Annotated in this window: 46 protein-coding genes and 1 pseudogene (1 of these 47 running past the window's edge); 23 read left to right on the forward strand and 24 right to left on the reverse strand. The window is 63.1% G+C overall.

The features are described from left to right. The 3 genes and pseudogenes from J1777_RS02500 to tsaB form a co-directional block, all read right to left on the reverse strand. Positions 1–252, reverse strand: a pseudogene (locus J1777_RS02500) (uracil-DNA glycosylase family protein); the annotation flags it as partial. Beyond that, positions 249–737 (reverse strand): ribosomal protein S18-alanine N-acetyltransferase, encoded by a 489-nt coding sequence (gene rimI / locus J1777_RS02505; RefSeq protein WP_207574261.1) that lies wholly within the window; start codon positions 735–737, stop codon positions 249–251. The pseudogene J1777_RS02500 and the gene rimI, both read right to left, overlap by 4 nt. A gap of 3 nt (positions 738–740) precedes the next feature. After that, the gene (gene tsaB, locus J1777_RS02510; protein WP_207574262.1) at positions 741–1436 is read right to left on the reverse strand and encodes a tRNA (adenosine(37)-N6)-threonylcarbamoyltransferase complex dimerization subunit type 1 TsaB; all 696 of its coding nucleotides are present in this window, start codon (positions 1434–1436) and stop codon (positions 741–743) included. Between the two features lie 49 nt (positions 1437–1485). Here tsaB and dacB point away from each other — a divergent pair, with 49 nt between their 5' ends. Together dacB and J1777_RS02520 are read left to right on the forward strand one after the other, a co-directional pair. Continuing rightward, complete coding sequence (gene dacB / locus J1777_RS02515; RefSeq protein ID WP_207574263.1) at positions 1486–2910, forward strand: D-alanyl-D-alanine carboxypeptidase/D-alanyl-D-alanine endopeptidase; 1425 nt, start codon at positions 1486–1488, stop codon at positions 2908–2910. A gap of 121 nt (positions 2911–3031) precedes the next feature. Beyond that, positions 3032–4186 carry an ABC transporter substrate-binding protein gene (locus J1777_RS02520; protein ID WP_207574264.1) on the forward strand — a complete coding sequence of 385 codons (1155 nt, stop codon included), beginning with the start codon at positions 3032–3034 and terminating at the stop codon, positions 4184–4186. Between the two features lie 65 nt (positions 4187–4251). On the opposite strand, the gene J1777_RS02525 is transcribed toward J1777_RS02520, so the two are convergent. The 7 genes from J1777_RS02525 to glnE form a co-directional block, all read right to left on the reverse strand. After that, the gene (locus tag J1777_RS02525; RefSeq protein WP_207574265.1) at positions 4252–5274 is read right to left on the reverse strand and encodes an L-threonylcarbamoyladenylate synthase; all 1023 of its coding nucleotides are present in this window, start codon (positions 5272–5274) and stop codon (positions 4252–4254) included. 2 nt (positions 5275–5276) lie between these two features. Beyond that, positions 5277–6449, reverse strand: a complete 1173-nt coding sequence (locus J1777_RS02530) for a 5-(carboxyamino)imidazole ribonucleotide synthase (protein ID WP_207574266.1) — start codon at positions 6447–6449, stop codon at positions 5277–5279. Beyond that, a complete protein-coding gene (gene purE / locus J1777_RS02535; RefSeq protein WP_207574267.1) occupies positions 6446–6943 on the reverse strand; it encodes a 5-(carboxyamino)imidazole ribonucleotide mutase in 498 nt (165 codons plus the stop codon). Before purE ends, J1777_RS02530 begins: the two co-directional genes overlap by 4 nt. Before the next feature lie 100 nt (positions 6944–7043). After that, positions 7044–8408, reverse strand: a complete 1365-nt coding sequence (locus tag J1777_RS02540; protein WP_207574268.1) for a hypothetical protein — start codon at positions 8406–8408, stop codon at positions 7044–7046. Then, positions 8401–9336 (reverse strand): ABC transporter ATP-binding protein, encoded by a 936-nt coding sequence (locus tag J1777_RS02545; protein ID WP_207574269.1) that lies wholly within the window; start codon positions 9334–9336, stop codon positions 8401–8403. Before J1777_RS02545 ends, J1777_RS02540 begins: the two co-directional genes overlap by 8 nt. A gap of 110 nt (positions 9337–9446) precedes the next feature. After that, positions 9447–10646 carry an HD-GYP domain-containing protein gene (locus J1777_RS02550; RefSeq protein WP_207574270.1) on the reverse strand — a complete coding sequence of 400 codons (1200 nt, stop codon included), beginning with the start codon at positions 10644–10646 and terminating at the stop codon, positions 9447–9449. Beyond that, complete coding sequence (glnE, locus tag J1777_RS02555) at positions 10643–13408, reverse strand: bifunctional [glutamate--ammonia ligase]-adenylyl-L-tyrosine phosphorylase/[glutamate--ammonia-ligase] adenylyltransferase (protein WP_207574271.1); 2766 nt, start codon at positions 13406–13408, stop codon at positions 10643–10645. Before glnE ends, J1777_RS02550 begins: the two co-directional genes overlap by 4 nt. A 67-nt stretch (positions 13409–13475) precedes the next feature. On the opposite strand from glnE, the gene J1777_RS02560 reads away from it, so the two are divergent. Together J1777_RS02560 and J1777_RS02565 are read left to right on the forward strand one after the other, a co-directional pair. After that, entirely contained in the window at positions 13476–17471 is a 3996-nt protein-coding gene (locus tag J1777_RS02560) for a YhdP family protein (protein ID WP_207574272.1), read from the forward strand. A gap of 3 nt (positions 17472–17474) precedes the next feature. Then, positions 17475–18296: a carbon-nitrogen hydrolase family protein gene (locus tag J1777_RS02565; protein WP_207574273.1), complete on the forward strand. Its 822-nt coding sequence runs from the start codon at positions 17475–17477 to the stop codon at positions 18294–18296. 176 nt (positions 18297–18472) lie between these two features. Here the strand turns inward: J1777_RS02565 and sucD are convergent, their stop codons facing one another. Together sucD and sucC are read right to left on the reverse strand one after the other, a co-directional pair. Next, positions 18473–19375: a succinate--CoA ligase subunit alpha gene (gene sucD, locus J1777_RS02570; RefSeq protein WP_207574274.1), complete on the reverse strand. Its 903-nt coding sequence runs from the start codon at positions 19373–19375 to the stop codon at positions 18473–18475. A gap of 26 nt (positions 19376–19401) precedes the next feature. Then, positions 19402–20562, reverse strand: coding sequence for an ADP-forming succinate--CoA ligase subunit beta (sucC, locus tag J1777_RS02575; protein WP_207574275.1), 1161 nt, complete (start codon positions 20560–20562; stop codon positions 19402–19404). Between the two features lie 286 nt (positions 20563–20848). Between sucC and argC the strand changes: the two genes are divergently transcribed. After that, positions 20849–21781 carry an N-acetyl-gamma-glutamyl-phosphate reductase gene (gene argC, locus J1777_RS02580; protein ID WP_207574276.1) on the forward strand — a complete coding sequence of 311 codons (933 nt, stop codon included), beginning with the start codon at positions 20849–20851 and terminating at the stop codon, positions 21779–21781. Positions 21782–21791: 10 nt separating this feature from the next. On the opposite strand, the gene hprK is transcribed toward argC, so the two are convergent. After that, positions 21792–22754: an HPr(Ser) kinase/phosphatase gene (hprK, locus tag J1777_RS02585; RefSeq protein ID WP_207574277.1), complete on the reverse strand. Its 963-nt coding sequence runs from the start codon at positions 22752–22754 to the stop codon at positions 21792–21794. Positions 22755–22809: 55 nt separating this feature from the next. Then, on the reverse strand, positions 22810–23277 hold the full coding sequence (locus tag J1777_RS02590) for a PTS sugar transporter subunit IIA (RefSeq protein WP_207574278.1): 468 nt from the start codon (positions 23275–23277) through the stop codon (positions 22810–22812). A gap of 253 nt (positions 23278–23530) precedes the next feature. On the opposite strand from J1777_RS02590, the gene J1777_RS02595 reads away from it, so the two are divergent. Continuing rightward, on the forward strand, positions 23531–24451 hold the full coding sequence (locus tag J1777_RS02595) for a phosphoribosylaminoimidazolesuccinocarboxamide synthase (RefSeq protein ID WP_207574279.1): 921 nt from the start codon (positions 23531–23533) through the stop codon (positions 24449–24451). Positions 24452–24630: 179 nt separating this feature from the next. Here J1777_RS02595 and holA read toward each other — a convergent pair whose 3' ends face one another. From holA to leuS, 3 genes are read right to left on the reverse strand one after another with little or no spacing between them, the layout of a single operon-like run. Beyond that, a complete protein-coding gene (holA, locus tag J1777_RS02600) occupies positions 24631–25689 on the reverse strand; it encodes a DNA polymerase III subunit delta (RefSeq protein ID WP_207574280.1) in 1059 nt (352 codons plus the stop codon). Between the two features lie 28 nt (positions 25690–25717). Next, positions 25718–26254 carry an LPS-assembly lipoprotein LptE gene (locus tag J1777_RS02605; protein WP_207574281.1) on the reverse strand — a complete coding sequence of 179 codons (537 nt, stop codon included), beginning with the start codon at positions 26252–26254 and terminating at the stop codon, positions 25718–25720. Positions 26255–26267: 13 nt separating this feature from the next. Beyond that, positions 26268–28973, reverse strand: coding sequence for a leucine--tRNA ligase (leuS, locus tag J1777_RS02610; RefSeq protein WP_207574282.1), 2706 nt, complete (start codon positions 28971–28973; stop codon positions 26268–26270). Between the two features lie 207 nt (positions 28974–29180). On the opposite strand from leuS, the gene J1777_RS02615 reads away from it, so the two are divergent. Then, positions 29181–30350, forward strand: coding sequence for a mechanosensitive ion channel family protein (locus tag J1777_RS02615; RefSeq protein WP_207574403.1), 1170 nt, complete (start codon positions 29181–29183; stop codon positions 30348–30350). Positions 30351–30392: 42 nt separating this feature from the next. Here the strand turns inward: J1777_RS02615 and J1777_RS02620 are convergent, their stop codons facing one another. Beyond that, on the reverse strand, positions 30393–31592 hold the full coding sequence (locus tag J1777_RS02620) for a threonine ammonia-lyase (RefSeq protein ID WP_207574283.1): 1200 nt from the start codon (positions 31590–31592) through the stop codon (positions 30393–30395). Positions 31593–31836: 244 nt separating this feature from the next. On the opposite strand from J1777_RS02620, the gene J1777_RS02625 reads away from it, so the two are divergent. From J1777_RS02625 to J1777_RS02635, 3 genes are all read left to right on the forward strand, one after another. Next, positions 31837–32916, forward strand: a complete 1080-nt coding sequence (locus J1777_RS02625) for an NAD(P)H-dependent flavin oxidoreductase (RefSeq protein WP_242700348.1) — start codon at positions 31837–31839, stop codon at positions 32914–32916. A 217-nt stretch (positions 32917–33133) separates the two neighbouring features. Continuing rightward, positions 33134–33907 (forward strand): ferredoxin--NADP reductase, encoded by a 774-nt coding sequence (locus J1777_RS02630; protein ID WP_207574284.1) that lies wholly within the window; start codon positions 33134–33136, stop codon positions 33905–33907. A 78-nt stretch (positions 33908–33985) separates the two neighbouring features. Continuing rightward, a complete protein-coding gene (locus tag J1777_RS02635) occupies positions 33986–35293 on the forward strand; it encodes an AmpG family muropeptide MFS transporter (protein ID WP_207574285.1) in 1308 nt (435 codons plus the stop codon). A gap of 28 nt (positions 35294–35321) precedes the next feature. On the opposite strand, the gene J1777_RS02640 is transcribed toward J1777_RS02635, so the two are convergent. Continuing rightward, positions 35322–35675 carry a hypothetical protein gene (locus J1777_RS02640; RefSeq protein WP_207574286.1) on the reverse strand — a complete coding sequence of 118 codons (354 nt, stop codon included), beginning with the start codon at positions 35673–35675 and terminating at the stop codon, positions 35322–35324. A 270-nt stretch (positions 35676–35945) separates the two neighbouring features. Between J1777_RS02640 and gph the strand changes: the two genes are divergently transcribed. Beyond that, positions 35946–36647, forward strand: a complete 702-nt coding sequence (gene gph / locus J1777_RS02645; RefSeq protein ID WP_207574287.1) for a phosphoglycolate phosphatase — start codon at positions 35946–35948, stop codon at positions 36645–36647. Positions 36648–36830: 183 nt separating this feature from the next. Here gph and J1777_RS14430 read toward each other — a convergent pair whose 3' ends face one another. Continuing rightward, entirely contained in the window at positions 36831–38642 is a 1812-nt protein-coding gene (locus J1777_RS14430) for a methyl-accepting chemotaxis protein (protein ID WP_207574288.1), read from the reverse strand. A gap of 254 nt (positions 38643–38896) precedes the next feature. On the opposite strand from J1777_RS14430, the gene speE reads away from it, so the two are divergent. Beyond that, the gene (gene speE, locus J1777_RS02655) at positions 38897–40135 is read left to right on the forward strand and encodes a polyamine aminopropyltransferase (protein WP_207574289.1); all 1239 of its coding nucleotides are present in this window, start codon (positions 38897–38899) and stop codon (positions 40133–40135) included. 81 nt (positions 40136–40216) lie between these two features. Here speE and J1777_RS02660 read toward each other — a convergent pair whose 3' ends face one another. Beyond that, entirely contained in the window at positions 40217–40831 is a 615-nt protein-coding gene (locus J1777_RS02660; RefSeq protein ID WP_207574290.1) for a chalcone isomerase family protein, read from the reverse strand. Positions 40832–41207: 376 nt separating this feature from the next. On the opposite strand from J1777_RS02660, the gene trpE reads away from it, so the two are divergent. The 7 genes from trpE to J1777_RS02695 all read left to right on the forward strand — a co-directional run bounded on the left by trpE (position 41208) and on the right by J1777_RS02695 (position 49585). Beyond that, positions 41208–42707 carry an anthranilate synthase component I gene (gene trpE / locus J1777_RS02665; protein ID WP_207574291.1) on the forward strand — a complete coding sequence of 500 codons (1500 nt, stop codon included), beginning with the start codon at positions 41208–41210 and terminating at the stop codon, positions 42705–42707. Beyond that, positions 42704–43048, forward strand: coding sequence for a chorismate mutase (locus tag J1777_RS02670; protein ID WP_207574292.1), 345 nt, complete (start codon positions 42704–42706; stop codon positions 43046–43048). The genes trpE and J1777_RS02670 overlap by 4 nt, the downstream gene beginning before the upstream one ends. Continuing rightward, complete coding sequence (locus J1777_RS02675) at positions 43045–43626, forward strand: anthranilate synthase component II (protein WP_207574293.1); 582 nt, start codon at positions 43045–43047, stop codon at positions 43624–43626. Before J1777_RS02670 ends, J1777_RS02675 begins: the two co-directional genes overlap by 4 nt. Before the next feature lie 142 nt (positions 43627–43768). Beyond that, a complete protein-coding gene (gene trpD / locus J1777_RS02680; protein ID WP_207574294.1) occupies positions 43769–44815 on the forward strand; it encodes an anthranilate phosphoribosyltransferase in 1047 nt (348 codons plus the stop codon). Positions 44816–45158: 343 nt separating this feature from the next. Then, a complete protein-coding gene (gene trpC, locus J1777_RS02685) occupies positions 45159–45962 on the forward strand; it encodes an indole-3-glycerol phosphate synthase TrpC (protein ID WP_207574405.1) in 804 nt (267 codons plus the stop codon). A gap of 140 nt (positions 45963–46102) precedes the next feature. Continuing rightward, positions 46103–48775, forward strand: a complete 2673-nt coding sequence (locus J1777_RS02690) for a diguanylate cyclase domain-containing protein (protein WP_207574295.1) — start codon at positions 46103–46105, stop codon at positions 48773–48775. Between the two features lie 84 nt (positions 48776–48859). After that, positions 48860–49585 carry a uracil-DNA glycosylase gene (locus J1777_RS02695; RefSeq protein WP_207574296.1) on the forward strand — a complete coding sequence of 242 codons (726 nt, stop codon included), beginning with the start codon at positions 48860–48862 and terminating at the stop codon, positions 49583–49585. A gap of 37 nt (positions 49586–49622) precedes the next feature. Here J1777_RS02695 and queA read toward each other — a convergent pair whose 3' ends face one another. Beyond that, complete coding sequence (queA, locus tag J1777_RS02700) at positions 49623–50705, reverse strand: tRNA preQ1(34) S-adenosylmethionine ribosyltransferase-isomerase QueA (RefSeq protein WP_207574297.1); 1083 nt, start codon at positions 50703–50705, stop codon at positions 49623–49625. A gap of 221 nt (positions 50706–50926) precedes the next feature. Between queA and J1777_RS02705 the strand changes: the two genes are divergently transcribed. Then, positions 50927–52057 carry a bacteriohemerythrin gene (locus tag J1777_RS02705; protein ID WP_207574298.1) on the forward strand — a complete coding sequence of 377 codons (1131 nt, stop codon included), beginning with the start codon at positions 50927–50929 and terminating at the stop codon, positions 52055–52057. Between the two features lie 67 nt (positions 52058–52124). Here J1777_RS02705 and J1777_RS02710 read toward each other — a convergent pair whose 3' ends face one another. Further along, a complete protein-coding gene (locus tag J1777_RS02710; protein WP_207574299.1) occupies positions 52125–53369 on the reverse strand; it encodes a DUF3391 domain-containing protein in 1245 nt (414 codons plus the stop codon). Positions 53370–53455: 86 nt separating this feature from the next. Between J1777_RS02710 and recG the strand changes: the two genes are divergently transcribed. Beyond that, positions 53456–55588 carry an ATP-dependent DNA helicase RecG gene (recG, locus tag J1777_RS02715; RefSeq protein WP_207574300.1) on the forward strand — a complete coding sequence of 711 codons (2133 nt, stop codon included), beginning with the start codon at positions 53456–53458 and terminating at the stop codon, positions 55586–55588. Positions 55589–55678: 90 nt separating this feature from the next. Next, entirely contained in the window at positions 55679–56641 is a 963-nt protein-coding gene (locus J1777_RS02720) for a LysR substrate-binding domain-containing protein (protein WP_207574301.1), read from the forward strand. Positions 56642–56650: 9 nt separating this feature from the next. Here the strand turns inward: J1777_RS02720 and J1777_RS02725 are convergent, their stop codons facing one another. After that, on the reverse strand, positions 56651–57316 hold the full coding sequence (locus J1777_RS02725) for a YiaD family glycine zipper/OmpA-like lipoprotein (protein ID WP_207574302.1): 666 nt from the start codon (positions 57314–57316) through the stop codon (positions 56651–56653). Positions 57317–57414: 98 nt separating this feature from the next. Here J1777_RS02725 and mltA point away from each other — a divergent pair, with 98 nt between their 5' ends. Beyond that, positions 57415–57671 carry the 5' end (the start) of a murein transglycosylase A gene (mltA, locus tag J1777_RS02730; protein WP_207574303.1) on the forward strand. Its footprint extends 913 nt past the window's final position, so the window shows 257 of its 1170 coding nt (coding positions 1–257); its start codon is at positions 57415–57417; its stop codon lies off the right edge, out of view.

Raw genomic sequence — 57671 nt, forward strand, 5'->3', positions numbered from 1 at the left:
AGAGACGGGTACTGGCCGGGCCGGGCGCGGGCCCGCTGGTGCAGATTGCGATTGCGGCGACTGCGGCAGGCTGGGCGCAGTGCCCGCCACAGCAGGCTGTGCCGTTGCGGTGTGGGGCGCAGGCTTGAGTGTTGAACGCGTGGCCTGCGCCGTTGGCACCGGGGCGGCAGGTGCCACGGCTTCGGGCACCCACAGGGTGATGCCCATGGCCTCCAGCATGGCCAGGCGGCGGGCATCCAGGGCCAGGCTCATGGTGTGCCTCCGGCCAGGTCTTTGCACAGGTCTTTGCACATCAGCACGGCGGCTTCGCGCACGCCGGGGCTGACGGGGTAATAGTCTTTGCGCTGTCCAACGGCGACAAACCCGGCACCTTCGTACAGGCTGCGGGCGCGGGCATTGCTGCTGCGCACTTCCAGCCACAGGGTGTGCGCGGCCACTTGCCGCGCCCACTCGTGCAGGGCGTGCAAAAGGCAGCGGCCATGGCCCAAGCCTTGGTGCTGGGGGGCGACGCTGAGCGCGAGCAAGTGCACTTCATCAACGGCCTGCATGGCGACAAAAAACCCGAGCACCTCGCCATGGCGCACCAGCATGGCACCGTGGTAGCCGCTGGTCAATGCGTCGGCAAATTGGCGCTGCGTCCAGGGGTGGGCCTGGGCGGCGGCATCGACGGCGGCGACGGCGGGCAGCCATTGCGCCGCCATGGGCAGCAATTGTGCGGGGGCTTGGCAGTTGAGCATGCCTTAAGCGCCTGCCGCGCCTGCCGTGCGGGCGGCCAGGCGCTCAGCCGTGGTTTGGGCCACTTTGTCGCGGATGTACAAGGGCAGGGCCTGGCTAGCCGGGCGCAGCCCCCCGGCGGCGATCAAGGTGGGGGCCAGTTGCAGCAAGGCGGTGGCGCTGGGCAAGGCCCGGTGGTGGGTGCTGGTGGGGGCCAAATCGGCATACACCGCCTGGGCATTGCCCACGACCACCGCCCCGCTGGGCACCTGCACTGCGCCGGGGGCGCTCAGGGCGATGCCGGACAGGGCCTGCCACTGCCCGCTGCTGCGCTGGTAGTGGTAATGGGCGCTGTATACCTCGCCCATGCGGGCATCAAGCACGGCCAGCACATTGGCGCAGCCATGCGTTTGGTAGGCGGTGTGGGCCACGGCCAGCAGGCTGCACACGGGCAAGACGGGCACTTGGCTGCCAAAGGCCAGGCCCTGGGCCACGGCGCAGGCGGTGCGCAGGCCGGTAAAAGCACCGGGGCCTTGTCCAAAAACAATAGCTGTAAGCGTTTGTGGGGTAAGCGATAAGGCCGATAAACCTTCTAATATTTTAGGGATGAGCGTGCCCGATGCTTGGGGCCCACCGCCGCCTTGCCACTGCCACAGGGCATCCCCGCGCTGCACGGCGATGGTGGTTTGGTCGGTACTGGTGTCAAAAGCAAGCAAATCCATAGGGCAGCGATTATCGGTCAGGCACTTGGCCCGTTCTACACTTGCGGCCATGTTGAAAAAAATTGTCTCCTGCGCCGCTTTGGCGCTGACGGTGTGGGTGGCCCCGGTGCAGGCCCAGGATGCGCTCTCGACCCTGCCCCGCACGGTGCAAGCGGCGCTTAAACGCGCACAGATTCCGGCCGATGCGCTCTCTGTGTTTGTCGCCCCGGCCCCGCCGGGCCAAGCCCCGCGCCTGGACTGGCAAAGCACCGCGCCGCGCAATCCGGCCTCGGTGATGAAGCTGGTGACCACCTATGCGGCCCTGGACCAATTGGGGCCGGCGTTTGTGTGGCGCACCCCCTTGTACTTGGATGGGGTGATCGACAACGGCGCGTTTCGTGGCACGGTGTACATCCGGGGGGCGGGCGACCCCAAGCTGGTGTCGGAGCGGTTGTGGTTGCTGCTGGGGCGCTTGTCGGGCCTGGGGGTGCGCGTCATCGTCGGCGACATCGTGCTCGATCGCACAGCGTTTGCCCTGGCACCGCACGATCCGGGCGCTTTTGATGGCGAACCCTTTCGCCCTTACAACGTGGGCCCCGATGCGCTCTTGATCAACTACAACAGCCAGGTGCTGGGCTTTCTCCCCGACCCTGGGGCGGGGGTGGCCCGCATCCATTACGAGCTGCCCCTGGCCGGGGTGGCGCTGCCCAGCACCGTGCCGTTGGCCCCGGCGGGCAGCGCCTGTGGCGACTGGCGTGCGCAATTGCAAGCCAATTGGAGCCAGCCCCAACAGGTGCAGCTTGCCGGCACCTACCCCGCCAGCTGCGGCGATAAAAATTGGCCCGTGGCCCTGCCCGAGCCCGAGCGCTTTGCCGCCAAAGCCATTGAAGGCATGTGGCGCGCCCTGGGCGGCCAGCTGACCGGCACGGTGCGCGATGGCCAAGTGCCCCCGGGCCTAAAACCAGCCTGGGAAAACCAATCGCCCGCCCTGGCCGAAGTGGTGCGCGATATCAATAAATACAGCAACAACGTCATGACCCAGCAATTGCTGCTCACGCTGGCCAAAGAGCGCACGGGCCAGGGCAGCTTTGAGTCCGCCCGTTTTCTGCTCACCCAATGGTGGCAACAGCGCTGGCCCAGCGCCCCCGTCCCCGAGGTGGATAACGGGGCCGGCTTAAGCCGCGCCGCGCAGGTGACCGCCGCAGGCCTGGGGCAGATGCTGCAAAGCGTGTGGGCCTCGCCGGTGATGTCGGAATTTATGGCCTCGCTGCCCATCGCTGGCACCGATGGCACGCTGCGCCGCAGCCAAGCCAATGCCAGTGCCCACCTTAAAACCGGCAGTCTGCGCGATGCCCGGGCCCTGGCCGGATTTGTCGATGGCCGCAGCGGCCAGCGCTATGTGCTGGTGGCCTTTATCAACCATGCCAATGCCGACAATGGCCGTCCGGTCATGGATGCTTTGGTCGATTGGGTTGCCCAAGATCAAGGGCGTTAGATCGTGAACACGTTCTGAGGGCGCAATCAAGGGTTTTCCCGGAAATTCGGCGGAATCAAAAAAACCCTCCGAGAGGCACAATCAAACGCTTCTCATCTGCTGTCCTTTGGAGGGTTTTGTTATGCAGCGACGTCGCTTTGTTTCCCTGGCTTGCCAAACTGCCATCGTGGGGGCCTGGCCGGCATGGGCGCTGCAGGCATCGGCCCAAGAGGGCACGACCCCAGGGCTCACCGACCAAGCCATCCACATTGCCAGCAGTGTGCCGCTGACGGGCACCTTGGTCGGTTTTGGTCAGGCTGTGCAAAAAGGCGCTGGCGCTGCCTTTGCCGAGATCAATGCCCAGGGCGGTATTTATGGCCGCCAAATTCGCCTCCACCTGGTGGACGATGGCTACGACCCCGAGCGCTCGGTGGCCAACATCAAAAACATCCTTCAAGAGCGCAAAGCCCTGGCCTTGCTCTCGTGCGTGGGCACGCCCAACAACACGGCCATCACCCCGCTGATTGAAGCGGCCGGCATTCCCCACGTGGCCCCGATTACCGGGGCGGCCTCGCTGCGCAAAGCCCAGCAATCGGTGTTTCACGTTCGCGCCGGTTACAGCGAAGAGGTGATCAGCTTGGTGCAGCGCTTGGTGGGCATGGGCCTCAAAGGCATTGCCGTGGTGTACCTGGACAACGGCTATGGCCGTGAGCTGCAAGGGGTGGCCGCCGCCGAATTGCAGCGCCTGGAGGCCACGCCCGCGGCCGAGCTGGCGCTGGAGGTGAAAGGGGACAACGCCAACGCAGTCCTGCAAGCGCTCAAGCAAGCCCGCCCTTCGGCGGTGTTGCTGCTCACGGCCGGCACGTCCTCGCTGGGCATGATTCAAGGCATCAAGCAACAGCTGCCGGGGGTGCTGATGGCGGGCTTGAGCTCCACCATCCAGGGGCTCAAGCTGGACGATGCCGCCAGCGGCATGGCTGTGACCACCATCGTGCCCGACCCGAACCGGGGCAAAAACGGCGTGGTGCGCAGCTACCAAGCGGCCATGAAGGCGCTAGGGGAGCAAGAGTTTTCGCAGGGCTCTTTGGAGGCCTACATCAACGCCCACGTGCTGGCCTACGGCCTGCGCTTGGCGGGCAAAGAACCCACCCCTGCACGCGTGCGCGCGGCCTTGTCCAGCATTCGCAACTTTGATCTGGGCGGGTTTGTCGTCAGCTACGGGGCCACGCCCCCCTTCATTGGTTCGCGCTTTATTGAGCTGGGCATCATTGGCCGCAACGGACGCTTTGTGGGTTAAGAACGTGTTCACGATCTAAGCCCATACTTGCCAAGCGCGGCTGCACGCGGCTTTACAACCGCGCCTTAGCCTGCGGCAGCGGCCCGCTCCAGCCGGTCACGCACGCCTTCCCAGTCGGCGCTCTCGGGCGGGGCTTCCACCCAAATCAAGGGCACGCCCAGGGCGTCCAAATCGCGCAAATCGCTGAATAACTGTTGGGCGGCGGCCAAGGCGTTGTGCGGCATGGCCCGCAGTGCAATGCCGGGCCCGGGGCGGGTCAGGGGGCTGCGGTGGTACACCGCCAAGGCCGGGGCCTCGCGCCCCAGCAGCTGCAGGGCGCTGCGCAGTTGCTCGGTGCCCATCAAGCGCACTTTGGCATTCGGGGCATAGTGGGCCAAAAGAGTTCCAGAGGCGCGTGGGGTATGCGCAGACAGCTCTTCTTTCGATAGTGGTCGTTGGCCGCACACCCGCGCAATATCGTCGCGCGTAATCGCCCCGGGGCGCAGCAGCACGGGCACGCCCCGGGTGCAGTCGATGATGGTCGATTCAATGCCAACCGCACAGGCACCGCCGTCCAGCACCAATAAATCAGCGCCAAATTCGCTGGCCACATGCGCCGCCGTGGTGGGGCTGATGCGGCCAAACTTGTTCGCGCTGGGCGCGGCCAGGCCCCAAATGGGCGGCTGGCGCTGCAGGCAGGCCTGCAGCAAAGCCTGGGCCACCGGGTGCGCCGGGCAGCGCAGGCCAATGGTGGCTTGCCCGCCTGTGGCGGCCTGGGCGATGCCCGGTCGGCAGGGCAGGATGAGGGTCAAAGGCCCGGGCCAGAAGGCCTCGATCAGCTGCTGGGCAAACACCGGGACGGCTTGGGCGTAGTGGGCCATGGCGGCGCTGGGGCCCTGGGGGTGCCCTTGGGCATCGGCCACATGCACGATCAGCGGGTGGTCGGCCGGGCGGCCCTTGGCCGCAAAAATCTGAGCCACGGCGTTGGGGTTGTCCGCATCGGCGGCCAAGCCGTACACGGTTTCGGTCGGCAAACCGATCAATTGGCCCTGGGCCAGCGCGTCGGCCGCGCGGGCAATGGTGTCGGGGTGGTGGCCGTCCAAAACCATGCTTAAAACGCCTCGATGCCCACAATGGCAGCCGCTTGCAGCGCGGTGGCGCGGGCCGCCTCGGCCGTGGTGGCCGTGATGTTGAGGTGGCCCATCTTGCGGCCGCGTTGGGCCTGGGCCTTGCCGTACAGGTGCAGGTGGCAGCCGGGCAGCGCCAAGACTTGATCCCAGGCGGGGGTCTGGGCCGTGTCGCCATGCGCGAACCACAAATCGCCCAGCAGGTTGAGCATGATGCTCGCGCTGTGCAGGCGCGGCTGCACCAGCGGCAGGCCGGTCATGCAGCGCACTTGCAGCTCAAACTGCGACACATCGCAGCCGTTTTGGCTGTAATGGCCGCTGTTGTGCGGGCGCGGGGCGATTTCATTGACCACGAGGCTGCCGTCTTGCAGCACAAAGAACTCGACGCACAGCACACCCACATACTGCAAGCCTTCTGCTACCGATTTAGCAGCTGCCAGCGCTTGCTGGGCTTGGGCTAAAGGCAGATTTCCTTCATACACCTCGGTCACGGCCAAAATGCCATCGCGGTGCAGGTTGCGCTGCACCGGCAGGTGCACGATCTGGCCATTGCGGCCACGGGCGACGATGACGGAGCACTCGTGCGCCAGCGGCAGCATTTTTTCCAGCACGCAGGCCACGCGGCCCAGATCGTCCCAGGCCTGGGCCAGTTCTTCCAGGGTCTTGACGCGCACCTGGCCCTTGCCGTCGTAGCCCATGCGGGCCGTTTTCAGAATGCCGGGCAGCAGGTCGGCGGGCACCGCTGCCAGTTGCTCGGGCGTTTCGATCACGGCGTGCGGCGCTACGGGCACGCCGCAGCGCACAAAGTGGGCCTTTTCGGCAGCGCGGTCTTGGGCAATGGCCACCGCCGACCCGGCGGGTGCGACCGGCAGGGTCTGCGCCAGCTGGTTCAGGCTGGCAGCGGGCACGTTTTCAAACTCGGTGGTGACGGCGGCGCAGACGCGGGCCAGCTCGGCCAAGCCTTGGGCATCGCTGTAGCCGCTGCGGATGTGCTGGTGGCTGATGCGCCCGGCGGGGCTGGTGGCATCGGGGTCGAGCACGGCGGTGAAGTAGCCCATGGCCTGCGCCGCGTGGGCAAACATGCGGCCCAGCTGGCCGCCCCCCAGTACGCCCAGCGTCGCGCCGGGCAGGATTACGGGCGTGGCATGGGCGCTCATGCGTTCACCGGCAAAGTCATGGCGCGCGCCGTTTCGGTCTGCTCGGCGCGGAAGGCATTGAGCTGGGCGCGCAGGGCCGGGTCTTCGTTGGCCAGCAGCGCCACGGCAAACAGCGCGGCATTGGCCGCCCCGGCCTGGCCAATGGCAAACGTGGCCACAGGCACGCCCTTGGGCATTTGCACGATGCTGTGCAGCGAATCCACGCCCTGCAGGTGGCGGCTGGCCACGGGCACGCCCAGCACGGGCACGGGGGTTTTGGCGGCGATCATGCCCGGCAGATGGGCTGCGCCGCCCGCGCCCGCAATGATGGCCTTGAGGCCGCGCTCGGCGGCCGCTTCGGCGTAGCGGAACATGTCGTCGGGCATGCGGTGGGCCGAGACCACCTGCGCCTCAAACGCGATACCGAATTGCTGGAGGATGGCAACGGCGTGCTGCATGGTGTCCCAGTCACTGCTGGAGCCCATGACCACACCAACTTGGATGGCTGCTTGCATAGTGTGAAAGTAAAAAAGCGCGCCCAGGGCATCTAACGACGCTGAGCGCGCGTGCTGGCGCAGGGGAAGAACAACCGCCAAAGCGGCAAAGCCGCAGATTTTACGGCGCGATCGTCTTTTGCGGGGTCATGTGCTGGGACAGCCCACGACCGTTCTGGGACGAGCGTGCCGCCCACCCCACCCACAGGCAGGCCAGCGCCAGCTGTGCGCCCAGGGCCATCCAGGCCCAGGGGCGCGGCAAGGTGCCCGGTGGGGCCACATCGCCGACCAGCACCGCCAGGGGTTGCAGCGCTGCGGCGGCGGTGTTGCCCGCGGTGCCCAATACCAGCAGGGGCAGCACCAGGTTGATGACCAGCCAGGTCACGGTAAAGACGGCCACGGGCGATTTCCAGCGCTGGGCCTGCAGGGCAAAGCCGGTCAGGATCAGCCCCTCGCGCAGCAGTTGTGCGCAGGCCAGCAGCAGCCACCAGCCCACCGTGGTGGTGCTGGACTGGCTCCAGGCGATGGCCGAGGCCAGCAGCGCCAGCAGCCAGCTGATGGGCCACAGGGGCAGTGCCTGCCAAGCGCTGCGCCAGCGCCGCTGCTGCAGCCCCCACTGCACCTGATGCCAGGCGCGGGCATGGCCCGCCATGTGTTGCAGGCCGATGAAGGCGGTGGCCACCAAGGCCCAGCCCGCCAGGTGCGGCCACAGCGCGGCAGCCTGCGTGTGCCAGACCCCGGCGCTGGCCACCCCGGCCACCACCAGCCCCACGGGCCAGGCCCAGGGCAGGGTGGGCACATCCAGGCGCTCGCACAGCTGGCGCCACAGGGCCAGCAGGCCCAGTCCGCAGGCGGCAAGGCCCAGCACGTACGCCAAGCCCCAGTCGCCCAAGTCCCAGCCCCACCAGGGGTGGTGTTCGGGCGAGGGCAGGGCGCGCACCAGCCCCAGCACCAGGGGCAAGCCGATCAGCGCCAGCAGCCACAGGCTGCGCTGCTGCCACGGCCCGGCGTGCCAGCGCACCAGCACCGCATTCATGGCCCAGGCCTGGGCGGCCAAGCCCCACAGCACGGCCAGCATCAGCAGGTGCCAGGCGCGGTGCGCGCCCCACAGCAGCTCCCACACCGAGGCGGCCACGACGCTGGTCACGCCAAACAAGGCGGCGTACAGCCAGGCGGGCACCGTGGCACCCAGCAGCTTGCCCCAGGCCATTTGCCAGGGGGTGAGGGCCGACAGGCGCTGCCAGTCCCAGGTGTGCTGGCGCACTTCCTCGCTCAGGCTGCGCGCGGCCAGCACGCTGGCGTACCCCGTGGTGCTGGCCCACAGGCCAAAGACTGCCGTCAGGCCCAGGCTGGCCAGGCGTTCATGGGCATCGGACAAAACCAAGGGCAGCGCCAGGATCAGGCTGCACAGCAGCAGCGTCCACAGCGCCAGGCTGGGCCGCCAGTTAAGCCAGAGCTGGCGTTGAAATTCTGGATTGTTAAGCATGCGCGGACGGCCCTTCTACGGTGCGCTGGTAGCGCTGCTGCAAACTTTCGCGCTGGGGCACCAAGCTGGCCAGCGGCACGCCTTGCTGCACCCAGTGCGCCACCAGGGCGGCGCGTTGTTCTGCGGCCGTTGGCAGCCACAACAGCACCGGGGCATGGGGCGGCTGGCTTTGGATTTCCAGCCCTTGCAGGCAATCGAGCCACTGTGCGGTCAGCGGGGCGGCCAGCTCCAGCGCAAACAATTGCTGCTCGTCGGCCTCTGGATGGGCCCGGGTGGTGTGCAGCGGCCCGTGGTTTTCGATGCGGCCAGCGCGCAGCGCCAGAATGTGGGTGCAGTACTCGTCCAGCTCGCTCAGGATGTGGCTGGAGACGATCAGCGTCATGCCCTGGGCCTGCAGCTGGCGCATCAGCTGCGCCAAGCTGGCGCGGGCCTCGGGGTCGAGGCCGCTGGCTGGCTCGTCCAGCAGCAGCACGGCGGGTTGGTGAACGATGGCCTGCCCGATGGCCAAGCGCTGGCGCTGGCCGCGCGACAGTTGGCTGGGCAGGCGCTGCAGCAAGGCCTGCAAGTCCAGCTGCTGCGCCACCTGGGCCACCCGCGTCTGTGCCACGTGGGGGGCCAGGCCCATGGCGCGGGCGGCATATTCCAGGCCTTGGGCCACTGTCAGCCGTTCGTACAGGCCAAAAAAATCGGACAGATAGCCCACATGCCGATGCACTTCGCGGGGGGCTTGCAGCACATCGACACCATGCACCACGATCTGGCCCGCAGCCGGGTGCTCCAGCCCGGCCAGGCAGCGCAGCAGGGTTGATTTGCCCGCCCCGTTGGGCCCGACCAGGGCGGTCACGCTGCCAGCGGCCATGTGCAGGTCAATACCGTCCAAGGCGCGGTGGCCGGGGTATTCAAAAATCAAACCCGCTACGTCGATCATGGCTGGGCTCTTTGCAATACAAAAGAGAGCTTCTTGCGCTCGTATTTATTAGGTTTCACAGTGAAAACACCTTAAAAATAACTATTTACAAGCGAAAGCAGCTTTTTTATTTATAACGTGAGCAGGCGATCCATGGCCACACTCACCCGCACTTCCTTGTGCGGTACGGCACCGGTGATTTTGTTGGTGGCCAAGGCGGTGTTGCGGGTCATGGGGTCGCATGGCATGCCGTCGCGGTTGAGAAACACGGCCACGATGGGGGTGGCGGCGTGGTCGCTGCGCCGAATCACTACGCCCGATTCCCCGCTGGCCAGATGCACCCAGGCCCCTGGGGGGTAAATTCCCAGGGTTTTGACCAGTGCTGCGCCGGTTTCATCGACGGCCTTGGTTTCGTCGTAGTAGCAGGCCTTCATGGCCGAGGTGACGGACATCGGTTCGCGCCCGACGCGCGGGGCAATGCGCGCACCGAACAAGTCGGCCCGCTGGATGAGCCGCGCCATTTGGCGGCCTGGGCTTTTTTGCGCCAATCGGCCGGGGTCGCGGTAGTGGTGAAATTTCACCGCCTCCAGCCACAAGGCATCCTGCACCCCCAAGCTCTTGAGCTTGAGCACAGATTGCTCGGAATGGTGGTCAATCGCCTTGGCTTGTTCGGCGCTCAAGGGGGTGCGCTGCAGGGCCAAATCGTCTTGCAATTGGGCCATGGCAATGTTCATGCTGAGCGCTGCTTTGCCCAGGGATTGCACTTGGGCCTCGGGCCAGGTGAGCGTTTCACGCGCCACCAGCATGGTGATGACGGCCACCAGCATGCCGTGGGTGGCGCTGTAAAAGCGCACCTCTTCGGCCGAGAGCTGCACCAGGGCCAGCAGGGCCGAGTCGGCATTGTTGGCGCTGTAATTGGCCAGGGCCGAAAACATGCGGTGAAAGCGCGGCAGAAAGGTTTCTGGATCGGGGTTGCGCATCAGCTGCGTCCAGTGCAGTTGCCAATCTTTCCAGCGCGGGTGGCGGGAGTTTTCTTCTTCGTTGTCGTCGTTTTTGGCCGTGGCCTGCAGCGTGGTCTCGGCAATGTCGCCCAGCTTTTTATCGCTGTGCAGCAAGGCCTGCAACTGGGCCAAATAGGCGCGGTAGGCATCTTCTGATTCGTCGGTATCTACGTACAGGGTGTGGCCGCGCAAAATGAGTTTTTTCAGATCTTCTTGCGAATGGATCACAAATCCTTTGCCCGCCAAGAGGGTACCGCCCGTGCCGCGCAGGGCAAAGGGAATCGGTTGGCCAAAAGGAATACTGGACAGGTCCAGTTCAATGAGTTTCATAACACACAGGGGGGAAAGACAGCGGCCCACAATGCAAGGATGGCATCACGGTGGGGCGCAATACTAATGGCATCGAGCACGCCATTGCTGGCATTGAGGCGCGAAATATGCTGCAGGCGGCGCAATTGCCGGTAGGCATCGGCGGCCGCCTGCCCGGTGCCTGGGGGCACCAGCCCGGCCGCATCGGCGTAGTGCAGCAAGGCGATGTTGCCGGCATTGGCCACCAGGGCCGGGTGCGCGGCGGCATGGGCCAGCACCAAAAACTGCACGGCAAACTCGCCATCGAGCATGCCGCCAGGGCTGTACTTGAGGTCAAAGCGCTCGGCGGGCACCGGGTGGGCTTGGCGCAAGCGCTCGCGCATGTGCACGATTTCTTGGCGCAGTGCGTCGATGTCGCGCGGGGCGGTGAGGACGGCTTGGCGCACCGCCTCAAACCGGGCGGGCAAATCGCCATTGCCCACGATGCAGCGGGCACGGGTAATGGCCTGGTGCTCCCAGGTCCAGGCGGTATTGCTGCCACGCTGTTGCTGGTAAGCAGAAAAAGCGGCAAAACTGCTCACCAACAGGCCCGAGTTGCCATTGGGGCGCAGCTGGGTGTCGATTTCAAACAAATCGCCTTCGCTGGTTTTGACCGTGAGCCAGGTGATGAGCTTGCGCACAAAGGCGGCGTAAATTTGCGGGGCCTGTTCATCGTCGTCGTCAAAGACAAAGACGATGTCCAAATCGCTGCCATAGCCCAGCTCTTTGCCCCCCAGCTTGCCGTAGCCCAGGATGGCAAAGTGCGGTTGCTCGCAGTGGCGTTGCTTCAGGCGCTGCCAGCACCATTGGCTGGTGATGTGCAAGATGGCATCGGCCAAGGCGCTTAAATCATCGGCCACCTGCTCCACGGTGATCGCCCCTTCCACATCGCGCACCAGGGTGCGAAAGACTTCGGCATGGTGGGCGCGGCGCAGCAGGTTGAGCAGGTTTTCATCATCGTCTTCGCCGGTGCGCTGCAGGGCCGCGCGGCGCGCTTGCAGCTCTTGCAAAAACACCTGGGGGTTGAAGCGCTCATGCACCAAGGATTCGTTGGCCAGCTCGTCAATCACCCCCGGGTGCTGGCGCAAATACTGCACCGGCCAGGCGGCGGTGCCCAGCATGTGCAGCAGCCGTTCATGCACCAGGGGGCGCTCGATCAGCAGGGCCAGATAGCTTTCGCGGCGCAGCAAGGGTTCGAGCCACTGCAAGAAGGCCAAAACAGCGGCCAAATTGGTCTTTTGCGCTTGTAACCATTGCGCTGTCAGCTCTAAAAGTTGAAGCAGGCGCGTTTGGGTGGAGGGGCGCAGGCTTGGCACTTTGTGGGTGTCACACCAGGCTTTCAAGCGCTCGGCCAAGGGCGCGGGGGTGACGGCCAGCAAAGCCTGCACTTCGGGTGGGTTTTGTGGCCCCCCAGGGCGCTTCGGGGGCTGGCACAGGCCGCCGGCGCAGCCGGTGGCTGGGCCGCCCAGCAGGGCATCAAACTCTTGGGCAACCAGTTCGCGCCAATGGTGCAGCTGGTCGAAAAAATCGGCGGTTGTGGCGCAGCCCATGGTGCGGGCAATCCAATCGAGATCGCCGTCCTCGGTGGGCAGAACATGGGTTTGCAGGTCGTCCAAATACTGGATGCGGTGCTCCACTTGGCGCAAAAAGCGGTAGGCCTGGGCCAGTTGCTGGGCCGTGGCGGGGGGCATGAGTTCGGCTTTGGCCAGCCGCTCCAGGGCCTGCAAGGTAGGGCGGCAGCGCAATTCGGGGAACTGCCCGCCGCGCACCACCTGCAACAGCTGCACGGTGAATTCAATTTCGCGAATGCCGCCGGGCGAGAGTTTTACGTCGTTGCTGCGGCCAGGCTGGCCATTGCTGCGGCGGCTGGCGTGTTCGCGAATTTGCCGGTGCAAATCGCGCAGCGCATCAAAGACGCTGTAGTCCAAATACTTGCGAAACACAAACGGCAGCACCACATGGCGCAGCGTTTTGACTTGCGCACTGGCAATGCAGGCCCGTGGTGCCACGACGCGGCTTTTGAGCCAGGCAAAACGTTCCCACTCGCGCCCATGGGTTTGCAAATAGGTTTGCAGCGCCGGCAGACAGATCACCGTCGGGCCAGAATTGCCGTGCGGGCGCAGCGCCAAATCGACCCGAAAGACAAAGCCGTGCTCGGTGACTTCGCCAATCAGTTGAAAAATCATGCGCACCACGCGGGTGAAATATTCATGGTTGCTCAAGCTGCCTTTGCCCAGGGCATCGCGCCCGGTGGTTTCGCCCTCGTGCCCATAGACGTAAATCAGGTCAATGTCGCTGGAGACGTTCAGCTCGCGCGCCCCCAGTTTGCCCATGCCCACAATCCACAGCGGCACCACCTGGCCATGGGGGCCCTGCGGCTGGCCGTGGCGCTGGCTGAGGACGGTTTGGGCCTGGGTGCAGGCGGCATCCAAGGCCAGCTCGGCCAGGGCCGTCATGCTGGCGGTCACCTCGGCCAGGCTGGCCTGCCCAGCGCAATCGCGCTCCAGCACGCGGGCCACCACCAGCTGGCGCAGGATGCGCAGGGCCGTGCCCAGTTCTTGCCCCTGCGCCAGCAGTTGCGCCAAGGCCTGGGACATGGTGCTGGCGGTGGGTTGGCCAGGGGGCAGCAGGGCGGCTGCATCGGCGTAGCGGCGCTGCACCCGCTGCCAAAAACGCGAAGTGCTCGCCCATGCAGGGGATGGGCCACCGGCTGGGGAGGGGGGAGAGGCAATCTCAGAAGACATTCATCAACACATAAAAGAGAGGGTACAGCCGCCGGGCGATAATTTGCGGTTGCTTGCACCTGATCGAATGAACCATAGCGCCCCGCTTCCCTCCCAACGCTTGCACTGGCTGGCCTGGCTGGCCCGTTGGGTGTTACGCGCCACACTGGCCGCTTGGGCGGTTTTCTTGCTCGCTTGGGGCGGATTGCACTTGGTGATTGTGCCGCGAATCCCCCAATGGAGTGCCCATGTGGAGCGCTGGGCCAGTCACGCCATAGGGGCTCCGGTGCGCATTGGCCAATTGCAAACCCAGGCCAATGGCTTGTTTCCGACCTTGCTGCTGCAAGACATTCATATTTTGGATGCCCAGCACCGGCCCGCTTTGCAGCTGCCCAAGGTGGTGCTGACGATTTCCCCCCGCTCCATCTTGCGCGGCGGCTTAGAGCAGTTGTTTATTGAGGCCCCCCATCTGCAAGTGCGCCATCTGGCCGATGGCCGCTGGCAAATTGCCGGGCTGGTGTTGGACCCCGCCGGGCCGGGCCAGTCCTCGCAGGGTCTGGAGTGGCTGTTAGAGCAGCCCGAACTGGCCGTGGCCGGAGGGCAGATTCAATTTACCGACGAAACCGGCCAAACCCCCCCCATGCATTTGCAAGATGTGCGCCTGGTGCTGCGTGGCAGCCCCTGGCACCATGCGCTGCGCTTGGATGCCCAGGATGACCAAGGCCAGCAGCTGCATGCCGCCGGGCGCTTTCGCCGCCCCCTGCTGCCCAGTCGCGCACCGATTTGGCAGCGCTGGAGCGGCCAATGGTTTGCCCAGTTGCAGCTGCGCCAGTTGCCCACCATTGCCTGGCCCCAGGAGTGGGGCATTGCCCAGGCCCAGGGCCAAGGGCAGGCCCGCATCTGGGCGGATGTGGTGGATGGCCAATGGGTGGGTGCCAGCACCGACATGGCCTTGCAAGCGGCCCGTGTGCAGTGGCGCGACCCGGCCCGGCCCGCGCTGGCCTTGGCCGACGTGCAGGGCCGCGTGTCTGCGCAATGGCAAACCCAGGCCGCCCGCGCATCGTGGGCCATTCAGGCGCAGCGCTGGGGCTTTACCTGGCAGCCGCCGCTGGGCCCGGCCCAGCGCTGGCCGGCCAGCGATTGGTCGGTGCAGAACACGACCACCGGGGCCGAGCAGCATGTGCGCCTGCACATTGCCCAGGCCGATGTGGGCTTGGCCCGGCAGCTGGTGGCCGAGCTTCCCGTGCCCGCCGCCATCCAAGCGCCGCTGGCCCGCCTGGCCCCGGCTGGGCAGCTCAACGAGCTGCACGTGCGCTGGAGCCAAGGCGGCACAACCCCCCGCTACCAAGCCAGTGGCCAGATTGCGCAGCTGCACCTGCAAAGCCAGCCCGCGCCCAGCGGGGTGGGAACGCCGGGGGTGTCGGGGCTGAACCTGCGGTTTGAGCTGGATGAGCAAGGCGGCAGCGCCCAACTGCACACCCGCCAAGGGGCGCTGGATTTTCCCGGTGTCTTTGAAGAGCCCACCATCCCCTTGGATGACTTGCGCGCCCAACTGCGCTGGAAGCAGGTGCAGGGCCGTTGGCAGCTGACCGTCTCGGAGGCGCACTTTGCCAATGCCGATGCGGCCGGCAGCCTGCAAGCCCAGTGGCGCATGGGCGATGACCCCGACCACCCCTTGCCCGGCATTTTGGATTTAAGCGGGCAACTGAGCCGCGCCGACGGCACCCGCGTCCACCGCTACCTGCCTTTGGAAATCCCCGCCAGTGCCCGCCACTACGTGCGCGACAGCGTGCTGGCCGGGGGCAGCCGCGATGTGCGCTTTGCCGTGCAAGGGGACTTGCGGCACATGCCGTTCAGTGACCCCGCCCATGGCGGGCGCTTTTACATTGCCGCGCAGATTGCCGATGCCACCTACGACTACGTGCCCAGCCGCCTGCGCCCCGCCAGCCAAGCGCCCTGGCCGCTCTTGCAAAAATTGTCGGGATGGCTGATTTTTGAAGGGGCTGGCATGCAAGTGCGCGATGCCCGCACCGGCTTTGCCGGGCCCAAAGGGCCGATGGCCCCGCTGCAGCTGGCGCACATTCAGGCCGATATTGCCGACCTCACCCACCCCGTCGTGCAAGTGCAGGCCAAAGACACCGCCCCCCTGGCGGCCCTGCTGCAAACCGTGCAGGGCACGGCCATTGAGCAGCTGACCAACGGGGCCTTGGCCCAGGCCCAGGCCCAGGGCTTGGCCCAACTGCAGTTGCAGCTGCAACTGCCCATTGCCGAGATTGAAAAAAGCCAGGTGCAAGGTCAGCTGCAGCTGCAGCGCAACCAGATTCGCCTCACGCCCGACACCCCGGTGCTGCGCCAGGCCCAAGGGCGCATTGATTTTTCTGACACCGGCTTTGCCCTGCACCAAGTGCAAGCCCAGGCCTTGGGCGGCAGCGTGCGCATCAGCGGCGGCATGAGCGACCCCCAAACCGGCGTGAAAGTGCAAGCCCAAGGGCAGGCGAGCGCTGCCGGCCTGCAAGCCGAGGCCCCACTGGCCCTGGTGCGCCAACTGGCCCACTACGCCCAGGGTAGCAGCCCCTACCAAGTGGACGTGACCGCACGCGGCGGGGCCCCTGAAGTGCTGGTGCGCAGCGACTTGCAGGGGCTGGCCCTGCAACTGCCCGCCCCGCTGGACAAAGACAGCGCCCAGCGCCTGCCCCTGATGGTGCGCTCCACCCCCCAAGGGGGCGGCACCAGCCAGCTCGACATCGTGGTGCAAGGGCGCGGGCAGCTGCGCTACCAGCTGGGCAGCGATGGCCAGGCCCAAGGGGGCGCGATTGCCCTGGGCACGGATGTCCCACTGCCACCGCCCAGCGCCAATGCAGCCCCCACCGTGGCCGCCGTGGTGCGCTTGCCCGCGTTGGACATTGATGCCTGGAGCCAGGTGCTCGATACCCTTGAAGGCAGCCATGACACCAGCGCCAGCTACCTGCCCCAGCGGGTGCAGCTGGACGTGGGCAGCCTGCGCGTGGCCCAGCGCCAGCTGGGCCCCAGCAGCGCCCAGCTGGCATACAGCCACAACCGCTGGCACGGCCAACTGCAGGCCGAGCAGTTTGCCGGGGATGTGGAATACCACCGCCCCAGTGAGCAACATCCGGCGGGCTTGGTGTTTGCCCGTTTGGAGCGCTTAGAAATCCCCGCCTCTGATGTTGAAAAACTAGAGCTGGAACCGCAGGCAGCACCTACCAATTCTGGCAATTGGCCGGCATTGGATATCCGGGTGGAAAACTTCACCCTGGCCGATAAACGCTTGGGGCAACTGAGCTTGCTGGCCCGCCAGCGCCAGCCCGGCAGCTGGAGCCTGGAGCGCTTGCAACTGACCACGCCCGAGACCCGCTGGCAAGCCCACGGCACCTGGGCCAAAGAAGATGCCGACCCCACCCGTGCCCAAGCCCGGCGCACCCGTATTGACTTCACCTTAGACACCCAAAACGCTGGCCAATTGCTCGACCGCCTGGGCATGCCCGGCGTGGTGCGCGATGGCCGTGGTCAATTGAGTGGGCAACTGAGCTGGCAAGGCAGCCCCGCCGCGCCCCACTGGCCCAGCATGGCCGGCAGCGTGCGCCTGGGCATGGACAAGGGCCAGTTTCTCAAGGCCGACCCCGGCATGGCGCGGCTGCTCAGTGTGCTCAGCCTGCAATCCATCAGCCGGCGCTTGAGCCTGGATTTTCGGGATGTCTTTAGCGCCGGTTTTGCCTTTGACTTTGTGCGCGGCGATATCGACATCGCCCAGGGCATCGCCCGCACCAACAACCTGCAAATGAAGGGCCTGAACGCCGCCGTGCTCATGGAAGGGCAGGCCAGCTTGCAAGACGAAACCCAGCAGCTGCGCCTGGTGGTCGTGCCCGAGATCAACGCCATGACCGCCTCCTTGGTGGCCACCGCCATCAACCCCGTCATTGGCCTGGGCAGCTTTGTTGCCCAAGCCCTGCTGCGTGGCCCGGCCATTGCGGCCGCAACGCGCAGCTTTGATGTCTCGGGCACGTGGGACAACCCCGTGGTCACCCCCGTGACCGAGGCCCCCAGCCCCGCCAAAAAAGAGGAATAAGCCATGCAAACCGCCACCGTGCAAATGTGCAGCAGCCCCGATGTGGCCGCCAACCTGGCCAGCGCCCACGCCCTGCTCACCCAGGCCGCAGCCCAAGGGGCCGAGCTGGCCGTGTTGCCCGAATACTTCTGCGGCATGGGCCGGCACGAGCACGACAAACTGGCCTGGGCCGAAGACTTTGGCAGCGGCCCCATCCAAGAGGCCCTCGCCCGCTGGGCCCAGGAATTGGGGCTGTGGATTGTGGCGGGCACTATGCCCCTGCGCTCGCCTGCGCCGCAGCGGGTGTTCAACACCAGCCTGGTCTTTAACCCGCAAGGCCAATGCTGCGCCCGCTACGACAAAATTCACCTGTTTCGCTTTGGCAACGAGCGCGAGCAGTACGACGAAGCGGCCGCCATCACCCCCGGCACCCGCCCGGTCGTGGCCGAAGTCACCGACCGCAGCGGCCACCGCTGGCGCGTGGGCCTGAGCGTGTGCTACGACCTGCGCTTTCCCGAGCTGTACCGCCACCACGCCCAGGCGGGGGCCGACATCATGGTCGTGCCCAGCGCCTTCACCTGCACCACCGGCCAAGCGCACTGGGAGGTGCTGCTGCGGGCGCGGGCCATTGAGAACCAATGCTTTGTGCTGGCCGCGGCGCAAGGCGGGCAACACGACAACGGGCGGCGCACCTGGGGCCACAGCATGGCCATCAACGCCTGGGGCGAAGTCTTGGGACAGCGCACGCAGGCCGGCGCAGGCGTGGTGCTGGCCACGCTGGAGCCAGCGCATTTGCAGCGGGTGCGCCAGCAACTGCCCGCGCTGGAGCACCGCACCCTTTCATAAAAAAAGAGCTGCTCCCGCTGATAAATCAACGTTTTCAAGATAAAAATCTTGAAAAACCCTTTATTTATCAGCGAAAACAGCTTCTTTAAAAACAACAAAGCCCTGCAAGGCACACCTTGCAGGGCTTTTGTTTTGATAGCTATTAGCGCTTACTGAACAAGCGCTAACGCCTATTTTTATGCTTTTTTCAGCAGGCCTTGCAGCAGGCGGCCCATTTCAGAAGGGTTGCGGGTGATGGTGAAACCGCACTCTTCCATGATGGCCAGCTTGGCGTCCGCCGTGTCGGCACCGCCCGAGATCAGCGCACCGGCGTGGCCCATGCGCTTACCAGCGGGGGCGGTCACACCAGCGATAAAGCCGACGATGGGCTTTTTCATGTTGGCCTTGCACCACTGGGCAGCTTCGGCCTCGTCGGGGCCACCGATCTCACCGATCATGATCACGGCATCGGTATCGGGGTCGTCGTTGAAGGCGCGCATCACGTCGATGTGCTTCAGACCGTTGATGGGGTCACCACCAATGCCCACGGCGCTCGACTGGCCAATGCCCAGCTCAGACAGCTGCGCCACGGCTTCGTAGGTCAGCGTGCCGGAGCGGCTGACCACGCCCACGCGGCCTTTGCGGTGGATGTGGCCGGGCATGATGCCGATTTTGATTTCATCGGGCGTAATCAGGCCGGGGCAGTTGGGGCCCAGCAGCAGGGTTTCCTTGCCGCCAGCGGCCACTTTGGCGCGCATTTTGTTGCGCACTTCCAGCATGTCGCGCACGGGAATGCCTTCGGTGATGCAAATCGCCAGGTCCAGGTCGGCCTCAACGGCTTCCCAGATGGCAGCGGCGGCACCTGCGGGCGGCACGTAGATCACGGAGACGGTGGCACCGGTCTCTTTGGCAGCGTCTTTGACCGAACCAAAAATGGGGATGTCAAAAATGCGCTCGCCCGCTTTTTTGGGGTTCACACCGGCGACAAAGCAATTTTTGCCGTTGGCGTACTCTTGGCATTTTTCCGTGTGGAACTGGCCGGTTTTACCGGTGATGCCCTGGGTGATGACTTTGGTGTCTTTATTAATAAAGATAGACATGGTCTTGTTTCTCTTTCCTGGGCGGGTTACTTAACGGCGGCCACGATTTTGGTGGCAGCTTCGGCCATGGTGTCGGCCGCGATGATGGGCAGGCCCGAATCTTTCAGGATTTGTTTGCCCAGCTCTTCGTTGGTGCCCTTCATGCGCACCACCAGCGGCACCGACAGGTTCACGGCCTTGCAGGCGGTGACCACGCCGGTGGCGATGGTGTCGCAGCGCATGATGCCGCCGAAGATATTGACCAAAATGCCCTTGACTTCGGGGTTTTTGAGCATGATCTTGAAGGCTTCGGTCACTTTTTCTGCCGTGGCGCCGCCGCCCACGTCCAAGAAGTTGGCCGGTTCGCCGCCAAACAGCTTGATGGTGTCCATGGTGGCCATGGCCAGACCGGCACCGTTCACCAGGCAGCCGATGTTGCCGTCCAGGCTGATGTAGGCCAGGTCGAACTTGGAGGCTTCGATCTCGGCCGGATCTTCTTCGTCCAGATCGCGGAAGGCCACGATTTCGGGATGGCGGAACAGCGCGTTGGCATCAAAGTTGAACTTGGCATCCAGCGCCATCAGGTCGCCCTTGCTGTCGCAGTTGAGCGGGTTGATTTCCACCAGCGATGCGTCGGTGTCCATGTAGCACTTGTAGATTTTGGCGAAGATATCGACGGCTTGGTCGATGGACTTGCCTTCTAGCCCAATGGCAGCTGCCACCTTGCGCGATTGCGCTTCGGTGATGCCGGTCAGGGGATCGATCATCTCGGTGATGATTTTCTCGGGCGTGGCTTCGGCCACGGCTTCGATGTCCATGCCGCCTTCGCTCGAAGCGATCAGCGCCACTTTTTGCGTCGCGCGGTCGGTCACCAGCGAGACATACAGCTCGTTCTTGATGTCGGCGCCGTCTTCGATGTACAGGCGGCGCACTTTTTGGCCTTCGGGGCCGGTTTGGTGCGTGACCAGTTGCATGCCCAGGATTTGTTCGGCCAGGGCTTTCACATCGTCAATGGTCTTGGCCACTTTCACGCCGCCGCCTTTGCCACGGCCACCGGCGTGAATTTGGGCTTTCACCACCCAAACGGGGCCACCCAGTTTTTGGGCAGCTTCTACGGCTTCTTGAACGGTGAAAGCGGCAATGCCACGGGGTACGGGCACGCCGAACTGACGCAAGATTTCCTTGCCTTGGTATTCATGAATTTTCATGCGTGTGAGTCTCTCAGTAACGGAGGGGGAAATGCCCGCTGTTGGGCCCTTGGCTGGGCACGGTAACCCAGTGGTAACCAGCAATCCCAAGGGTGCAAGGCATGGCAGCCGCGAAATGTACCACGCAGGTCTAACACAGCCTTACACACTAGGTTTTCCGCCAGAAACGGTCCTGCGCCACACAATGCCGCTTTTGCACACGTTCAGGCGCCAACACCTTGCGCCTGCAGGACAATGCAGGCCTTGCGCAGACTGCGCCACCTGGCCCATGGAGGATTTTTCACGCATGTTTAAGATTTTTATTGATGGCGAAGCCGGCACCACCGGCCTGCAAATTCGCGAGCGCTTGGCCGACATGGCCGGCATCGCACTGGTCAGCATTGACCCTGCCCTGCGCAAAGACCCGGCCGCCAAACGCGCCCTGATCGCCACGGTGGATGTGGTTATCTTGTGCCTGCACGACGATGCCGCGCGCGAAACCACCGCCATGGTGGATGCCATCACGGCCGAGACGGGCAAGCTCATCAAAATCATTGATGCCTCCACCGCCCACCGCGTGGCCCCCGATTGGGTCTATGGCTTTGCCGAACTGGCCCCCGGCCAGCTGGATGCCATCCGCAATGCCAGCCGTGTGAGCAACCCCGGCTGCTACGCCACCGGCGCGATTGCCTTGCTGCGCCCCTTGGTGGATGCGGGCCTGGTGCCGCCGGACTACCCGCTGGCGCTGCCCTCCATCTCGGGTTACTCCGGCGGGGGCCGTCCCATGATCGAGGCCTACGAGGCCGGCACCGCCGCCCCGCACGAAGCCTATGCGCTGGGCCTGGCGCACAAGCACATTCCAGAAATTCTGCGTTACACGGGCCTCTCCCGTCGCCCCATCTTTATTCCTGCGGTGGGCAATTTCCGCCAGGGCATGCTGGTGGAATTGCCGCTGCACCTGGACACCCTGCCGGGCCAGCCGAAGGTGGCGGACATTCACCATGCGCTGGCGCAGCACTACGCACAGGCCAATACGCCTGAGCAATGGGTCAGCGTGCTGCCCGCCACCGACGATGGCAAGCTGGCCGCCGACACCCTGGCCGATACCAACCACCTGGAGCTGCGCGTGTTTGGCAACGATGCCTACCACCAGGCCGTGCTCATCGCCCGCCTGGACAACCTAGGCAAAGGGGCCAGCGGCGCGGCGGTGCAAAACCTGAAAATTATGCTGGGCTTGTGAGGCTGGTGATTTAGTCGCTGCTGCCCATGTCGCGCTCCATGGCGCGGCGGTGGCGCTCGACAAATTCTTCGTAGGTGTTGATGCCGCGCAGCTGCAAGATGGTGTTGCGCACGGCGGCCTCGACCAGCACGGCGATGTTGCGCCCCGCCACCACGGGCAGCACCACTTTGCGCACGCCCACGCCCAGCACGTCTTCTTTGAGCGGCTCTTGCGGCAGGCGCTCGTAATCGCGTTCCATGGTTTCTTTGCGCACCAGGTGGACGATGAGGGTCAGGCGCATTTTGCGGCGCACGGCCGTTTCGCCAAAGATGGCGCGAATGTCCAGCAGGCCAATGCCGCGCACCTCCAGCAGATTGCTCAAAAGCTCGGGGCAGCGGCCAATCACCACGGCTTGGTTGATGCGGTACAAATCGACCGCATCGTCGGCCACCAAGCCGTGGCCCCGGGTGATCAGCTCCAGCCCCAACTCGCTTTTGCCCAGGCCCGACTCGCCGGTGATCAGCACCCCCAAGCCCAAAATGTCCATGAACACGCCGTGCACCGTGGTGCGGTCGGCAAAGTGTTTGGACAAATAGGCCCGCAGCACCTCAATCACAAACGCGGCGGGCTCGTCCGTGGCGAACAAGGGGATGTGGTCGCGCTCGCACATGGCCAGCAATTGCGGCGGGGCGGTTTGCCCATCGGCCAACACCAGAACCGGGGGCTCCAGATTGGTGATGCGCTGCACGCGCCGTTCGCAGTCGGCGGGGGTGGCGTTGGTCAGGTAGGCAATTTCGCGCTCCCCCAACACCTGCAGGCGGTAGGGGTGGATGTAATTGAGGTAGCCCACCAAATCGGCCCCCGACGTGGCCGAGCGCACGGCCATTTCATCAAAACGCCGTTCGGGGTTGCCGTGGCCCGCTTCCCAGTGCCAACCCAGGGTTTGGCGAAAGGCAGCAAACAGCTTGTCAGCATTGATCGCTTTATGGCGCATGGCAAAGGCTTTCTAAAAAACGCAGCGCATGGTCGCTGGCGGTGCGGCCGGTGCGTCAGTCGCTGGTGGTGGCCTGCCAGTTGGCAATGATGGCGTGCAACTGCGCGGCATCCTGGGTGGTTTTCAGGGCTTCGCGCAAGGGGCTGTTGCTTAGCAGCTCGGCAATTTCTGAGAGCACTTCCAGGTGTTGCTGGGTGGCCGCTTCGGGCACCAGCAAGAAGATGAGCAGGCTGACCGGTTGTTCATCCGGCGCATCAAAGCCTATGGGGCCGGCGAGTTGAAACACCGCCGCCATGGGGGCTTTCAAGCCTTTGATGCGGCCATGGGGAATGGCTACGCCGTGGCCCAGGCCCGTGGAGCCCAGGCGCTCGCGGGCGAACAGGCTGTCGGTAATCAGGGCGCGAGAGAGGCCATGCAAACCCTCAAACAGCAGTCCAGCTTCTTCAAACGCGCGTTTTTTGCTGGTGGCGTCCACCCCAACGAGGACTTGGGTGGCAGGCAGGATGGAGGCTAAACGATTCATGGATTCCGTCATTGGTGCGGCACGCAGAGAAAACGATGGGCCACCGCACTGCACAAAAGCGCAAGGTGACCCAAGGGCTAAGGATGTACCCATTTGTGCTTTTTTGCAACTGCAAGAGGGATTTTCCCCAGGATCCTCCTTGGGTGTGTGGTTTCTATGCCGCCTCATTGGCCCGTCTGGTTTGCCTGGGGAGATTTAGAATGCCCGGTTGGCTCCTTTCGTGGGCTCTTTCATTGTTTAACGTTTGCGCACTATGACTACGCCTAGCACCTCTGCCTTGCACACTTCCAATATTGCTTCTTTGCCCCTCTTGGCGCGTGGCAAGGTGCGTGACAACTACGCGGTGGGCGATGACCGCATTTTGATGGTGGCCAGCGATCGCCTGTCGGCCTTTGACGTGATCATGGGCGAACCCATTCCGGGCAAGGGCGAGCTGCTGACCCAGATGGCGCTGTTTTGGTTTGCCAAATTGGGCCATATTTGCCCCAACCACCTGACCGGCGAAGCACCGGAGAGCGTGGTCACGCCTGAAGAAATTCCCCAAGTCAAAAACCGCGCCATGCTGGTGCAGCGCCTGCAGCCGATCATGATTGAGGCCGTGGTGCGCGGCTATTTGGCGGGCAGCGGCTGGAAGGAATACCAAGACAGCCAGGCCGTTTGCGGCGTGCCCCTGCCTGCGGGGCTGACGAATGCGGCCAAGCTGCCCGCACCGATCTACACCCCGGCGGCCAAGGCCGAGATGGGCGACCACGACGAAAACATCACCTACGAGCGCACGGTGGAGATGGTGGGCGAAAAGCTGGCCGCGCAAATTCGCGACACCGCGATCCGCCTGTACCAAGAGGCGGCCGAAATCGCCCTGCAAAAAGGCATGATCATTGCCGATACCAAGTTTGAATTTGGCCTGACGCAAGACGGTACCCTGGTGCTGATGGACGAGGTGCTCACGCCCGACAGCTCGCGCTACTGGCCCGTGGAGGGCTACGCAGAAGCCCTGGCCAAAGGCGACAACCCGCCCAGCTACGACAAGCAGTTTGTGCGCGACTGGCTGGAGCAGGCCAAGGTCAATGGCAAGCTGTGGGACAAAAAAGCCCCGGCCCCGCGCCTGCCGCACGAGGTGATTGAGAAAACCGCCGCCAAGTACCGCGAGGCCTTGCAGCGTTTGACGGCCTGAGAACGTGTTCACGATCTGAGCACCGGCCTCTCCCAACTTATTTAAAAACAAGAGCTGTTTGCGCTTGATTTGTAAAGTTTTTAGGTTGTTTTAACCATGAAAACCTTGTATTTCAAGCGGATGCAGCTCTTTTTTATTAGGCTGTGGAAGGGGTGGTTTATGGCGTGCTGGGCCGGGGCTTAGCGGGCGCTTTGCACGGCCTGCACCATGTCAAACGCCAGCCGGTGCAAGGCTTGCCAGCCGTGGGCGGGCCAACCGGGCAGCGCCAGGCCCTTGACGATGCCATCGACCTGGTGGGCCGCCAGCAGCAGCTTGGCCAGGCGCGCCGGGCGCAGGCGCGGCAGCAGTTGGGCAAAGAGCTGCTCTTTCTTGCCCCAGATGCGCAGTTGGCGCAGCACCAGGGGCAGGGGCTCGCCCGCATCCAAAGCCGCGCGGGCGCGTTGCAGGTTGCGGATGTCTTCGGCCAGCGTCCAGTGCACCAGCACCTCGGCCACGCCTTCGGCCTGCAGGCCGTCGAGCATGCGGGTGGTGCGCTCCAGGTTGCCGCTGAGCACCGCTTCGGAGAGTTTGAATACGTCGTAGCGTGCCACATTGGCCACGGCTTGGGCGATGTGCTCGGGCGTTAATTCGCCGGGCGGGTAGAGCAGGCCGAGTTTTTGAATTTCTTGGTGCGCGGCCAGCAGGTTGCCTTCGACCTGGTCGGCAAAAAACGCCAGGCTGCGCTGCCCCGCCTGCCCGCTGGCCACCTGCTGGCCCTGGGCCTGGAGGCGCTGGGCAATCCAGCCGGGCAGTTGTTCGCGCTCAATTGGCTGGATGGGGATGTGGATGCCGTGCGCATCCAGCGCGGTGAACCAGGCGGTTTTTTTGCTGGCCGCGTCCAGGCGCGGCAGGTGCACCAGGGTGAGCACCTCCTGCGCCTGGGCGGCCTGCTGGGCCAGCTGCGCCAGGGCGGCGGCCCCTTCTTTGCCACCGGGTTTGCCGCTGGGGATGCGCAGCTCAATGATTTGCTTGTCGGCAAACAAACTGAGCGCACTGCCCGCCGCCAACACCGCACTCCAGTCAAAGTGGGCCCCCTGCACGGTGAACACGCTGCGCTCGGTAAAACCGGCGGCGCGGGCCGCAGCGCGGATGGCATCGGCGGCCTCTTGCAGCTGCAGCGGCTCATCGCCGTGCAGGGTGTAGAGCGGGCGCAGGCCTTTGGCCAGATGGCCAGGCAGTTGGTTCAGGGCCAGTTGCATTGCGATCGGGGGGGGCGGGCGCGCGGGCTTACGCGCCCACGGGGGGCTGCACCAGCGCCAGGCGGCGCAGCAGTTGCTGGGCAACGTCTTGGCGCATGTCGCGCACCAGCTCCATTTCTTCCTCATCCTTGGCCAGGGTGAGGGTTTCGCTGTAGGTCATGTCGCGGGTTTGTTCGATTTCGCCCTCTTCAATCCACACGCGGCCATCTTTGCCGATCAGGCTAAAGCGCACGTACAGGCGCAGTTGCAGCTCGCGCACCTGGCCGGCTACGGTTTTGGCCAGCACCACGCGCTGGTGGCGTTCGCCCAGCAGGTGCAAGGTGACATCGGCATCGGCGCTGGTTTGCGGGGGTAGCAGCAGCTGCAGGTCGTGGCTGGAGGCGGCCAGCTGGCGCAGCAGGCTGCGCCCCAGCTCGGAGCCCTCGGGCGCTTGCAAGTACAGGGATTGGAAGGCGTACTGTGCCCGCCCGCGCAGGGCAAAACCGCAGCCGCCCAGGCCCAGCGTTGCGCCTAATAAAGGGGCGCTGGCCAGCAGCGCGAGAAGGTGGCGTTTGGAGGCTTGCATGGGGATTGAGTTGTTACACCACGATATTGACCAGGCGGCCCGGTACGACCACGATTTTTTTCGGGGTGGCCCCTTCGATGTGCTTTTGCGCATCTTCGCAGGCCAGGGCCAGGCGTTCGATCTCGGCCTTGTCGGCGCTGGCGGGTACGCGCACTTTGCCGCGCAGTTTGCCGTTGATTTGCAGCATCAGCTCCAACTCGTCTTGCACCAGGGCGCTGGGGTCGGGCTGGGGCCAGGCGGCATCGAGCAAATCGCCTTGCTTGTTGGCATAGCCCAGCTCGCTCCACAGCACATGGGTCAGGTGCGGGGTGGCGGGGTAGAGCACGCGCAGCAAAATGCCAAAGCTTTCGATGGCGGCGATTTGGCCCTCGGCGCTGTCCAGGCCTTTGAAGTCTTCCAGGGCGTTGAGCATTTTCATTGCGCCCGACACCACGGTGTTGTACTGCATGCGCTGGTAGTCGTAATCGACCTGCTTGAGCACGGTGTGGATCTCCAGGCGCAGGGCTTTGGAGACCGGGTCAAAGGCAATCTCGGCCAGGTTTTTGCGCTCGCCCACCAGGTCAATGGCCGCGCCGTAATCCACCCCCAGCAGGCGCTGGGCGTAGTTGTACACGCGGCGCAAAAAGCGGTAGCTGCCTTCCACGGCCGCGTCGTTCCACTCCAGCGTCAGCTCGGGCGGGGAGGTGAACATGGTGTACAGGCGCGCGGTGTCGGCCCCGTATTTTTCAATCAGGTGCTGGGGATCGACACCGTTGTTTTTCGACTTGGACATGGTGCCCACGCCTTCGTAGGTGATCTCGGTGCCCACGGGCAAGAGGCCATCGCTGCTGTCGGCGGCGTTTTTCAGCTTGGCACCGATCACTTTGCCGCCCTCGTCCAGCACATGCTCGATGTCGTGCGGCCAGAAGTAGTCTTTGGCGCCCTTGGCGCTCTTGCGGCTGTAGATGTGGTTCAGCACCATGCCTTGCGTGAGCAGTTTGGTAAACGGCTCATCCACTTTGACCAGGCCCAAATCGCGCATCACCTTGGTCCAAAAACGTGCGTACAGCAGGTGCAAGATGGCGTGCTCGATGCCGCCGATGTACTGGTCCATCGGCATCCAGTAATCGGCGCCTTCGGCCACCATGTTGTCGCTGTTGTGCGCATCGCAATAGCGCATGAAGTACCAGGACGAATCGACAAAGGTGTCCATGGTGTCGGTTTCGCGCCGTGCAGGTTTTTGGCAGCAAGGGCACACCACGCCTGCGTGGAATGCTTCACTTTTAATGAGCGGGTTGCCGCTGCCATCGGGCACCAGGTCTTGCGGCAGCACCACGGGCAAATCCTTCTCGGGCACGGGCTGGGGGCCGCAGTCGGCGCAGTGGATGATGGGGATGGGCGTGCCCCAGTAGCGCTGGCGGCTCACGCCCCAGTCGCGCAGGCGCCAGGTGGTTTTTTTCTCGCCCAGGCCTTTTTCGGCCAGCAGTTGGGCCACTTTGTCCACCGCTTCGGCATGGCCTAGGCCGTCCAATACGCCGGAGTTCACGCAGACGCATTTTTGTTTGTCGGCGTAGTGCTCTTGCCAGGCGGTGGCACTGAAGCTGGCCCCTTCCACCGCCGTAACTTGGGCGATGGGCAGGCTGTATTTCAGGGCAAAGGCAAAGTCGCGCTCGTCGTGCGCGGGTACGCCCATCACCGCGCCGTCGCCGTAGCCCATCAGCACGTAGTTGCCAACCCACACTTCGACCTGTTTGCCGGTCAGCGGGTGGGTGACGAACAGACCGGTGGGCTGGCCTTCTTTTTCCTTCAGCGCCAGCTCGGCCTCGGTGGTGCCGCCTTGTTTGCATTCTTCGATGAAGGCGGCCAGTGCCGGGTTGCTGGCCGCAGCGTGCTGGGCCAGCGGGTGCTCGGGGGCCACGGCGCAAAAGGTCACGCCCATGATGGTGTCAGCGCGGGTGGTAAAGACGTACATCTTGCCGTCTTGGATCAGCTCGCCTGCGGCATTTTTAATGTCGTGCGTAAAGGCAAAGCGCACGCCGCTGGATTTGCCAATCCAGTTTTCTTGCATCAGGCGCACTTTGTCGGGCCAGCCGGTCAAGGTGGCTTTATCGCCCCCCACCTGCACATGGTCGAGCAGCTCTTGCGCGTAGTCGGTGATCTTCAGGTAGTAGCCGGGGATTTCGCGCTTTTCCACCAAGGCACCGGTGCGCCAGCCGCGCCCGTCAATCACCTGCTCATTGGCCAGCACGGTTTGATCGACCGGGTCCCAGTTCACCACCTGGGTTTTGCGGTAGGCAATGCCTTTTTCCAGCATTTTCAAAAACAGCCACTGGTTCCATTTGTAGTATTCGGGGTCGCAGGTGGCAAATTCGCGGCTCCAGTCGATGGCCAGGCCCATGGCCTGCATCTGCTTTTTCATGTACGCGATGTTGTCGTAGGTCCACTGCGCGGGCGGCACTTTGTTTTTGAGTGCGGCGTTTTCAGCGGGCAGGCCAAAGGCATCCCAGCCCATGGGCATCAGCACATTCCAGCCCTGCATGCGCAGTTGGCGCGTGAGCATGTCGTTGATGGTGTAGTTGCGCACATGGCCCATGTGCAGCTTGCCGCTGGGGTAGGGCAGCATGGAGCAGGCGTAGAACTTTTTCTTCTCTTGGTCTTCCGTTACACGGTAGGCATCGCGCATTTGCCAGTGCGCTTGCGCGGCGGATTCAACTTCCTGGGGGCTGTATTTGTCTTGCATGATGAAAAAAGCGCCTGCGAAAGCGCAATTCGCTTGAAAAGCGTGAAAAAGAAGGGCAGCGAGCCTGCTGCCAAAGCTTGGCATTTTAGGTGCCCCTATTGCCTGGGGCAGATTGACAACGTTTTTCCCAACAATTTCAGAGCAGGAGAGAGTGTGGATTTTTTGAATACTGCATTGAGTGGCGTATTTGCTGGCGAATTTGCCAGCTTGCAACCCTGGGCCAAGGCCAGCATTGGCCTGGCCCTGGTGGCCCTGGTGGCCGTTGTGGCGGGCATTGTGGCCCGCATCGTGTTATTGAAGGTGGTGCGCCGTGGGCGTGAGCAATGGGGCAGTGGCTGGTGGCACATTGCGCTGCACGATACGGTGCTGCGCCGTGTGGCCAAGGTGGTGCCCTCCATCGTCATGCAGCAAGCGGTGTATGGCGTGCCGCACTTGCAAGCCCCGCTGGCCAACCTGTTGCACAACTTGGCCGCGGCCTTTACCACCTACCACCTGGCGCGGGCGGTGATGGCGCTGCTCGATGCCCTGAACCACGCGCACGACAACTACGACGGCCCGCGTGCCTCGCAAACGCGCACCATCAAAAGCTATGTGCAGCTGGGCAAGCTGACCGTGGGCATTGTGGCCCTGCTGCTGATCGTGGCCACGGTGCTGGACCGCTCGCCCTTGCTGCTGCTCTCGGGCCTGGGAGCCATGTCGGCGGTGCTGATGCTGGTGTTCAAAGACACGATCTTGTCGTTTGTGGCGGGCGTGCAATTGGCCAGCAACGACATGCTGCGCGTGGACGACTGGATTGAGATGCCCAGTGAGAACGCCGATGGGGCGGTGATTGAAATCAATCTGCACACCGTCAAAGTGCAAAACTGGGACAAAACCGTCACCAGCATCCCCACCTGGAAGCTGATGAGCGCCAGTTTCAAAAACTGGCGCAGCATGTTTGCCGGGGGCGGGCGGCGCATCATGCGGGCGCTGCCGATTGATGCGGCCACCGTCGGCCCGCTGACCCCCGCCCAGCACGCGCACTGGGCGAAATCGCCGCTGATGGAAAGTTTTTTTCAGACAGCGCCGCCGGTCTATACCAATTTGGCCGCCTTTCGCGCCTATGCCCTGGCGTATTTGCAGGCCCACCCCGGCATTCATCAACCGCCCGCCATGATCTTGATGGTGCGGGTGCAGGAGCCGACGGCTTTTGGCATCCCGCTGCAGGTGTATGCGTTTACCGTGGCCACCGCCTGGGTCGATTACGAGGCTACGCAAGGCGAAATCATCGACCACTTAATCGCCATGCTGCCGCAGTTTGGCCTGGCGCTGTACCAGCGCTCGTCCGATTACAGCAGCCGCCAAAAAGACGCTGCGCCCAGCCTAGCGCCAGTGTGAGGGGGCCCCGCCGGGGGGAAGCCGCCCCCTCTGCGGCGGTCGCTACATCCGCGCGGCCTCCATGCCCTGGGCTTGCAGGGCCTGGAGCACCTGCTCCACATGCGCCTGGTTGCGTGTTTGCAGGACAAATTCAATCTCCACGTTTTGCGCGGCCAGCAAGGTAAACGCGCGTTGGTGGTGTACCTCTTCGATGTTGGCCCCGGCCTCGGCCACGGTGGCGGTGATTTTGGCCAGCACGCCCGGAACATCGCGGGCGCTGACCTTGATGCGTGCCAGACGACCGGAGCGGGCCATGCCGCGCTCGATGATCGAGGCCAGCAGCAGCGGGTCGATATTGCCGCCCGACAAAATCAGCCCCACTTTTTGCCCCTTGAACTGCTCGCCGTGGCGCACCAGGGCGGCCAGACCGGCTGCACCGGCCCCTTCGACCAAGGTTTTTTCAATCTCTAACAGCATCAGCACCGCTTGCTCGACATCGCCCTCATCGACCAGCAGCAGCGTATCGACATAGTTGCGCACCACCTGGCGGGTGAAGGCCCCGGCCGTGGCCACGGCAATGCCCTCGGCAATGGTCGATTGGCCAATCGGCAAATCCAGCCCCTGCACGGCATTGACCATGGAAGGGAAACGCCGTGTTTGCACGCCCACCACGCGGATGCTGGGCTTTAAGGTTTTGGCAGCGGTGGCCACTCCGGCAATCAGCCCGCCGCCACCAACCGAGACGATCAGCGTGTCCAGATCGGGCTGCTCGGCCAGCATCTCCAGCGCCAGCGTGCCTTGGCCTGCGGCCACGGCGGGATCGTCAAAGGGGTGAATGAAGGTCAGCTGCTCCTGCTCGGCCAGGGCGTAGGCGTGCAGGCGCGCAGCTTCGAGGGTGTCGCCATGCAGCACCACTTCAGCGCCAAAGCTGCGCGTGCGCTCAACCTTTACGCCGGGGGTAAAGCGCGGCATGACGATCACGGCACGCAGCCCCATGCGTTGCGCGTGGTAGGCCACCCCCTGGGCGTGGTTGCCCGCGCTCATGGCCACCACGCCCCGGGTTTTTTCTTCGGCGGTGAGCAGCTGCAGGCGGTTGCACGCGCCGCGCTCTTTGAACGAGGCGGTAAATTGCAGGTTTTCAAACTTTAAAAACACCTGGGCACCCGTGATGTCCGAAAGGGTCTGGGAGGCCACGCACGGGGTTTGCAGAATGTGATCGCCCAGGCGATCGGCGGCGGCGCGGATATCGGGGTAGGTCAGCATAGGAAAAAGGCAGAAAAGGGCAGAAGGGGAGTTCAGAAATTAGGAGCTGTGCGCACTTGTCTAGTAAGTGATTGCGGCGGATTTGGTTTATATCTGATAAATAAAACTTGTATTTTTCGGGTGTACACAGCGGCGGCACAATCCCTGGCCTGAGAACGTGAACACGTTCTTAGCCTGTGCCCGGATGCCTTGCTGCGCAGCGTGTGGGCCTGCCTGTTAATTTTTCTCTGCAAAAGGACTTGCCATGACCCACACCACTTTGGCCCCATGGATGCAGCGCCTGGGCCTGCGCCACCCCATTATTCAAGCGCCCATGACGGGCACCGCCACCCCGCAATTGGCCGCCGCCGTGAGCAATGCGGGCGCGTTGGGTTCGATTGGCCTGGGTGCGTACAGCCTGGAAAAGTCGAAAACCGACATCGAGCACACCCACAGCCTGACCAGCGGGCCTTTCAACGTCAATCTGTTCTACCACCAGCACCCGCAGGCCGATGCCCCGCGTGAACAGGCCTGGCTGGAGTATCTGGCTCCGGAATTTGCCCGTTTTGGTGCCACCGCACCCGCCAGCTTGCAGGCGGTATACCCCTCGGCCCTGGGCAATACGGCGCTGCAGCAGCTGATCTTGGCGCAGCGCCCGGCGGTGGTGAGTTTTCATTTCGGCCTGCCCGAGCCAGATTTTTTGGCGGCGCTCAAAGCCTATGGCTGCATCACCCTGGCCTGCGCCACCGATTTGGACGAGGCCCTGGCCATTGAGCAGGCGGGCATCGACGTGGTGATTGCCCAGGGCGTGGAGGCGGGCGGCCACCGGGGCGTGTTCGACCCCGCCCGCGACCAGATGCTGGGCACCTTGGCCCTGGTGCAGCTCTTGGTGCAGCGCACCCGCCTGCCTGTGGTGGCCGCCGGCGGCATCATGGATGGGGCCGGGATTGCGGCCGTGCTACAACTTGGCGCATGTGCTGCGCAGATGGGGACAGCGTTTGTGCCTTGTCCTGAGTCCAATGCCAATGCTGCTTATCGCCAAGCGCTTTTAAATAAAGAGCACGCCCGCACGGCCGTGACCAGCGCCATCTCGGGCCGACCGGCGCGCGGCCTGGTCAATCGCCTGCACGCCCTGGGCGCGGCCTACCCCGGCAGCTTGCCCGCTTACCCCCAGGTGTACGACGCGGGCAAGGCCTTGCACCAAGCAGCCAGTGCCCAGGGCTGCACGGACTTTGCCCCGTTTTGGGCCGGCCAAGGCGTGGCACTGGCGCGGGCCTTGCCAGCGGCGCAGCTGGTGCAGGTGTTGGCCGCTGAGCTGGCCCAGGCACAGCTGCGCGGGGGCTGAAATAGCGGAGTAAATGGGGGTAAATCGGGGGGCAAATGGCGGTGCCACGTCATTTGCCATATCACTAATCTGTATCAAGAGATAAGCAGACAATCCCCCATTTTGGGCGAAATTCACGCACAATCGCAGCCCTGTGGCCCGGGGCGGCGGCTTGCCCATCCTCACTTGGCCGGGCCCCACCGAGTGGGTTTGTTATTGATTTTTTGCTGCATTGTTTATGAGTGCTTTTCACGAAGAACGTGTTTTGTCGGTGCACCACTGGACCGATCGGTTGTTCTCTTTCACCACCACCCGCGATCCTGGGCTGCGCTTTTCCAATGGCCACTTCACCATGATTGGCCTCAAAGTCGATAACAAGCCCCTGCTGCGGGCCTATTCCATCGTCAGCCCCAACTGGGAAGAGCATCTGGAGTTTTTCTCGATCAAAGTGCCCAACGGCCCACTGACTTCGCGCCTGCAAAACATCCAGGTGGGCGACACCATCATTGTGGGCAAAAAGCCCACCGGCACCCTGGTCACCGATTACCTGCTGCCAGGAAAAAACTTGTACTTGATTGGCACGGGCACGGGCCTTGCGCCGTGGTTGTCCATCATCCGCGACCCGGATACCTATGAGCGCTACGAAAAAGTCATCGTCGTGCACGGCGTGCGCCATGTGGCCGACCTGGCCTACCAAGAGATGCTGGAAAAAGACCTGTTCGAGCACGAAATCCTGGGCGACATCATCAAAGACAAGCTCATCTACTACCCCACCGTAACGCGCGAACCCTTTCGCAACCAGGGGCGCATTTCGGACCAAATTGAAAACGGCACGTTCCCGCAAAACATCGGCCTGCCCTCGCTCAACCGCGAAACCGACCGGGTCATGCTGTGCGGCAGCCCCGAGATGCTGGACACCCTCAAGCACATGTTTGAGGCGCGCGGCTTCAACGAAGGCAACACCACCACCCCGGGCGATTTCGTCATCGAACGCGCCTTTGTTGAGAAATAAACGCCGCCCCAGGCATTAAGCTAGCCAGCCCGCAGCACCTTGGTCGCTGTGGGCTTTTTTTATGGCATCGATGGCTTTATGACTTCCTTTCGCGCTTGGCTTTGCACTTTGAAGGTTTACACGCAACCGGCCAGTTGGCGCATGTTGGCCTTGGGCTTTTCCGCCGGTTTACCCTTGCTGCTGGTGCTGGGAACGCTCTCATTTTGGTTGCGTGAAGCGGGCATTGACCGCACCACCATTGGCTATTTATCGTGGGTCGGGCTGGCCTATGCGTTCAAGTGGGTCTGGGCCCCGCTGGTCGATCGCTTGCCGCTGCCTGGGCTCACGCGCCGCCTGGGGCGGCGGCGCAGTTGGTTGCTGCTGTCGCAGCTGTTGATTGCCGCGGGCTTGCTGGGCATGGCCAGCCAAAACCCGCAGCTGGCCTTGACCCCCATGGTGTGGAGCGCCCTGGTGGTGGCCTTTGGCTCGGCCACGCAAGACATTGCCCTGGATGCCTACCGCATTGAATCGGCCAGCATGCAAGAACAGGCCGCTTTGGCCGCCACCTACCAAACAGGCTACCGCCTGGCCATGATCTGGGCCGGTGCCGGGGTGCTGTGGGTGGCCACCTTGGCCCAAGGCGAGCAATTGGGCTATGCCGTGCGGGCCTGGCAGGTGGCCTACAGCGTAATGGCCGCCTGCATGGTGGTGGGCATCGTCACCGTTTTGCTCTCGCCAGAGCCCCAGCCGCGCCCCCTGCCGCCCAGCCGCTCGGTGCAGGAGTGGCTGCACAGCGCTTTGGTAGCACCGTTTGCCGACTTTATCGCGCGTTACCGCTGGCAAGCGGCCCTGGTGCTGGGCCTGATTGCGGTGTACCGCATCAGCGATGTGGTGATGGGCATCATGGCCAACCCGTTTTATGTGGACATGGGCTACACCAAGGCCCAGGTGGCCGCAGTCACCAAAATTTACGGTGTGCTCATGACCCTGCTGGGGGCCTTTGTGGGCGGGGCCATGGCCATGCGCTGGGGCGTGATGCGGGTGCTGATGCTAGGGGCGCTGCTCTCGGCCAGCAGCAATTTGCTGTTTGCTTGGCTGGCCGCGCAAGCACCGACCACGGTGGGTTTGACCCTGGTGGTCAGCGCCGACAACTTGGCTGGAGGCATTGCCTCGGCAGCGTTTATTGCCTACTTGTCCAGCCTGACCAATGTGCAGTACTCGGCCACGCAGTACGCGCTGTTCAGCTCCATGATGCTGCTGGCCCCGAAGTGGCTGGCCGGGTTTTCGGGGCAGTTTGTGGATGCTTATGGCTATAGCCCATTTTTTATCAGCACGGCGGCCCTGGGACTGCCGGTGCTGGTGCTGGTCGCCCTGGCTGCACGGGTGCCAACCGTGCCAGCAGAATAGGCGGGCAGCAGGTATTGAATATTATTTTTTAATCTAGCTCAGCAGAAACTTCATTGGTTTTGCGGTTGTATTTGAGCGTGATTTTGTCCACTTCGCACAAGTTAATATCTTCCCAGACGACTTCGGATTCGTCATCGGTAAAGGTCACTTTAATATCTTGCTCGCAGTGCTTGGTGTCGCCGAATTTAAATTTTTTGGAATCGCCGTTCAGAAACTGATACTCGCCCAGGCGGTCATTGCCCCAGTTATTTTTTTGGGAGGGCGAGATATACACCTCATTAATGGCATAGCCCGTTTTATTGACCAGGGTGAAATCTGCATTGCCTGCCAATGCGCCGGTGCTGATTAATGCCAAAGCAGCCGCCACGGTAATTTGTTTCATAGGTAAGAGTCCTAGATAAAGGGTGTTTTCTATCGTGAAAGCAGATAGTCTTTCGATTCTAAAAATATTTTTTCATGGCGCTGCATGGGGAAAACCCACTTAAAGCGAGGTTTTTCTTTGCTCGGCCGCCGCCGCCCGCTGGGTACCATGGCCGTTTTTCGGGCCCATTCTTTGGGCCATGGATCGCAGGATTTTTCAGAAACATTTTGGCCTTCAACACTTGCTGCTAACTTGCTGGTAAAGCGTTGAAAGCTATGAAATTAAACAGTTATGCAATTGCACTTGGAAGGCAGCAGCATCGCCCTGGATGCGGTGATGCTGGATTTGGATGGCACCTTGGTGAACACCTTGGGCGATTTTTCAGCGGCGCTCAACGGCATGTTGGCCGATTTGCAGTTGCCCGCGATAGCCCCCGAAGTGATTGAGCACTTGGTGGGCAAGGGCACCGAGCATTTGTTGCGCTCTGTCTTGGCCCATGGGGGGCTGGATGCCGCCCAGGTGCAGGCCCAGTATGCGCAGGCGTGGCAGCGCTATGAGCACCATTATTTGCGCATCAATGGCCAGTTTGCCCAGGTGTATCCGGGGGTGGAGGAGGGCTTGCACACCTTGGCCGCGGCGGGCTTGCCGCTGGCGTGTTTGACCAACAAGCCGCTGGCGTTTGCCCAGCCGTTATTGCGTGCCAAAGGTTTGGAAAAATATTTTCAGTGCGTGTTTGGCGGTGATTCGTTTGCCCGCAAAAAGCCCGATCCGCTGCCGCTGCTGGAAACCTGCAAGGCCTTGGGCACCCAGCCAGGGCGCACCTTGATGGTGGGCGATTCGAGCAACGATGCGCAAGCGGCGCGGGCGGCCGGTTGCCCGGTGGTGCTGATGACCTATGGTTTTAACCACGGCGAGCCGATTGCTGCAGTGCCCGCGCTGGCGCATTGGGATGCGCTGGCGCAGGTGCAGGGGCGTTTGAGTCCGCAGCGCTAAGAACGTGTTCACGATCTCCTCATGGGTGTGCGGGCGCGGCTTCGGGCGGTCTGCGTCGTTGCAAATCCTCGCAATAGCCAAGCTATTGCTGTGGTTTGCGCCTCGCAACCCATCCCGAACCGCATCCCCCACACCTTCATTCGAGATCATGAACACGTTCTAAGGCTTTTTGGGGGGGAGGCTTTAGAAAGTCTCCCAATCGTCCTCGTTGCTGGTCGCTGGCTTGGAGGGCGCTTTGGCGGCCGGCTTGGGCTTGGGCGCGGTCAAGGCGGTGGCTGGGGCAGGCGTGGGCGCAGTAGGCGCTGCTTTTTTAGGTGCTGTTGGCGCAGTAGTTTTAGGGCTATTTGCAAGCTTTTTCTCTACTTTGCCGCTTTTGATTGCGGGGGCTGCTATAGGTTTTGCAGATGGCCTGGGCGCAGCTTGGGCAGCGGCAGGGCCGGGGCGTGCGGTGCCGCCCTCGTTCACCTGGAAAAAGGCCATGGCTTGCACCAGCTGCACGGCTTGGCTGCGCAGGTTGTCGGCAGCGGCGGCGCTTTCTTCGACCAGGGCGGCGTTTTGCTGGGTGGTGCGGTCCATTTGCGTGATGGCCTCGCCCACCTGGCTTACGCCCGAGCTTTGCTCGCGGCTGGCGGCGCTGATCTCGGCCATGATGTCGGTGACGCGGCCAATGGCGTTGATCATTTCCTGCATCGAGTGGCCCGCTTGGTCGGCCAGCTGGGTGCCGTGGCCCACGCGCTGCACGCTGGTGTCGATCAGGGTCTTGATTTCTTTGGCGGCCTCGGCGCTGCGTCCGGCCAGGGCGCGCACCTCGCTGGCCACCACAGCAAAACCGCGGCCTTGCTCACCGGCGCGGGCTGCTTCGACAGCGGCGTTCAGCGCCAGGATGTTGGTTTGAAAAGCGATGCTGTCGATCACGCCGATGATCGCCGCGATGCGCTGGCCGCTGTCCTCAATCTCGCGCATGGTGCTGACCATTTGCTCGACCACGCCGCCGCTTTGGTTGGCCACCTCGTTGGCATTCATGGCCAGTTGGTTGGCCTGGGCCGCGTTGTCGGCGTTTTGGCGCACGGTCGCGCCCAGCTGCTCCATCGAGGCGGCGGTTTGCTCCAAAGCGCTGGCTTGTTGCTCGGTGCGGGCCGACAGGTCGTTGTTGCCCTGGGCAATTTCGGCGCTGGCATTGGCCACGCTGTCGGCGTTTTGGCGCACGCCGGCGACGATGCTGGCCAGTTTGGCCTGCATTTCGTGCAGGCTGGTGAGCAAGGTGGCGGTTTCATCGCGGCCGCTGATGGTGAAGCTTTGCGTCAGGTTGCCGTGGGCAATTTCGTCGGCAATGCCCACGGCCTGGTGCAGGGGCCGGGTGATGGAGCGCCCCAGTGCCCAGGCTCCCCAGATGCCCAGCAGCAAGGTGATGCCGGCGACGCTGGCCAGCATGATTTGGCTTTGGTGCACTTGGGCCAAGGCGGTTTCGCGCGTTTCGGTATAGACCTTGAGCTGGTAGTCGGCAAACTGCCCCAGGGCTTGGTCGTAGGCATCGGCCAGGGGTTTGAGCTCGGATTCGACCCGGTCTGCCACGTGGTCGCCGTTGGCGCTTTGCTGAATCAGCGCCGTGCGCAGGTTGCGGTAGGCGGCGCGGTGGCTGTCTAGGCCTTTGAACAGCCGGATGCCCTCTTCGAAGCGCAGCAGGCTTTCGATTTTTTTCTGGCCCTCGCTGATCGCGGCCGAGGTGGCGGCAATTTCTGGCTCCCAAATCGCGTTGAATTGCGGATCGGCGTTGAGTAGCATGGCGCGGGTGCGAATCCAGTTTTTCTCCCTGTTTTCGCGCCAGCGCATGGTCTCTTGCAGGCGCAGGTTGTCTTGCTGGGTCATGGTCACCATGACATCGCTGATGACCTGCATGCGCCAAATGCCGATGGCCGTGAGCGCGAGCATGATGAGCAAAATGGCACCGAACCCCAGACTCAAGCGGGTGCTGACTTTGACGTTACTCATTGACATGGGAAACCTTTACAGAAAGATGAAACTGATTGTAGAGCGCAGATCGCAAGCGTTCGTTGTTGTGGCGCCATAGCATCAAATGGTGGTCGGCGTGTTGTAGTGTGTTGTAAAGCAGGGTGTATGGACTTGCCATGTGGGCAGGGGTGTTTTGCGTAAAACTTACCTAAAATGCTGGGTTTCCCCAAAAATGCACGCTTTTTTGTTCCGGTAAGACGCGTTTTACCCCGGATGGAACCCCAGGAGGACTCCCCACTATGCAAGGTTTGCACCTGACTGCCGATTTGTACCAATGTTCTTGCGATAGCGCACTCATGATTTGTGCCGACACCATTGCGCAGTTGTGCCGAAGTCAGACCGATGCCTCCGGGCTCACGCTGGTGGAGGACAAATGGGTCAAATTCCCTGAATGGCAGGGCCAGCCTGGCGGGGTCACCGGGGCGGTGCTGCTGGCCGAATCGCATTTGGCCATCCACACCTGGCCCGAGACGGGCAACGTCACCATCGACGTGTATGTGTGCAATTTTTCGGGCGACAACTCGGCCAAGGCCCAGGCGCTGATGGATGGCGTGGTGGCCGCTTACGCCCCGCAGGAGGCCGTGCGCCAGCAGCTGTGGCGCGGCGACATTGCCACCAATGGCGTGGGCCAGTACCCCTGGGTGATGGAGCAGCTCACGGAAAACGCGGCCTTTGGGTTTCGGGCGCACAACGTGCAGCGCCAGCACACTCCGTTCCAGACGCTGGAGATGCTGGACACCCCCAGCTTTGGCCGCGTGATGCGCCTGGACGATCACTTCATGACCAGCGAGGGGGAAGAATTTTTCTACCACGAGTGCATGGCCCACCCGGCGGCCATGGCCCACCCCGATCCGCAGCAGGTGCTGGTGATTGGCGGCGGCGATGGCGGCTTGGCCGAAGAGCTGCTCAAACACAACACCGTGCAGCGCCTGGTGCTGGCCGAGCTGGACGAGGCCGTCATCGAGGTGAGCAAGGCCCAGCTGCAGCGCGTACACAACGGGGTGTGGGACGACCCGCGCCTGCAGCTGCAAATTGGCGATGGCATGGCCTATGTGGACAGCACCACCGACCGCTTTGATTTGATCTTGCTCGATTTGACCGATCCGCACACCCCCGCCGGCTCGCTCTACAGCCCTGAGGCCTTAGAGCGCATGCGCCGGGTGCTCAACCCCGGTGGGGCGCTGGTGCTGCACCTGGGCAGCCCGGTGTTTCATGCCGAGCAGGTGCGCGCGCTCAGCCAAACGCTCAAGGCCACCTTTGCCCAGGTGGCTTGCTACGGCACCTATGTGCCGCTGTATGGCGCGTACTGGGGCATGGCGGTGTGCTCAGACAGTTTGCAGCCCACCACCGTGAGCGCCGCGCAGATCGATGAGCGCCTGGCCGCCCGGGGCGTGACCGACTTGCAGTACTACAACGCCGACATCCACGGTGCTTTGTTTGCCCTGCCCAACTACTACCGCAAGCTGGTGCTTGCATAAGCAGAGCGGCTACCGCTGATAAACATTCATTTTCAGAGCTAAAACACTGAAATTTGTTTATCTATCAGCGCAAAATGCTATTCAATTTGCATCCAGGGGCGGCGTTTGCAGCCCCAGCAGCGCCTGCTTGAGGGGGCTGTCGGCCGGCTGCTCGCCCAGCCAAATGCTGAGCAAGGCATTGAAAAATAGCGGGTCGGCAAACTGCGGCTGGCGCGCTTGGCCGTTGATCGAGATGGTCAGCCCGGCCTCGGGCACCCAGTCCAGGGCAAAACTATCGCCCTTGCGCAGGCGCTTTTCGTGGGCAAACAGCGCCCCCATTTGCACCACGCTGGGCAGCACCTGGCCCAGGTGCTGGCGGGGGGTGTTGTGCTCGATGCCCTTGGTAAACAGCTTGCCCAGCTCGTTGGCATCAATATCGCGCAGCATGTGAATTTCCAGGCGCTTGGCACCGGGCATCTGGGCGATTTGCGCGTAGCTTTGCGCCTTGTGCGGCAGGTACAAATGGGCGTTATAGACCTTGAACACCGCTTTGTGGCGCGTGCCGCTGCCGTTCAGAACCAGCGTCTGGCCCGCCAGGGTGAACGATTCGGCAGGCTCGGGCGGCGGCGCGGCGTGCGCACGCACGGCGCTGGTCAGCACGGCCACCAGGGCCAAGGCGGGCAGGAAAACGCGGAAACAGTGCACGGCATGCAGCATACAAACCCCTTGAAAACAAATAAGAACGATCGTTCTTTTGAAGAGGCTGATTCTGAAAGCCTTACTTTTTCCTGACAAGCGCTAAAGCGCGAATCCGGCACGAATCCAGGGTAAATGCTGAGTGGGCGGCCCGCTGGCCTGGCCCCCGCGTTTCGGCGGCCCGCCTGCCATCGGCTACACTTGCCGCCCATGTTCATTCACTACGCGTTGATTGCAGGTTGTGCCGACCGGGGAGCCTGGCCCTGGCGTAAGCCTGCTGCTGTAACCGCTTAAAGCGCCCCGGCGCACTGGGGTGGTGGCTGCCTGGGCCACCGCCGTTGAATGAACCGCAGCACCGCAACGCCTGCTGCCCCTTGTTGCAAGGAAACCTCCCACCGTGATTACCGAGCTGGAATTTCAAAGCCTGGCGCGTGCCGGCTACCACCGCATCCCCCTGGTGACCGAAGCGTTTGCCGATCTGGAAACCCCCCTGTCGCTGTACCTCAAACTGGCGCACGCCCATGGCGACGGCACGAACAGCTTTTTGCTGGAATCGGTCGAAGGCGGCGAGCGCTTTGGCCGCTACAGCTTTATTGGCCTGCCCGCGCGCACTTTGCTGCGTGCCAGCGGCTTTGGGGCCGAGGCGACAACCGAAGTCGTCACCGACGGCCAAGTGGTGGAGACGCACCACGGCAACCCGCTGGACTTTATTGCCGCTTACCAGCAGCGCCTGAAAGTGGCGCTGGTGCCCGGCCTGCCGCGTTTTTGCGGTGGGCTGGCGGGCTACTTTGGCTACGACGCAGTGCGCTACATCGAGCCCAAGCTGGAAAAAACCTGCCCGCCTGATGGCCTGGATTGCCCGGATATTTTGCTGCTGCAGTGCGAAGAGCTGGCGGTGATCGACAACCTCTCGGGCAAGCTGTACTTCATCGTGTATGCCGACCCCAGCCGGGCCGAAAGCTACAGCCGCGCCAAAAAGCGCATGCGCGAGCTCAAAGAGCTGCTGCGCTATTCGGTGAGCGTGCCGCAGATCAAGGGCGGCGACAGCCACCCGGCGCAGCGCAGCTTTGCCAAGGCCGACTATCTGGCGGCGGTGCAAAAAGCCAAGGATTTGATTGCGGCGGGCGATTTTATGCAGGTGCAGGTCGGCCAGCGCATTCACAAGCGCTACACCGAATCGCCCCTGTCGCTGTACCGGGCGCTGCGCTCGCTCAACCCCTCGCCGTACATGTATTTCTACAACTTCGGCAGCTTTCAGGTGGTGGGCTCCAGCCCCGAGATTTTGGTGCGCCAGGACAAGGTGGCGGACGGCGAGAAAATCACCATCCGCCCGCTGGCCGGCACCCGCCCGCGCGGTGCCACGCCCGAGGCCGACCTGGCCACCGAGCACGAACTGCTGGCCGATCCCAAGGAGCGCGCCGAGCATGTGATGCTGATTGACCTGGCGCGCAACGACATTGGCCGCATCGCCCAGACCGGCAGCGTCAAAGTGACCGAAGCCTTTGTCGTGGAGCGCTACAGCCACGTGATGCACATCGTCAGCAACGTGGAAGGGTTGCTCAAACCCGGCCTGTCCAGCATGGACGTGCTCAAGGCCAGCTTTCCGGCGGGCACGCTCTCGGGCGCACCCAAGGTGCACGCCATGGAGTTGATCGACCAGTTGGAGCCGACCAAGCGCGGCATCTACGGCGGCGCGGTGGGCTATTTGAGCTTTGCCGGGCACATGGACATGGCGATTGCCATTCGCACCGGCGTGATCCAGAACGGCACGCTGTACGTGCAGGCCGCCGCCGGGGTGGTGGCCGACTCCGTGCCCGAGCTGGAATGGCAAGAAACTGAACACAAAGCCCGCGCCCTGCTGCGCGCGGCGGAATTGGTAGAAGAAGGATTGGAATGACGTTGGCCATCGACAAAGTGCCGCACTGCACCAGCATGACCGAGGTGCGGGCGGGCGTGAATGCCCTGGACGATGTGCTGGTGCCCCTGCTGGTGCAGCGCAGCGGCTATATGACCCAGGCCGCGCGGGTGAAGAACGACGAAGGTCTGGTGCGCGATGAAGAGCGCATTGAAACCATCGTGCAGCGCGTGCGCACCCTGGCGCAGGCGCAGGGCGGCAACCCCGACCTGATCGAGCGCATCTACCGCGCCATGATGGAGTGCTACATCGCCTACGAACACGATGAGCTGGCCCGGCTGCGCGCCGCCGGTCTGCCGCCGAAGCAAGAGGAGTCGGTATGAAAGTCTTGATGCTGGACAACTACGACAGCTTTACCTACAACATCGTGCAGTACCTGGGCGAGCTGGGCGCAGACGTGACCGTGGTGCGCAACGACGAAATGCCGCTGGAGCAACTCGTCGCGCTGGTGGCGGCGCAGGGCATTGAGCGCATCGTTATCTCGCCCGGCCCGTGCTCCCCGGCCGAGGCCGGCATTGCCGTGGCAACGATTCAGCACTTTGCCGGCCAGCTGCCGGTGCTGGGGGTGTGCCTGGGCCACCAGGCGATTGGCGCGGCCTTTGGCGGCGACATCGTCCGCGCCGGGCAGCAGATGCACGGCAAGACCAGCGTGATTACCACCGACCAAAAAGGCGTGTTTGCCGGGCTGCCCCAACAGTTCACGGTGAACCGCTACCACTCGTTGGTGATTGACAAGGCCACGCTGCCCGCGTGCCTGACCGTCACCGCCACCAGCGAGGATGGCGAAATCCAAGGCGTGCGCCACACCACGCTGGCCGTGGAAGGGGTGCAGTTCCACCCCGAGAGCATCCTGACCGAGCATGGCCATGCGATGCTGAAAAACTTTTTGCAAGCGGCGTAATGCCCGCCCCAGGCCATCCTTGCGGTGGCCTTTGTTTTAAGAGCTGCTTGCGCTGGTAAACCAATGGTTTCAGCGTTTAATTGATTTGAAAGCATGAATAAATAAGCGGATGCAGCTCACAAATTAATCACAGGACACCCCCATGACCCCCGTAGCCCAGCATCTGGCCATCACCCCGCAGGAAGCGCTGCAGCGCACCATCGAGCACCGCGAAATCTTCCACGACGAAATGCTGCACCTGATGCGCATGATCATGCGCGGCGAACTCTCGCCGGTGCTGTGCGCGGCCATCCTCACCGGGCTGCGCGTGAAGAAAGAGACGATTGGCGAAATCTCGGCCGCCGCGCAGGTGATGCGCGAGTTTTCCAACAAGGTGCCGGTGCGCGACAAAACGCACCTGGTCGATATCGTCGGCACCGGCGGCGATGGGGCGCACACCTTCAACATCTCCACCTGCGCCATGTTTGTCATTGCCGCCGCCGGGGCCAAGGTCAGCAAGCACGGCGGGCGCAGCGTGAGCAGCAAATCGGGCAGCGCCGACGCGATGGAGGCGCTGGGCGTGAACATCAACCTGACCCCGGCGCAGATTGCCGATTGCATTGCCGAAGTGGGCGTGGGCTTTATGTTTGCCCCCAACCACCACCCGGCGATGAAAAACGTCGCCCCAGTGCGCAAAGAGCTGGGCGTGCGCACCCTTTTCAACATCCTGGGGCCGCTGACCAACCCGGCCGATGCGCCCAACATTTTGATGGGCGTGTTCCACGAAGACCTGGTGGGCATCCAGGTGCGCGCCCTGCAGCGCCTGGGGGCGGAGCATGCCGTCGTGGTCTATGGTCGCGATGGGCTGGACGAGATCAGCCTGGGCGCGGGCACGCTGGTGGGCGAGCTCAAAGACGGCGTGGTGCGTGAGTACGAAATCCACCCCGAAGACTTTGGCCTGCGCATGGTGGGCACCCGCGCTTTCAAGGTGGAGAACGCGCAGGAGTCGATTGCCATGCTGCGCGGTGTGCTGGCGGGGGACGCGGGCCCGGCGCACGATATTGTGTGTTTGAACGCCGGGGCGGCGCTGTATGCGGCCAATGTGGCCAGCAGCATTGAGGATGGGCTGCGGCGGGCGCGGGAGGCGATCAATACCGGCGCGGCGCTGCAAAAGCTGCAGCAGCTGGTGGTTTATACCGGGCGGATGTGAGGGCTGATTCGGCTGCAATGCAATGATGGCTTGCGGTAGTTGCTTTCTTTTTTGATTTTTTAGTTTTGCTGGCCGGGACTCGCCCCGGCGGGCGACTAACTTTCTTGCGCGCGCAAGAAAGTCAGCAAAGAAGGCGTGCTGGCGCAGCTTTGGCACCGCAGAACTCACTACGCGCCCTGCGGGCGCTGCGTTCGGACAACTGCGGTGAGTCAGACGGGATGTGCCTTGGTTGTTCTTGCGGCTGCGCCCTGACGGATACGTTGTTATGGAATGGCTGGCTCGCTTGCTGCGCAGCTTCGCGGGGTGGGCTGGGGTGGTGGTGGTGGAGTTTTTGGAGAGAACGATGAGTGATATTTTGGAAAAAATCTGCGCCGTCAAGCGCGAGGAAATTGCGGCTGCGCAGCGGCGCATGCCGTTGGCGGAGATGCGCCGCGATGCGGAAAGCCGGGTGCTGACGCGCGATTTTGTCGGGGCCATGCGCGCCAAATTGGCCCAAAACCAGGCGGCGGTGATTGCCGAGATCAAAAAAGCCAGCCCCAGCAAGGGCGTGATCCGCAAGGGCGAGTTCATCCCGGCGGACATTGCGCAAAGCTATGCCCAGGGCGATGGCAAGGTCAGCGCTGCCTGCCTGTCGGTGCTGACCGACAGGCAGTTCTTCCAGGGCCAGCCCGACTATTTGAAGCAGGCCCGCGCCAGTTGCCCGCTGCCGGTGCTGCGCAAGGACTTCATGGTCGATGCCTACCAAATCTACGAATCGCGCGCCATGGGGGCCGATTGCGTGCTCTTGATCGCCGCCTGCCTAGACGATGGCCTGATGGCCGAGCTGGAGCAGATCGCCCTGAGTCTGGACATGGCCGTGCTGGTGGAAGTGCACGATGGCCGCGAGCTGGAGCGGGCCTTGCAGTTGAAAACCCCGCTGGTGGGCATCAACAACCGCAACCTGCGCACCTTTGAGGTGGACATCCAGACCACGCTGCAGCTGCAAAAAGAGGTGCCGCCCGAGCGCATCTTGGTCACCGAATCGGGCATTCTTGGCCCGGCGGACGTGCGGGCCATGCGCGATGCGGGCATTCACAGCTTTTTGGTGGGCGAGGCCTTCATGCGGGCCGACGACCCCGGGCTGGCGCTGGCGCAGCTGTTTGCCTAACAGGGCACCCCGGCCCAGGTGCTGGCCAGGTGCTGCCAGCGGCAAAGTACGCGTTTACCCTAGGTACAAGCCCTGGAGAATGGGACACAAACTGGCGCTTTGCTCTTTAAAATTTGTGACCTTTTGTAAAGTGATTGCTCGTGCTGCGCTCCCTCTTGCTTCCCCCCCGTGACCGTTACCGCCGAGAGTGGTGGTGGTTGCTGTGGGTGGGTGTGGCGCTGGGGGTGTTGCTGGTGGCGGTCTTGGCGTGGGAGCGGGACACCCTGGTCGCCAGCGAGCGTGAGCGCCTGACCCAGCAAGCCAGCGTGATTCATGACAACTTGGCGCGCCAGCTGCAATCGATTGACAAGGGGCTGGCCAGCATTCTTGATGCCATTGCCCAAACCCGTGCCTTGGGGCTGGACCCGAATCGGGCGCAAGAGCGCATTCAGACCCTGGCCGATGCCATGGTGGGGGTGGGCGGCATTTTGTGGCTCGATGGCCAAGGCCGGGTGCAGGCCAGCAACCATTTGGAGTTGATTGGCCGCGATTTGAGCAGCCGGGCCTACTTTCAAACGGCCAAAAGCAGCATCGTGCTCAACACCTTGATTGTGGGCGAGCCGTTTGCACCAGAGCCTGCCATGTGGGTGCTGCCCATTGTTCGGCCCGTGGTCAATGCCGAAGGGGGGCTTGACGGGGTGGTGGTGATGGAGCTCTACCCCGAAGATTTGTCTACCCTGCTGCGCTCAGTGCTCTATGCCCTGGACATGTACGCCACGGTGATTCACCCCCTGGGGCGGCGCTTTGTCTGGCAAAACCAGCAGGGCTCAGATACGCAAGCACCGCAGTATGGGCCCACGCCCATGCTGCGGCAGTTCCAGGCCAGTGGTGCCCGGCAAGCGGTGTTGCAAGGGGTGCTGCGCCCGGATGAGCCTGAGCGGATGGTGGCCATCACCACGGTGCAACCGGCGGGCCTGCCCATGAACCATGTGCTGGTGGTGGCCGTGGGGCGCACACTGCCGGCGATTTTTGCCTCGTGGCGCACGACGGTGTGGGTGACCCTGGCGTTTTATCTGCTGGTGGGCATGGTGGTGGTGTTTGGCTTGCGCGTGATGCAACAGAATTTGCGCAGCCAAGAGCAGTCCCTGCTCGACAAAGACCAGGCGCTGAGCAATTTGTGGCACGCCGTGCTGATCGCCACTGGCCAGGGCGTGTGGGATGCCAATTTGCAGACCGAGCAGGTGTATTTTTCCTCGGCCTGGAAAGCCCAATTGGGCTACGAGGATGCGCAGATTGGCAACACCTTTGCCGAATGGACGATGCGCATCCACCCCGACGATGTGGGGCGCACCAAAGCGGCCTGGGCGGAGTGTGAAAACGGGCGGGACGATTACGACTGCGTGTACCGCCTGCGCTGCCAAGACGGCAGCTACCGCTGGGTGCAGGGCAAGGGGCGGGTGCTGTCGCGCGATGCGCAGGGGCGCATTGTGCGCATCGTCGGCACGAACACCGATGTCTCCGAAGAGCGGCGCCTGCGCGAGCGCTTTGAGCATTTGACGCAAAACGTGCCCGGCATGATTTACCAGTTTCAGCTGGAGAGCGATGGCACCAGCCACTTTCCCTACGTCAGCAAAGGCGGGGAAGATATTTATGGCTTTAGCGCCAATCTCAAGCTGCCGCCCACCGGGCGCAAAGCCAGCAGCGTGATTCACCCGGACGATGCGCTGCGCGTGGCCAAAACCATTGTCGAATCGGCCCAACAGCTCACCCTGTGGCGCCAGGAATACCGGGTGTGCCTGCCCGAGCGGGGCGAGCGCTGGGTCAGCGGTGTGGCCCGGCCCCAGCCACTGGAGAGCGGGGCCGTGCTCTGGCATGGCTATATCCAGGACATTACCGAGCAAAAACACCAGGCCATGGAGCTGGAAGAGGCGCAGCGCATGCTCCAGCACCTCCTGCACGCCATGCCGGTGGCGCTGTGCATGGTGGATGAATCACGCCATATTTACTTTCGCAATCAGCGCTTTTTGGATTACTTTGGCTACACCGAAAGCCAGGTGCCCAGCATGGATGAGTGGGCCGTTTTCGCCTACCCCGATCCCGCCTACCGCAGCCAGGTGGGCTACGAGTGGCGCCAAGCGCTGGCCTATGCCGCCACGCACGATGGCTACATCCCCAGCCAGGAGTACCGCATCACCGCCGCCAGCGGCAGCGTGCTGACCATGGCCATCGGCGGTGTGCAGTTTGGCAGCAGCCTGCTGGTGACCTTTGTCGATCGCACGGCCGAGCAAGCGCACAGCGAAGCACTGGAGAAAATGGCCTTTATTGATGCCCTGACCGGCCTGCCCAATCGCCGCCAGTTTGACCAGGCGCTGCAGGCCGAATGGCAGCGTGGCGTGCGCAGCGGCCAGCCCTTGGCGCTGCTGCTGATGGATATTGATTTCTTCAAACAGTACAACGACTTGTATGGCCACCCCGAAGGCGATGCCTGCCTGCAAGCCGTGGCCAAGGTGCTGCCCAGCGGCTTGAACCGGTCGTACGACTTGATCGCCCGCTATGGCGGTGAAGAATTTGTTTGCCTGTTGCCCGAATGCAGCTTGGAGGGCGCACGCGCCAAGGCCCAAGCCTTGTGCGCGGCAGTGCGGGCGCTGCAGCGGCCCCATGCCGGCTCACAAGTGGCCGCGCATGTGACCATCAGCATTGGGGTGGCCGCCGTTGTGCCCAGTGCCGATGCCCGCCCGGAGCAATTGCTGGCCCAGGCCGATGCCCATTTGTACGCGGCCAAGCAAGCTGGGCGCAATCAGGTACACGCTGGAAATCATGAAAAGGTGAGCTGATACCGCTATTAATATCAAGATATCAGCAATCAATTGCTTGAAAAATGTTGAAATACAAGCGGTAAAAGCTATCAAAATTGATCTATGACTTCTTCCCTGTTACCCCCTTGCGCTGCCGATCAACTCCTGCACGCCGACCCCGCGCAATGGCCTGTCGCCCCTGGATGGCAGCCCTTGGTGGCCGAGTTTTTTGCCAGTGCTGCGGGGCAAGCACTGCAAACATTTTTGCAGCAGCGCCAAGCGGCGGGCGCGGTCATCTTTCCCCCTGAGCCCCTGCGCGCGCTGGCGCTGACCGATGCGCCCGCCGTGCGCGTGGTCATCCTGGGGCAAGACCCCTACCACGGGCGCGGCCAGGCCGAGGGGTTGGCGTTTTCGGTAGCGCCAGGGGTGCGTTTGCCGCCCTCGCTGCGCAATATTTTCAAAGAGTTGCAGCGTGATTTGGGCCAGCCCTTGCCGGCCTTTCCCCAGCCTGGCGGCAGTTTGGTGCGCTGGGCGCAAAACGGTGTGCTGCTGCTCAACACCTGCCTGACCGTGGAAGAGGGCCAGCCCGCCAGCCACGCCGGCAAAGGCTGGGAGGTGCTCACCGATGCCATCATCCGCCAGGTGGCCGAGCAGGGGCAGCCCACCGTATTTATGCTGTGGGGCAGCCATGCGCAAGCCAAGCAGCGCCTGATTCCTGCGGACCGGGGGCACCTGGTGCTGACCAGCAACCACCCCTCGCCCCTGTCGGCCCTGCGCCCGCCGCAGCCCTTTATTGGCAATGGCCACTTCAGCGCGGCCCGGGCCTTTCGCCAGCAGCACGGCTATTGATATTGAGCCGGGGGCGGCTTAGATCATGAACACGTTCTTACTGGCGCTGCAGCAGCATCGCATCGCCGTAGCTGAAAAAGCGGTACTGCTGCCCAATGGCGTGCTGGTACAGCGCCTGAATGTGCTCGTACCCGGCAAAGGCGCTGACCAGCATCATCAGCGTGCTTTTGGGCAGGTGAAAGTTGGTCAGCAGCAAATCCACCACCTGAAATTGAAAGCCCGGGGTGATAAAGATGTTGGTATCGCCCGTGGTGTTGCCGCTGGCGGCCCACGACTCCAGCGTGCGCACGCTGGTGGTGCCCACCGCCAGCACCCGGCCCCCGCGCTGGCGGCAGCGCTCCAGGGCGGCCAGGGTGGACAGTGGGATGTCGTACCACTCGCTGTGCATCTGGTGCTGGCTTAAATCTTCGGTTTTCACGGGCTGAAAGGTGCCTGCGCCCACGTGCAGGGTGACGCTGGCCGTCTCCACCCCTTTGGACTGGAGGGCGGCCAGCACGCCCGCATCAAAGTGCAAGGCGGCGGTGGGCGCGGCCACGGCGCCGGGCTGGCGGGCAAAAACGGTTTGGTAGCGCTCGCCATCTTCGGCCGCATCGGGGTCGTGGCCGCTGGCTTGCTGGCGCTCAATGTAGGGCGGCAGCGGCAGGTGGCCGTGCTGCTCCATCAATTGCCAGGCAGTGGCCTCTTGTGGGCCGTGCAGCGCCAGGTGAAACAGGGGGCCATCGGCATCGGGCCAGCGGCCCAGCAGCGTGGCATCAAAGCCGCCGTGTTGCAGGCCGCCGCACAGATGCAGGCGGGCTCCGGGCAGGGGTTTTTTGCTCACTTTCATGTGGGCCACCACCTCGTGGCCGCCGGGCAGCACACGTTCAATCAACAGCTCTAATTTGCCGCCGCTGGCTTTTTCGCCAAACACCCGGGCCTTGACCACTTGGGTGTCGTTAAACACCAGCAAATCGCCGCTGTGCAGCAGGTCGGGCAGTTGGTGAAAGATGCGATCGACCAGGGGCTGGCTGCGGCCATCGAGCAGGCGCGAGGCGCTGCGCTGGGCGCAGGGGTGCTGGGCGATGAGCTGCGCGGGCAACTCGAAATCAAAATCACGCAGGGTAAAGCGTTGGGCAGGCATAAAGCAAAAAAGGCTTGAGGGCGGAACAACGCCCGTACCAAGAAACAATAAGGCGGCGATTGTCGCAAAACCTGCAGATGCTTTTTGTGACTAGGGTTTGCCCATGAAAGTAAAAAAATTGCCACCCGGGTGCTTGATGGATATCAGGAAACTTGTCACTATGGGTTCTACACTGGCGGGCTCAAAAAGCGTGTGTAAAAAAGGGAGGCAAGGTGGTGACCATGGACAACGCATTCATTTGGGATGACAGCTTTATCACAGGGTTTGACCATGTCGATCAGCAACACCATGTGCTGGTGGATTTGTTCAATGAACTGAACCAGGCGGTGCTGGATCCCAGCGGCGACAGCGATGGTCTGCTGGCCGATGTGTATGGCCGCCTCTTGGCCTACACCGAATACCACTTCCGCGAAGAAGAAGAGCTGATGGCCCAGTACGCCGTGGACACCCGCCATGTGGAAAACCACCGCAATATGCACCAGCAGTTTATTGAGCAAGTGCAAGTTTTGTGGGCGCAGCGCAGCGCCATGGGGGACCCCAGCGCTACCTTGGTGGGGTTTTTAACCTCGTGGCTGGGCCTGCATATTTTGGGTATTGACCAATCCATGGCGCGGCAAATTGCGGCGATTCATGAAGGCATCAGCCCGGCCGATGCCTATGAGTTTGAAACCAAGTTTCATGACAATGGCACCCAGGCGCTGCTGCGCTTGATTGGCAAGCTGTACACGGCCGTATCCACACAAAACATGCAGCTGGCCCAGGCCAATCAAACCCTTGAAGACCGGGTGGTGCAGCGCACCCAGGAGTTGGAGGCGGCCATGGCCCGCCTGCGCGCCATGGCCCGCACCGATGGCTTGCTGGGCATTGCCAACCGGGCCCATTTTCATGAGCGCCTGGAGCAGGTGTGCGCCCTGGCCCTGCGCGGCGAGCGCCCCGTGGGGGTGCTGATGGTGGATGTGGATTTTTTTAAAGCCTTTAACGACCATTACGGCCATTTGCATGGCGATGCCTGCCTGCAAAAAATTGCCAAAGCCCTGACCGGTTGCCTGCACCGCACTTCGGATTTGGTGGCCCGCTATGGTGGCGAAGAGCTGGTGGTGCTGCTGCCCGATACCAATCTGGCAGGGGCCCAGCAGGTGGCTCAGCGCATGGTGGAGGCCGTGGCCCAGCTGGGCATTGCCCACCAGGCCTCGACGGCAGCACCGGTAGTCACCATCAGCGTGGGCGTGTGCGCACAAATTCCCTATGCCGGCCCGGACAACGCCAGCGGTTCTGCCGCCCTGCTGGCCTGTGCCGATGCGGCGCTGTACCGTGCGAAAAATCAGGGGCGCAATCGCTGGGTGGCGGGATAGCGCGGTAGCTGGGGAAAGCCCGAATGCAAAGCGCTCCGTGCGGCAGGCAGGGAGCGCTTTTGCGTTTTTATTCCAAGACGGGGCAGGCCGTGGTTTCTTGCGCTGCGGCGGCTTGCCAGATTTTGTCCAGGTCGGGGAAGGACCAGTGGTCGGGGTCTTCGCGCTGCAAAATCCGCAGATGGGCGACGCAGGATAAATCGGTCGCCTTGGGCGGGCAGAGAAACTGGTTGCGCGTGGTGTCGTAAAAGCGCACCACTTTGGGGGTCAAAAGATTGCTTGCGCACGGCGCATACACCACCGCCAGCTCGCCATTGTTCAGGCGCACCAAGCTGCCAATGGGGTACACCCCCAGGGCTTTGACAAAGGCGCTGAACAGGCGATTGTCCAAATGTCCATGGCACCACTGGGCCATGCGCTGCAGCGCCACAGCGGGGGACCAGCCATGTTTGTAGGGGCGGTTGGAGGTAATGGCATCGTACACATCGCAGATGGCATTCATGCGGGCCAGCTCTGAGACCGCATCGCCCTGCAAGCGGTGCGGGTAGCCCCGGCCATCAATGCGCTCATGGTGGTGCAGGCAGGCATCGAGCACGGCCTGGTCGGCAATGGTGTGCTTGAGCAGCTCGTAACCGGCCTCGGGGTGGCGCTTCATGTGGGCGAACTCGTCGTCGGTCAGCGCCCCGGGTTTGTTCAGAATGTGCAGGTTCGCTTGCGCTTTGCCAATGTCGTGCAGCAGACCGGCCATGGCGGCTTGGTGGATTTTGGCTTCATCAAACCCCAGTTGCTTGGCCAGGGCCACCATCAGGGCGCTGACGGCCACCGAGTGCATATAGGTGTAGTTGTCGGCGGTTTTCAGGCGGGCAACGCTGATCAAGGCATCGGGGTTGCGCAGCACCGAGTTGGTGATTTCTTGCACCAGAATGGAATTTTTCTCCATGTTCACGGTGCGGCCCATGCGCGCTTCGCTGAACATGGCCATCACGGCATCGTGGGCCTGGGCGCACAGGGCGCGGGCCTGGGCAATTTCTTGGCCCAGCGGCGTGGGCTCGGTGCCCAGCAGGTCAGGGGCGGTGATGTCGGGCGGGGTGGTTTCAATGGGGTGCACGGGGGACTGGCGATCGTCCAGCACGTCCAGCCCTTTGCTCAGATCAATCCATACTTCGGGGACGGCGCTCGCTTGCAGTTGCTGCAGGTCTTGGGCATTGTCCAAGACGAAGGTGCTGCGCCAAAAGGGATGGTGAATCCACGCGCCCCCCAGAGCGTGGATATACATCCCTAAACGCAGTTGCTGAACGGTGATTTTCTTAAACACGTGCTAAATGCCCACAATCGAGAAAATGTTACTTCGCATATTAGCCCGTAAAAAGGCTTAAAAATCATCGTAACTGTTAAGAATGTATGCCTGTTTCTTCGAGTGATCGCCCCTTAGCAGCGGCCAGCAAAAACGCCGCCAAACCCAGCCCAGCGCAGCAGGCCATGCGCAAGCTGGGGCTGGTGCGCGATATTGATCTGGCCCTGCACCTGCCGCTGCGCTACGAGGATGAAACGCGCATCACCTTGCTGAAAAACGCCCGCGAGGGCGACACCGTGCAGATCGAGGCCACTGTGACCGACTGCGAGGTGCAATTGCGCCCCCGGCGGATGCTCAAAATCACCGTTGATGACGGCAGCGCCAGCTGCCAGCTGACGTTTTTCAGCTTCTACGCCTCGCAGCAAAAAGCCATGGCCGTGGGCACGCGCTGGCGCATTCGCGGCGAGGTCAAGGGTGGTTTTTGGGGGCGGCAAATGCTGCATCCCACTTATAAAAAGCCCGAAGGGGCGCTGCCCCAGGCACTCACCCCGATTTACCCTGTGGCCCATGGACTGCCGCAGGCCTATATCCGCCGCGCCGTGGCCAGTGCGCTGCAGCGGGTGGCGCTGCCGGAAACATTACCAGAGCACGCACCGCCACCTATTCCTAACTATTGGGATGGAAATGCCTTAAAACCTTTATTAAACCTGCGCGAAGCACTCTTGTTTTTGCACAACCCCAGCCCGCAGGTGGCGCTCGATACCTTGCAAGACCACAGCCACCCCGCTTGGCAGCGGCTCAAGGCCGAGGAGCTGCTGGCCCAGCAGCTCTCGCAATACCAAGCGCGGCAAGAGCGCTCCCGCCTGGCCGCGCCGCCCTTGCAGCCCACGGCGCAGCAGGCAGCCATCGTCAGCCAATTGCTCGCGGCCCTGCCTTTTTCCCTGACCGCCGCGCAGCAGCGCGTGGTGCAAGAAATCACGGCCGATATGGCCCGCACCCAGCCCATGCACCGACTGCTGCAGGGCGATGTCGGCTCGGGCAAAACCGTGGTCGCCGCGCTGGCGGCGATGCAGTGCATTGCCGCTGGCTGGCAGTGCGCCCTGATGGCCCCCACCGAAATCCTGGCCGAGCAGCACTTTGCCAAGCTGGTGGGCTGGCTCGAACCTATCTTGGCCCCGCTGGGCAAGCAGGTGGCCTGGCTGTCGGGGGCGCAAAAAAAGAAAGAGCGCACCGCCATGCTGGAGATCATCGCCAGCGGCCAGGCGGCCTTGGTGGTGGGCACCCATGCGGTGATTCAAGAGCAGGTGCAGTTTTTGAACCTGGCGCTGGCGGTGATTGATGAGCAGCACCGCTTTGGCGTGGCCCAGCGCCTGGCGCTGCGGCAAAAACTGGCCCATGCCAAGCTGGAGCCGCATTTGCTGATGATGAGCGCCACACCCATTCCGCGCACCCTGGCCATGAGCTATTACGCCGATTTGGATGTCTCGGTGATTGACGCGCTGCCCCCTGGGCGCACCCCTATCGTCACCCGCGTGCTGCCCGACAGCCGCAAAGATGAATTGATCGAGCGCCTGGCCGCCCAGCTGGCCCAAGGGCGGCAGGTGTACTGGGTCTGCCCGCTGATCGAAGAAAGCGAAACCCTGGACCTGAGCAACGCCACCGCCACCCACGCCGAGCTGAGCGCCGCCCTGCCCGGCGTGCTGGTTGGCCTGCTGCATTCACGCATGAGCCCGGCGGAGAAAAAAGCCGTGATGCAGATGTTTGCCAGCGGCCTGATGGGCCTGCTGGTGGCCACCACGGTGATTGAGGTGGGGGTGGACGTGCCCAATGCCTCCTTGATGGTGATTGAGCACGCCGAGCGCTTTGGCCTGTCGCAACTGCACCAGCTGCGCGGGCGCGTGGGGCGCGGGGCGGTGGCCTCGGCCTGCGTGCTGCTGTACTCGGTGGGCGACAGCGGCAAGCTTTCGGACAACGGCAAAGAGCGCCTGCGTGCCATGGCCGAAACCAACGATGGCTTTGAAATCGCCCGGCGTGATTTGGAAATTCGCGGCCCGGGCGAATTTTTAGGAGCCCGCCAATCCGGGGCCGCCATGCTGCGCTTTGCCGATCTGGAGCAAGACATGGCCCTGCTGGAGTGGGCGCGGGAACTGGCCCCGCAGATGCTGCAGCAGTATCCGCGCCAAGCGCAGCAGCACATTGAGCGCTGGCTGGGCAGCAAGGCCGAATACCTCAAGGCATGAACCGTGGCAAGGGCCCCAAAGCCCCACCTTGCCGCGCCATTGCATTGGAATGCGTGATACAAACCGTTTCTTTGATAGCAAAAAATAGTTATGACGCTCACCGAACTCAAATACATCGTCGCCGTGGCCCGGGAGCGGCACTTTGGCCGTGCCGCCGAAGCTTGTTTTGTCTCGCAACCGACGCTGTCGGTGGCCGTCAAAAAACTCGAAGAAGAGCTGGATGTCAAAATCTTTGAGCGCAGCTCCAACGAGGTGACCATCACCGCCCTGGGTGAAGACATCGTGCGCCAGGCGCAAAGCGTGCTGGACCAGGCGGCTGAAATCAAAGAAATCGCCAAGCGCGGCAAAGACCCCCTGGCCGGGGTGCTCACCCTGGGCGTGATTTACACCATCGGCCCGTATTTGCTGCCCGATTTGGTGCGCCAGTCCATTGCCCGCACGCCGCAAATGCCGCTCATGCTGCAGGAGAACTTCACCGTCAAACTGCTGGAAATGCTGCGCACCGGCGAGATCGACTGCGCCATCTTGGCTGAGCCCTTTCCTGATACGGGCCTGGCCATCGCCCCGCTGTATGACGAGCCGTTTTTGGCCGCCGTGCCCAGCACCCATCCCCTGGCCCAGCAAGAATCCATCAGCACCCAACAGCTGAAAAATGAAACCATGTTGCTGCTGGGCGCGGGCCACTGCTTTCGCGACCACGTGCTGGAGGTATGCCCCGAATTTGCCCGCTACGCCAGCAACGCCGAAGGCATTCGCCGCAGCTTTGAAGGCTCTTCACTCGAAACCATCAAACACATGGTCGCTGCCGGCATGGGCGTGACCCTGGTGCCGCGCCTGTCGGTGGCCAACGATGCGCTGCAAAGCCCGCGCCGTCGCCGCTCGGACGAGCCCTACATCCGCTACCTGCCGATTGTGGAGCCCGACGGCAGCGCCCCGCCCAAGCGCCGCGTCAGCCTGGTGTGGCGGCGCAGCTTTACCCGTTACGAGGCCATCGCCGCCCTGCGCAACGCCATCCATGCCTGCAAGCTGCTGGGGGTGGAGCGCTTGAATTAAGCACCTTGCCTAGCGCTGCTGGGGTGCCACTTCACCCATGTAGATTTCGACGCGGCGGTTTTGGGCGCGGCCTTCGATGGTGGCGTTGCTGGCCACCGGCTCGCGCGAGCCACGCCCTTCGGTGTAGATGCGCGAGCCATCCGCACCGCGATTGATCAAGTAATTGCGTGTGGCATTGGCGCGGTTGATCGACAGCGGGTTGTTCACCGCATCGCTGCCGGTGCTGTCGGTGTGGCCAATGATGTCCACCGTGTAATTCGGCGTACTGCGCAGGCCATCGGCAAAGCGGTTCAAGATGGGGGCGAAATTGCTCTTGATGTCGTAGCGGCCGGTGTCAAAAGAAACATCGCTGGGGATGTCCAGCTTCAAGCGGTTGTCTGCCGTTTGGCTCACGCCAATGCCCGTGCCTTGGGTGGCCTCCTGCATTTCGCGCTTGCGCTTTTCCATATTGGCCGACCAGATATAGGTGCCAATGCCGCCAATGGCTGCGCCGGCCACCGCACCCACCCCCGCTTTGCCGCCCGTGGCCGAGGCAATCACCGCGCCGGCCACCGCACCCACGCCCGTGCCAATGGCCGTGCGGCGCTGGGTATCGGACATGCCGGTATCGGCGCAGCCGCTTACCGTTAAAACTGCCACCAAGGCGGTGGCCGTCATGGTCATCATTTTGCGCATACAAAAGTCCTTTCCTCGGGCCAGCAGGGCCGGTACACACGATCAAAGCAATACAGATTGCCAATGGACAAGGCGCAGATTGGCGCAAAATCGGCCCCATGACCGCATCCTTTTTTCCCCGCGCCTTGCTGCTGCTCATTGTAGGTAGTTTGATTGCCTGCTCCACGCCGCGCAAAGGCGATATCCCTATGGCTGACAAAGTGCCCCCGCTGCCCACGGGCATGGTGCCCGATACAGCGCCGCTGCCCCCGCCCATTGCCCGCCCAGGCAGCCGCTGGGTGCCGGTGCGCTGGGCCGAACTGCCCGGCCTGGCCGAGGACGATGTGCACCAAGCCCTGCAAGCCTGGCAGCACAG

The sequence above is a fragment of the Comamonas denitrificans genome, assembly GCF_017368815.1.
Classification (GTDB): domain Bacteria; phylum Pseudomonadota; class Gammaproteobacteria; order Burkholderiales; family Burkholderiaceae_C; genus Comamonas; species Comamonas denitrificans.

Coding starts and splice junctions, on each gene's coding strand:
- J1777_RS02525 (WP_207574265.1), bottom strand. CDS start 5,274: ATGGTTTTGGACGGCCACCACCCCGACACCATTGCCCGCGCGGCCGAC.
- J1777_RS02595 (WP_207574279.1), top strand. CDS start 23,531: ATGACTACGCCTAGCACCTCTGCCTTGCACACTTCCAATATTGCTTCT.
- J1777_RS02625 (WP_242700348.1), top strand. CDS start 31,837: ATGACCCACACCACTTTGGCCCCATGGATGCAGCGCCTGGGCCTGCGC.
- recG (WP_207574300.1), top strand. CDS start 53,456: ATGCCTGTTTCTTCGAGTGATCGCCCCTTAGCAGCGGCCAGCAAAAAC.
- J1777_RS02620 (WP_207574283.1), bottom strand. CDS start 31,592: ATGCTGACCTACCCCGATATCCGCGCCGCCGCCGATCGCCTGGGCGAT.
- J1777_RS02530 (WP_207574266.1), bottom strand. CDS start 6,449: ATGAGCGCCCATGCCACGCCCGTAATCCTGCCCGGCGCGACGCTGGGC.
- J1777_RS02640 (WP_207574286.1), bottom strand. CDS start 35,675: ATGAAACAAATTACCGTGGCGGCTGCTTTGGCATTAATCAGCACCGGC.
- queA (WP_207574297.1), bottom strand. CDS start 50,705: ATGCCTGCCCAACGCTTTACCCTGCGTGATTTTGATTTCGAGTTGCCC.
- J1777_RS02720 (WP_207574301.1), top strand. CDS start 55,679: ATGACGCTCACCGAACTCAAATACATCGTCGCCGTGGCCCGGGAGCGG.
- trpD (WP_207574294.1), top strand. CDS start 43,769: ATGACCCCCGTAGCCCAGCATCTGGCCATCACCCCGCAGGAAGCGCTG.
- J1777_RS14430 (WP_207574288.1), bottom strand. CDS start 38,642: ATGTCAATGAGTAACGTCAAAGTCAGCACCCGCTTGAGTCTGGGGTTC.
- holA (WP_207574280.1), bottom strand. CDS start 25,689: ATGCAACTGGCCCTGAACCAACTGCCTGGCCATCTGGCCAAAGGCCTG.
- J1777_RS02550 (WP_207574270.1), bottom strand. CDS start 10,646: ATGAAACTCATTGAACTGGACCTGTCCAGTATTCCTTTTGGCCAACCG.
- J1777_RS02675 (WP_207574293.1), top strand. CDS start 43,045: ATGAAAGTCTTGATGCTGGACAACTACGACAGCTTTACCTACAACATC.
- purE (WP_207574267.1), bottom strand. CDS start 6,943: ATGCAAGCAGCCATCCAAGTTGGTGTGGTCATGGGCTCCAGCAGTGAC.
- leuS (WP_207574282.1), bottom strand. CDS start 28,973: ATGCAAGACAAATACAGCCCCCAGGAAGTTGAATCCGCCGCGCAAGCG.
- J1777_RS02630 (WP_207574284.1), top strand. CDS start 33,134: ATGAGTGCTTTTCACGAAGAACGTGTTTTGTCGGTGCACCACTGGACC.
- J1777_RS02725 (WP_207574302.1), bottom strand. CDS start 57,316: ATGCGCAAAATGATGACCATGACGGCCACCGCCTTGGTGGCAGTTTTA.
- J1777_RS02545 (WP_207574269.1), bottom strand. CDS start 9,336: ATGATCGACGTAGCGGGTTTGATTTTTGAATACCCCGGCCACCGCGCC.
- argC (WP_207574276.1), top strand. CDS start 20,849: ATGTTTAAGATTTTTATTGATGGCGAAGCCGGCACCACCGGCCTGCAA.
- speE (WP_207574289.1), top strand. CDS start 38,897: ATGCAAGGTTTGCACCTGACTGCCGATTTGTACCAATGTTCTTGCGAT.
- J1777_RS02540 (WP_207574268.1), bottom strand. CDS start 8,408: ATGCTTAACAATCCAGAATTTCAACGCCAGCTCTGGCTTAACTGGCGG.
- J1777_RS02560 (WP_207574272.1), top strand. CDS start 13,476: ATGAACCATAGCGCCCCGCTTCCCTCCCAACGCTTGCACTGGCTGGCC.
- glnE (WP_207574271.1), bottom strand. CDS start 13,408: ATGTCTTCTGAGATTGCCTCTCCCCCCTCCCCAGCCGGTGGCCCATCC.
- J1777_RS02670 (WP_207574292.1), top strand. CDS start 42,704: ATGACGTTGGCCATCGACAAAGTGCCGCACTGCACCAGCATGACCGAG.
- dacB (WP_207574263.1), top strand. CDS start 1,486: ATGTTGAAAAAAATTGTCTCCTGCGCCGCTTTGGCGCTGACGGTGTGG.
- J1777_RS02520 (WP_207574264.1), top strand. CDS start 3,032: ATGCAGCGACGTCGCTTTGTTTCCCTGGCTTGCCAAACTGCCATCGTG.
- gph (WP_207574287.1), top strand. CDS start 35,946: ATGCAATTGCACTTGGAAGGCAGCAGCATCGCCCTGGATGCGGTGATG.
- J1777_RS02605 (WP_207574281.1), bottom strand. CDS start 26,254: ATGCAAGCCTCCAAACGCCACCTTCTCGCGCTGCTGGCCAGCGCCCCT.
- trpC (WP_207574405.1), top strand. CDS start 45,159: ATGAGTGATATTTTGGAAAAAATCTGCGCCGTCAAGCGCGAGGAAATT.
- sucC (WP_207574275.1), bottom strand. CDS start 20,562: ATGAAAATTCATGAATACCAAGGCAAGGAAATCTTGCGTCAGTTCGGC.
- rimI (WP_207574261.1), bottom strand. CDS start 737: ATGCTCAACTGCCAAGCCCCCGCACAATTGCTGCCCATGGCGGCGCAA.
- hprK (WP_207574277.1), bottom strand. CDS start 22,754: ATGCGCCATAAAGCGATCAATGCTGACAAGCTGTTTGCTGCCTTTCGC.
- J1777_RS02565 (WP_207574273.1), top strand. CDS start 17,475: ATGCAAACCGCCACCGTGCAAATGTGCAGCAGCCCCGATGTGGCCGCC.
- sucD (WP_207574274.1), bottom strand. CDS start 19,375: ATGTCTATCTTTATTAATAAAGACACCAAAGTCATCACCCAGGGCATC.
- J1777_RS02635 (WP_207574285.1), top strand. CDS start 33,986: ATGACTTCCTTTCGCGCTTGGCTTTGCACTTTGAAGGTTTACACGCAA.
- J1777_RS02705 (WP_207574298.1), top strand. CDS start 50,927: ATGGACAACGCATTCATTTGGGATGACAGCTTTATCACAGGGTTTGAC.
- J1777_RS02695 (WP_207574296.1), top strand. CDS start 48,860: ATGACTTCTTCCCTGTTACCCCCTTGCGCTGCCGATCAACTCCTGCAC.
- J1777_RS02590 (WP_207574278.1), bottom strand. CDS start 23,277: ATGAATCGTTTAGCCTCCATCCTGCCTGCCACCCAAGTCCTCGTTGGG.
- tsaB (WP_207574262.1), bottom strand. CDS start 1,436: ATGGATTTGCTTGCTTTTGACACCAGTACCGACCAAACCACCATCGCC.
- J1777_RS02660 (WP_207574290.1), bottom strand. CDS start 40,831: ATGCTGCATGCCGTGCACTGTTTCCGCGTTTTCCTGCCCGCCTTGGCC.